This is a genomic window from Microtetraspora sp. AC03309, assembly GCF_020826795.1.
GTDB classification, from domain to species: Bacteria; Actinomycetota; Actinomycetes; order Streptosporangiales; family Streptosporangiaceae; genus Microtetraspora; species Microtetraspora glauca.
In genome coordinates, this window is the sequence record NZ_JADDIL010000082.1 from 1 (window position 1) to 42,813 (window position 42,813).

A 42,813-nucleotide genomic window follows, 5' to 3' on the forward strand; every position below is an offset into this window, starting at 1 on the left:
ACCGGCGGCGTCTGGACCCTTGAGTCGACCACCGCCTAACCGCAGGGCACCCACCCATGCACGACAGGCTTAGACCAAGATCTTCAGCGGTCTTCTAGCCGGTGGAGACCTCCTCGCCCGCCCAGTCGAGGAGCTTGCGCGCGGTGGCGAGGCGGCTGGCCTCGCTCGTCTCGCCCAGGATCACGCCGACGAACGTGTGGTCGTTGCGCACCGCGGCGAAGGTGAGGCAGAAACCGGCGGCCTGGGTGTATCCCGTCTTGAGCCCGATCGCGCCGTACCCGAGGAGGGTGTTGGTGTTGCGCCAGACGTGCGCGCGGTGGAGCTTCGAGGCGGTCACGGCGTGCTTGCGCGCCTTCGCGATCACGGCGATCACCGGATCGTCCAGCGCGATCTTCGCGAGGGCCACCTGATCCCTGGCCGTGGAGTAGCCGCCCTTCGCCGGCAGGCCGTCGGGGTTGGCGTAGCGCGTGTTTCCCAGGCCGAGCCGCTTGGCGGCGGCGTTCATCTTGACGACGAAGCGGCCGGTGCCGGGGCCGTACCGCTCGGCGAGCGCGTGCGAGGCGTCCGCGCCGGAGGGCAGCATGAGCGCGTAGAGCAGGTCGCGAACGGTCAGCCGCTCACCGGCCCGCAGGTTCCCGCTGGTCGCTCCGTTGGCGGTGGCGTGCCGGACGTCGGCCGCCTTGATCGTGATGACGTCGTCGAGCGACGCCTCCTGCCGGACGACGTAGGCCGTCATGACCTTGGTGAGGCTGGCCACCGGGACGCGGCGTGTGTCGCGCTTGGCGAACGGGACCGTTCCCGCCGTCGCGTCGACCAGGTAGGCCGAGCGGGCGGTCACCGCCGGCGTGTCCCGCGCGGTCGCGGCGGTGGCCGTCCCCACCAGTCCGGACGCCATGAAGGCGGCCACGAGCGCGCTGATCAGCCCGATACGCATCCCGACATGATGGCACGATCAGGCGTCCGACTCCCGGCGATGCCGCCGACGACGCCACATGACGAGGGCGGCGAGTGCGGCGATCACCACGGCGGCGACGCCGATCGCGATCGTGGGGGAGTCGGCCGCGATCCTGAGCCAGCCCCAGAGGACGGCGTAGAGTCCGAATGCCGTGATCGGCGCCCAGGTCAGACACCCCATCGCGCTGGCGACGGCATACCACCGGTAGTCGATCCTGAGCACCCCGGCGACCCAGGGGAGGGAGTGCCGCAGGCCGGGCACCCAGAAGCAGCCGTAGACGGCGAGCGCGCCCCAGCGCCGCACGACGTTCTCGACCGCGAGGATGCGCTTCTGGCCGATCTTCCTGCCGACGCGCGACTCGTACAGCTTGGTGCCGAGGAAGCGGCCGATCCAGTAATAGGCCTGGAACACTCCGAACAGCGCCACGGCCCCGATCGCGACGACGAGCCAGAGGGGCAGGCCCAGGAACGAGGCGGACATAGGGTCAGACATTTCCACCTCACCCAGGACATCTCGCTTAGGACAGCCTTACCTTACAGGGCCGCTCGCGCCTCCGACACCCAGCGTTCCACGCCCACCCGCTCCGCGACAGCCAGCGCGTTCTCGTAGTGTTCGCGCGAGGGCAGGCCGAGCCGTACGGCGAGATCGCCCAGCGTCCTGGCCACCGGCCAGAGCGCCACGACGCCCGTTCCGGCTCCGGCGATCCTGTCCCGGAAGGGCACGAGCCGCTCGTACGCCTCCCGCATCCGGGCGGTGTCGGACAGGAGCATGCCCGCGAGGGCCCGCCAGATCAGGGCCAGCTCGTAGAGGAAGTCGGTCCTGACCGGCTCCCGGGACGTCGCTATCGCCCGCGCGTCCTTCAGGTGGCCGGCCGAGGCGAGGGCCAGGGCGTACGCGTCGAGGGTCCACTTGGCGCCGCGGAGATGCGCCTCGCCGAGCGGTTCGACCATCTCGTCCGCGCGTCCCTCGACGAGGTGCAGGCAGAACGTGGCGATCAGCGGGAGATCCTGGCGGCCCTCCAGCATCCCCGCCCGCGCGGTCAGCCTGGCCGCGTTCCGGTAGGCGCGCTCCGCGCCCGCGTAGTCACCCGTGATCATCAGTCGCTGTCCCGCGTACCAGGCGCCGACGGCGGCCGGAGCGGGGAGGTCGTACTGCCGTCCCAGCCGCTCGGCCTGCGCGAGATGGGAGTCCGCCTCGGCGAAGTCGCCGCGGGCCGCCGCGCACTCCAGCAGGACCAGGTGCGCCAGTGTGCGCACCGAGATCTGCCCCGACTCGGCGCCGACCCGCAGCAGTTCGCGGCCGATGGTCTCCCGCTCGTCCACCTGCGTCATGGTGTACGACTGGCGGAGCCTGCCGCTGAGCGCCGTCGCGAGCAGCGAGGGATCCCCGCTGGACCGCGCCAGCTCCTCGGCCTCCAGCGACGCCTGGTAGCCGCGCTGCGTCGCCGACCCCTCGAGTTCGAGCGCCAGCGTGGCCAGCAGGCTCGCCCGCAGGGACTGCTCGCCCGCCGGGAGCTCGACCAGGGCCTTCTCGGTGACGTCGACGATCTCCCAGGCGGTGCGGGTGAAGTCGCGCGCGATGCCCTTGTGCGGAACGGCCAGCGCCGCCGCGACCCGCGCGGTCAGCTCCAGGTCGCCGAGCGGCAGGGCGACGTCCATCGCCTCCCGCCGGTGCGCCCGCGCGGCGGTCATGTCGCCGCTCAGCGCCAGCGCCCTGATCATCCTGAGCTGGAGTTCCAGACGTTCCCGGGGGCCGCCGGAGCGTGCCCGGTCGAACGCCGTGATGGCCCGCTGCCACAGCGACGCCGCCTCGCGGTGCGCGAACCGGCGCTCGGCCTGCTCCGCCGCCAGGCCGGCGTAGCGCTCCGCCTTCGCCGCCGTCTCCACGGTGCCCGCCGCGTCGTAGTGGTGGGCGAGCGCGGCGACGTCGGCGGGCGCGCGCCGCTCGATCACCGAGGCGACCGCGGCGTGCAGCCGCGACCTGCGCAGCCGGGAGGCGTCGGAGTAGATGGTGTCCCGCACCAGGTCGTGGTCGAACCTGAGCAGCCCGGGACCCGGCTCGGTCACCAGGCCCGCCAGCAGGCCGGCCTCGACCGCGTCCACCACCGCGTCCTCGTCCCCGGACACGTCCACCAGCACGTCCACGTCCACGTCCCGGCCGATCACCGCGGCCTGCAGCAGGACCTGCTGCGCCCGCTCGGGCAGCCGGGCGATCCGCCGCCTGAGCACGTCGCGCACTCCGGAGGGCACCTGGGACAGATCCGCCTCCGCCTCGAACAGGCGCACCGTCTCCTTGACGAAGAACGGGTTGCCGCCGGTGCGCTCGACGATCGCGGTGACGACCTCCTCGTCCACGTCGCGCACACACGTCGCCCGGACCAGCTCGGCGACCGACGCGTCGTCCAGCCCGTCCAGCCCGACGCGTACGGGGGCCAGCCGGGCGAGGGCGGCCAGCACGTCCTGCTGCCGGTCGTTCAGCTCGCCCTCGCGGCAGGTGACCACGAGCAGGACCCTGCTGGCGGCGAGCAGGCTGGGCAGGGCGCGCAGCAGCGCGAGCGTCTGCTCGTCGGCCCAGTGCAGGTCCTCAAGGGTGATCAGCAGCGGAGCCTCGCGGGCGACCGCGGAGAGATAGCCGCCGACCGCGCGGTGCAGCCGGAACCCGCCGGACGCCTCGTCGTCGGCGGTGTCCGGCGCGGCGTCGTCAAGCAGCGGCGCCAGGAGCGCGGCGTACTCGCCCGCGCCCCTCCTCGCGATCAGCGCGCGGAGCACCTCGACCCAGGCCCACCCCGGCGGGGTCGCGCTGCTGTCGGGGCAGCCGCCGCCGGCGCTGACCCATCCGTCGAGCCGGCCGGCGAGCTGGCGGACCAGCGTGGTCTTGCCCGCGCCCGCGTCGCCGCCGATGAGCGCGACCGTGAACCTGCCCGCCTGCGCCCGGGGCGCGGCCGCGGCGAGCGTGGCCAGTTCGCCGTCGCGCCCCACGAACGGCTCGGGTTCGAGCGGGGGCAGGGTCCCCGCCTCGACCGGCCTCGGCGGCCACGACGAGGTCACCTCCTGCACCCGGCGCTGGGCCTGCGGCGCCAGGTCGAGGCCGGGATCCTGCGCGAGGATGTCGGCCTCCATCTTCCGCAGCGCGGGACCGGGGTCGATGCCCAGCTCGTCGGAGAGCACCGCCCGGGCCCGGCGGAGCGCGGCCAGCGCGTCCCCCTGCCTGCCGCAGCGGTACAGGGCCAGGGCGAGCAGCCGCCAGCCCTCCTCGCGGAGCGGGTTCTCCGCGGTCAGACCCTCCAGATCGGGGACCGTCTCGGCGTGCAGGCCCATCCGCAGCCCCGAGTCGGCGTACCGCTCGCGGGCCACCAGCCGCAGCTCGCTGAGCCGCGCGACCTCGGCCTCCGCCCACGGCTGCTCGGCGAAGTCGGAGTACGGCGTGCCCTGCCACAGGCCGAGCGCGGACTCCAGCCTGGCCCTGGCGGACTGCGGGTTCTCGTCCAGCCGCTCTCCCGCCGCCCGTACGGTCGCCTCGAAGCGGAGCGCGTCCACCTGCTCGGGCGCGGCGCGCAGGGCGTACCCGGACGCGACCGTCACGAGCAGCCGGGTCGGGCCGCCGCGCGGCCGGTTGGGCTCGATGACACGGCGCAGGCGGGAGATGTAGACCTGGAGGCCCGACTGCGCGCCACGCGCGTCGTCCCACAGGTCGAAGAGCAGTGTGTCGACCGGGACGACCTGGCCTCGGGCGACCAGCAGGCGGGCGAGGACCGCGCGTTGGCGCAGCCCGCCGAGATCGAGTTCCCGACCGTCGTCGTACGCTTCGACCGGTCCAAGAACCCGGAATGCCACTGTGGTCATGGTCGCCTGCGCCGGGGGGTCGCTCGCTGGCAACGGCCTCGTGTCGCGCCCCCTCACTCCCGCACGCGATGCCGCTTCTGGGCGCCACGTTATGCGGGGGAGAGAACACGCACAAGGCGTCGCCGAGCCCGGCTCCTCCGCGGACAAAGTATCGCGTTCGCGCGGAGGGCACGTTGCCACCGGCCTTTCCGGTCAGTCCACCTTGATCGGGTTCCGGTCGGCGGCGCGGCGGCGGAAGAGCGCCCACCCGCCGAGGGCGAGACCGCCCCAGGGGATCTCGATCGTGTACGTCCAGAAACCGAACAGGATGGCGGCGGCGGTCGCGCCCGCCTCCGGCGCGCCGAACGCCACCAGGGCGAGAGCCGTACCGGCCTCCATGAAACCGGCCCCGCTCGGCGTCGCCAGGGCGCTGGTCAGCACCCGCGACAGCGCGAAGACGGCGATCGACTCGGCCAGGCCCGGATAGGAACCGGTGCCGTGCAGGCAGAGCACCAGGATCAGCCACTGGAGGATCAGGAAGGCGACCATCCCGAGGGAGAGCGTCGCCCAGCGGCTGTGCACCACGTCGGTCGTGTCCTTGCGCAGCCGGATGAGCGCGTCCGAGGCCCAGTGCTCCGCGGGGCGGATCCGCCGCGGCGCGAGCCGGACGAGGCCGTCCAGGGCGCGGCCGAGCAACTGGGCCGCGCGCTCCCAGTACAGCGCCGACGCGACCACGGCGACCAGCACGAGGATCGAGATCGCCCCCGCCCAGCCGGCGTTGGCGACCGCCGGGCTCAGCGCCCGCCCGGACAGCAGCAGCGCGAGGATGCCGGCCGCGGGCAGGATGAACCGGAACAGCGTGTTCCAGATGCCGCTGACCAGGGTCATCACCACGATCGAGCGGGTGGTGAACCCCCAGCCGCGTGTCATGCCGAAGGTCAGCGCCACGCCCGCCGCGCCGCCGAACGGCAGCAGGTTGCTGACGGCGCTGCCCGCCGCGTTCAACGTGAGCGCCTGGGCGTGCGTCAGGCCGGGCAGCGAGCCGGTGAGCACGAACGTGTACGCCAGCAGGCTGGCCAGCCAGACGGCCGTCATCAGGGCGATCATCTGCCAGCTCAGCGTGCCGAACAGGCGGCCGATCTCGGACCAGGACACCTTCGCCCCGGTCATCGTGCCGACGATCTGCGGCAGGAAGACGATCAGAGTCGCCGCGAGTCCGAGCGAGGCGATCGACATCGCGACCCGCAACCACTTGCTCATCCTTCAACTCCCCAACACGTCGGCGAACCGCGTACCAGTCTGGTGGCAACGCCGAGTGGTGGGACTCCTTCTTTGGGAGGAGTGTCCCCCTAAGGGGTGGATCACTGGATGGATCAGTGGAAGGGGTGCCGCAGCCGGGTCCCCTGCGGGACGTCCCGCCGGACGTACCACTCCGTGCCGAAGATCAGCCGGTACGCCCAGAACGGGATCTTCAGCAGGACGCCGAGGGTGCGGTCGCCGTCCCCGCCGGTCGTCTGGCTGGCGTGGGCGGCCATCGAGGCCCGTTTCGCCCGGGCGTACCTGCGGACGTTCACCCGGTGGGTGATCACGTGGCTCGGCGAGTAGGCGCTCTCGAAACTTCTCACATCGATCTTGGGATAGAGGCGGGCCGCCAGCCGTACACCCTTGAGGAGCGGGTCGCGGTTGACCGTGGCCTCGAGCACGATGGGCGTCCCGGCGATCTCGGCCGCACGGGTGCCGACGCGGTACACCTGGACGTGGTCGGGGTGGCCGTACCCCCCGGCCGGGTCGTAGATGGTCAGCAGATCGGCGGTCTCCTCCTTGAGCACCGCCGCGAGCCGCTGCGCCGCCTCCTCCGTGTCCGCGTCGATGAACGCGTCGTCCGGGCGGTCCTCCGCCACGCCGCCGTCGATGGCCAGCCCGGAGTCGCCGTATCCGAGCAGGACGACCCGGGCGCAGCCGAGCGCCGCCGCCGACGTGTGCAACTCGTCCATGCGGGCCCTGGCGAGCTCCTCGCCGTGGGGCAGATCGGCGAGGCCCCGCTCCCCGGCGGTCGCGACCACCAGCACCACCCGATGGCCCTCCGCGGCCAGCATCGCCATCGTCCCGGCAGTCAGCAGCGCCTCGTCGTCAGGATGAGCGTGAAAGAAGACTGCGGTTCTCGACACAGCGCAATGATTCCACGCCGCGGGACCGACGGTTTGATGGTGGCCCCGGCCTCTGCCAGTCTGGTTTGGTGAGGATCCTTCACATCAGTGACTGTTACCTCCCGCGACTCGGGGGCATCGAGGTGCAGGTCGCCGACCTCGTCGGGATGCAGCGAGAGGCGGGTCACACCGTCGAGGTGGCCACCGCGACCCCCGGGGAGCCTCTTGCGGGAGTGCGCCGCCTCACGGCCGGGCTCCCGTTCGACCTCCCCGTGCACCCCCGCGGCACCCTGCACCTGATCCGGTTGATGACCGGCTGGCGGCCCGACGTCGTGCACGTCCACGCGGGCGCCGTCTCGCCGTTCGCCTGGCAGGGCGTGCGCGCCGCCGTACGGGCCGGGGTGCCGGTCGTGGTGACCGTGCACAGCATGTGGGATCCCGTCACCTCCGGCGTCTACCTCGGCCTGCAGGCCGCCTTCGAATGGCGGCGCTGGGGCATCGCCGTCACGGCGGTGAGCGAGGCGGCGGCCCAGCCCATCCGCGCCGTGGCCGGCGCCGGCGTTCCGGTGCACGTCGTCTCCAACGGCCTGGACGTCTCCGCCTGGCGACCCGCGGCCGGCGGTGCCGTACGCGGTGCCGTACGCGGGGGCGGGGAGGCGGGCGCGGACGGCGTGCACGTGGTGGCGGTGGGGCGGCTCGCGCCGCGCAAGCAGCCGGTGCGCCTGCTCAAACTGCTCAAGGCGGCCCGCGCGAAGGTGCCCGCCACGATCGCGATGCGCGCGACGATCGTGGGCGAGGGGCCGGCCCGCGCCTCGATGGAGCGTTACCTGCGGTCCCAGGGGATGGGCTGGGTGTCGCTGCCGGGCCGCTTCAGCCGGGACCAGATCAAGGAACTGCTCGGCTCGGCCGACGTGTTCGTCGCCCCCGCGCCGCGCGAGTCCTTCGGGCTGGCGGCGCTGGAGGCCAGGGCGGCCGGGGTGCCCGTGGTCGCGCGTTCCCAGAGCGGGGTCGCCGACTTCATCCAGCCGGGCAAAGAGGGCCTGCTCGGCCGCACCTTCGACGAGCTCGCCGCGTCGGTCGCGCGTCTGGTGCGCGACGAGCGGCTGCGGACCTCGATCGCCGCGCACAACCGCGAGGTGGAGCCGGTCGCCTGTTCCTGGCCGACCGTGCTCGACGGTTTCGAGCGCTGTTACGACCTGGTCCGCGGCACGCATCCGTGAGTCGGCACACCGGATCGGACCATGACGAAATCAAGCAGCGAACACAGTGGGGTCAGAAGGGAAGGACGCGCCCGGAAGGGGTGCGCAGGTCGATGGGCTGGGGTCGCCTCGGCGGCCGAGGCCGCGAGGTGATCTGGACTCTCTTCATTCCGGCCCTCCTTTTGGTTTCATGATTCCCAACTACGCGTCAGGATCACCCGCTCCTGGTCACTAGTAGGTATCGCATTCCGTACGGAAGCGTCAGGGGCTGACCGGCTCCCGGGAGGGCGGGAGACGGCCTCGGAGACGACCGCGGGGCGAGAAAGGGTGCGTCCCGCGTCGAGATTCGTCCAGGCGACGCCCCCGGTTGGCGTGGCGGATGGACCCGCCGCCGCGCGGTCGTCGATTCTTGCGCGAGCGGATCTCTTCCTGCGAACTCCGAGACTCCGAAAGGATCGCCATGGGGATCACTCGTGCTGTGTCCGCCCCTGTCGGCCGAGCCGGCTTCGTCGCTCTCGGCGTGACCATGCTCCTCGCCGGTTGCGGCTCCGGGGGAGAGCGGGGGCGGCAGACCGGCGCCGCGGCGAGTCCCGTGTCGGCGACCGCGACGAATACCGTGCCGAGTCCCGTACCGAGTCCCGTGTCGAGTGTCCAGCCGTCGACACCCGGCTCCTACCGCGCCACCGGGAGTCCGCGGGGGGCGTCCCACGCGACCGGCCCCGCTGCGTGCCGGGACGCGGACTGCGAAGTACAGGTCCGGCCGGGTGACCGGCTGAAGATCGACAGCCGGTTCGGCCTCGACGCGATCACCGTCGAATCCGTGAGCGCCGGAGAGGTGCGGCTGGGATTCACCGGCTCGTCGGGCGGGATGAGCGTCGACGGCGACAACGCCAGCGTCACGGGGAGTTGCACCAACGGGCGCTGTCACGATCAGGGACAGATGTCGTTGACCACGAGCAGGCCGGGTCGCATCAACGACATCCGGCTACGCCTGGTGAAAGCGGACTCCTCGCGCGCGGTCCTGGTGCTCACGCCGGAATAGGGGCCGGGGGCGGGAGGGGCTCAGCCCCCCATGTTCCCGCCGTTCCCACCCTGCTTCACGTTGAGGATGTCGATGGAGACGCTTATCCTCCCCGCGTTGTCGCTCAGGCAGAAGTCGCCGTCGTTGATCCGCAGCGACAACCATCCGGAGTAGGACGCCGCGTATCTGGCGGACGTGTCGACCGCGAAGGGCGTGCCACCCCGGTGGGCGATGAGCGTGCCGTACGGCGCGGTCGTCACGATCTTGCAGCCGTGAACGATGGCGGCGTCGACCCGGTTCGGATAGCCGGTCGGGCCGACTCTGCCGTACCTGGCCCGGTCGACGGTCCACGATCCGCTCAGGTAGGTGACGCGGTACGTCTGGCCCTTGCGGATGTAGACGCCGGTGTTCTGCCAGCCCCAGGCGGCGTTGACCCGGATGACACGGGCGGACGCCGCCTCGGCGGTTCGCGGGGGTACCAGGATCAGGGTGGACAGGCCGGCCAGCGCGGCGGCGGCCGTACGCATGACGGCTCGGGACATGGCTCTCTCCTCGCGGGGGGACGGGACCGACGGAGCGCTGTCGTGCGGCAGCGGAAGAGCACGTGTGCCCCGAACATATGACACGGTTCTGTGCGTATCCAGTGCCTATCCGGTTGGGTGTACCGGTAGACCCCCGCGGGGCTGGAGGATTGGCTACGGGATAAGTACTGATTCGCGGCGATTTTGGAGTGCGCGGTCGATCTGTCGCTCCATGATCATTGATCTTTCGTGATCGTCTTCGGTCGCGGCGAGATTCCGCGCGACGCGGAGTACGGCTCTCGCGACGTCGTGGAGGCGCGTTTCCCTCGGCCGGTCGTCGGCGAGCGGGTCGAGTCCGAGGACATTCAGCATCGCGCGCACCGACCGGCATTTCCCCACGGCGCTTTCCTGGTCGCCGGAATTGAGCGCCGCATGTCCCTCGGCGACCGTCGCGTGCGCGACCGACAGCGCCCGCGGCACGTTGAGATCGCCGTCCATGGCGTCGCTGAACTGGGCGGGAAGGCCGGAGCCCGCGGCCGCGCCGACGCGGAGCACGAACCGCTCCATCCGCCGGTAGGCGGTGGCCGCCTCCTCGACCGCCGCCACGGAGAATTCCATCGGCGACCGGTAGTGGGCGGCCGCGAGGTAATAGCGGAGTTCCATCGGGCGTACGCGGTCGAGCAGGGTGTGCACGGCGAGTGGATTGAGCGCGTGCTTTCTTATCTTCTCGCCCCGGTGGGTGACCGGCCCGTTGTGCACCCAGAACCGTGCGAAAGAATCCCCGGCCGCCCGGGACTGGGCGAGTTCGTTCTCATGGTGCGGAAATATCAGGTTCGCGCCGCCGCCGTGGATGTCGAATTCGTGACCGAGATATTTCCGGGCCATCGCCGAACATTCCAGATGCCATCCGGGGCGGCCGTCGCCCCATGGGGCGTGCCAGATCGGCTCGCCCGGCTTCGCCCGCTTCCACAATGCGAAATCGCGCGGATCGCGCTTTCCGTGCTCGTTCTCCTCGGTTATCCGGATTTTCTCCGGCCGTTGCCGGGAAAGCGATCCGTAGTCCGCGAACGAGTCGACCTCGAAATAGACGTTCCCCTCGGACTCGTAGGCGTGACCCGCCGCGAGAAGCTGCTCCACGAGCTCGATCATCTCGGGGATGTGGCCGGTGGCCCGGGGCTCCACGCTGGGCGGAAGGCACCCGAGCGTGGTGTAGGCCCGGTCGAAGGACCGGTAGACGGGATCGGTTATCCGCCACCACTGGATCCCCTCGGAAAGGGACCTGCCGATTATCTTGTCCTCGATGTCGGTGACGTTCCGGCAGAAAAGCACCCGGTACCCGCTGTGGCGCAGCCAGCGGTGCAGGATGTCGAAATTCACCTGAGATCTGATCTGACCGATATGCGGCGGCACGACCACGGTGGGGCCACAAAGATAAATCGATGCCATTCCCGGAATTCTCGGGATGAAATCGCGGACCGTGCGGCGGTGCGTATCGTAAAGGCGAAGACCCACCTAGCCCAGGGTAAGCGACTAATCCGCTCGCTGTCGACAGCATGCCATAGTCTCCGGTCCGCACATCCTGAAATGCGGATTGTGAGGCCGGGCGAAGGGGGAATAGCGGCTGCCGCGACCGTGCTATCGGCGGATCACGTGCAGTACGCTGGCGATGCGCTCGGCGGCGGTGACGACGTCGGAGGCGTGCCCGATCCGACCGGCCCATGACAGCCAGTACCACCACTCGCCGTCGTTGGTGTCCGACGCCAGCACGTCCTCGGCCATGGTCGGCTCCATGGGGTTGACCACGCGCAGGCGTGGATAGAGCCCGGCCGGCGCGGTCAGGCGGACCTGGAAGGAGTGGGCTTCGAGCTGGGCGGCCAGCCGCTCAAGGTGGTCCATCGCCTCGTTGCGATCTGCCTTCATGGGGGTCTCTCCGGGGACGTCGGGACCTTTCTCCGAAAAGCGTGAACTCCCGCGGACCTACCGGCAATCCACCCCAATCCGCGAAACCGTGCAATAACCAGGGAACTCACCGGCATTCCGTGGAACACCCTCGGATCCCGGGCCACGAACCCATAACGGTACGGGGGGTTGCGTGCGTGCCGGTTAACCTGTGGGAAATATCCGTAACCAGGCGACACACTCCAGCAGCGAAGGGCAGGACCATGGCCCGAGGAGAGCATTCCCCCGCGTGCGCTCGTCGCTGGCGCGAGCAGGCCGAGGTTCGGCAGTGGACACCGTGGCAGACGGTGCAGGCCATCCACGGATGTTGCGGCGTGAGCATGCTGAAGGCGCATCGGCTCGCGCGGGGGTGGTCGGCCCGGCAGGCGATCGAGGAGCTCGAATACCTCTGCGAGCAGCACGCGCTGGGTCTGCCGAGGGCCAGCATCGACCTGCTGAACGCCTGGGAGAACAACCGGGCCAGGCCGCGCCCCCAGACCATCGACCTGCTGGCCCGGCTCTACAAGGCCAACGCCGTACGGCTCGGCATGGCGGCGGACTACTGCGAGGACACGGGCGGGCAGAAGGTCGTCGTGGTCGCGGCGGGTCAGCCCGACGAGCCGGTACGCGTCGACGACGCGGGGGACGACACCGAGCGGCGGGCGCACTTCCACCACGCCGCGCTCATGGGAACGCCGAACGGCCGGTTCTTCGCGGAGGTCGAGGGGACGAGGCACGACCTCGACCGGGCGCTCGCCACCGGCACCGTCACCGAAGACCAGCTCGACCGGCTGGACGAGCAGGTGCTGCGCTACCGCAGGGAGTACATGACGACTCCGCCGATGCCCATGCTCTGCCGGGTGATGCTGGAGATCGCCGACGTGCGCAAGCTGACCGTGATGCGGCAGCCGTCCTCCGCGCAGCGCCGCCTGCTCACCGCGACCACGATGCTCGCCCTCCTGTCCGCGGACGCGCTGATGAAGCTCGGCGACACGCGGCAGGCCCACGCCTGGTACGGCACGGCCAGGGCGGCGTCCGACGACGTCGGGGACCTGCGGCTGCGGGCTCTGGTCCGGGCGCAGCAGACGATGCTGCTCTACTACTACGGCGACCTCAACGAGACCGTACGGCTGGCGCGCGAGGCGCGGATGCTGGCCGGGTCGGCGCCGAGTTCGCCGGCGGCCCTCGCGGCGGCGGCCGAGGCCCGCGCCCTCGCCCGGATGGGGAACGGCAAGGCGGCCAGGGTGGCCCTCGCCGAGGCCGAGCAGATCTTCGCCAGGATGCGGGGCCTGAGCCAGGACGACCTGGCGTTCGTCTTCACCGAGAAGCGCATGCTGTTCTACCGGACCGGGACGCTGATCGAGTTGGGCGACGCGCAGCCGATGCAGGCGATCGACGCCTTCCCGCCCGGTTTCCAGACGATCGACCCCGCGCTGATCCTGCTGGACCAGGCGTCCCACCTGGCCAGGCACGGCGATCAGGAGGAGGCGTGCCGGATCGCCGCCGAGGCGCTGACCCAGGTCCCCGCCGAGCACCGCACCTCGATCGTGGTGACCCGGGCCAAGGCGCTGCTGACCGACGTGGATCCACGGACGCCCGCCGTACGGCATCTGAACCGGGTGCTCGCCGAGTCGTCGGCGCGGCTCGCCCTATGAACCTTTCCGCGAACCTGTCACCCGGCATGTCGTCGAACCTGTCGTCGAACACGTCGTCGAGCGAGTCGTCGCTGTCCGACGAGGCGTACACCGTGTTGCGGGACGTGTGCCGCCAGATCGGGGTGGACGCCGGGGGAGCGCAGCTCATGCGGCTGCGCAGCAACGCCGTGTTCAAGCTGCGCGGCGACATGGTCGTGCGAATCGCCACGGCCCCGGACGCGCTGACCCGGCTGCCCGTGGTCCTGGCCGTCGCCCGCTGGCTCGCCGACCGCGGCTTCCCGACCGTCCGGCCGGTGGACGAGATCCCGGGCCAGCCGATCGTCCACGCGGGGCGTGCGGTCACCTTCTGGCGGTACGTCCGGTCGCGGGGCCGCCCGACCACGCGCGAGCTCGGCCGGGTGCTGCGCAACCTGCACAGGGAGCCGGTGCCGCCGATGGCGCTGCGCCGTCTCACCGACCCGCTGGCCGAGGTGCGGCACGCGGTCGAGCACCGCGCCGAGGTGCTGACGCCGGGTCAGCGGGCCTGGCTGAGCGACCGGATCGAGCACCTCACCTGGGGCTGGCAGGCACTGGAGACCGGGCCGCCCGTGCTGTTGCACGGCGACGCGTGGATCGACAACCTGCTGCGCTGCCAGGACGGCCACGTCGTGCTGTGCGACTGGGACGGCGTCGCCGTGGGGCCCCGCGAATGGGACCTCGTGCACACCTATCACGGGCAGCGCCGGTTCGGCCTGACCGCGGCCGAGGTGGACGCGTTCGCCCACGCGTACGGCTCGGATCTGCGGCACTGGCCCGGATACAGCACCCTGATGGAGGTCAGGGACATGTACGCCGTCGGCATCCACATCCGCAACGCCTCCGGTGATCCCTTCTCCAGGCAGGAGCTGCCCAGACGGCTCGACTCGCTGACGCGGGGGGACGGTCACGCCCGGTGGTACATGGCCGCCACGAGCTAGACGCGGCCCGAACCCGGAGGACCGACCCGGACATCCCTAGGGGGAGAGTCGGGGACGCGTCCGGCCGATCTCCGATGGGAGGAAGACGATCTCCTGGCCACAGTGATGAGTCATGGGCATCGTGTTGGGATATGCGGCGATTATCACTGGTGCGGCGGGGATGGTGCTTCTGCACCTCCTCTCCGGACTCAACCCCCTCCAGGACATGATCAGTGACTACGTGTTCACGCCGCACGGCTGGCTGCTGCCCGCATCGCTGTCGCTGCTCGCGCTGGGGGCCGCCGCCCACGCCGTACGGCTCGCGCGCCTGGACCACAGGGCGGCGCTGCTGGTCGGCGGATGGGCCGGTTGCATGCTGCTGGTCGCGGGCTTCCCCACCGACCGGCCGGGTGCGTCCCTCTCGATGTCCGGCGAGATCCATCGCTGCGCCGCGTTCGTGGCGTTCGTCTGCATGCCGCTGGCGGGCCTGCTCGTGGCCAGGCGGACCGGATCGCGCCTCGTCCACGCCCTCAGCCTGATCGGGATCGGGTCGCTCGTCCTCGTGACCGTGCCGTACGCGGTGCGGGCGGTGGGGCTCGACCCGGGAGCGGTGCCCGCGGGTCTCACCCAGCGTCTGACGGTCGTGTCCGAGGTGGCCGCGCTGTTCGCGATGGCGCTGCTCGCGGGGGCGTCAGCCGCCGCAGGCCGCGAAGGTGTACGCGTCCTTCGGCAGCGAGTAGGTGTCCCTGACCTTGCCGGCCCCGGTCTCGGTGTCGAACTCCCCGATCCACATGCTCTTCCCCCGGTCGATGTGCACGGTGACCTCGTTCTCGCCGGTCCAGTCGACCATGTAGGGCGCGGTCTTGCCGGGCAGCTTGACGCGGAGGCTCCGGACGAGCTGGTCGGTGGCCATGTCGTACAGCTTGAGACTCGATCCGGCGAAGACGGCGACGGTACGGCCGTCGGACGACAGCGCGCGCGGCGAGTTGTTCACGACGACCTGTGGCGGCTCGATCCGGGCCAGCTCGGTCCCCGAGCTGTCGTAGGCGACCAGCGCGGTGGTGTTGTCCTCGGTGCCGAGCTCGGCGAGGACGCTCTCGCCGTCACCGCTGAAGCTCGCGTTGACGGCGGTCGCGGGCAGGGCCGTGCCCTGGCCCGGGTCTGACACGTCGTACACGCGGCTCGGCTGCCGGTCGTCCTTGGCGTCGTAGTAGTCGAGCAGCAGGTGCCCGCCGTCCTGCGACAGGCTGATCCCGGCCGACACCATGCTCAGGCCCTTGATCCTGGGCATCACGTGGACCGCGCCGCCCACCTCGCGCACGACGAGCCGGCGGTCGCTCTTGCGGAAGTACGCCACGGAGCGGCCGTCGCCGCTGACCGCGATGGGCGCCGCCATGTACTCGACGCTCTTGCCCTTGGCGTCACGCGGCCAGACGAGCGCGTCGGACAGCGGCATGACCTTCCCGCTGTGCATGCTGAGCCGCCAGGATCCACAGGGCGTGTTGCCGTACTCCTTGTCGGGGCATCCCTTCACGGAGGCGTACCTGATCATGTCGTGCGCGCCTGCCCGCGCCTGTGTCTGTGTCCGCGCCTGTGCCTGTGCCTGTGCCTGGGCCGCCGTGGCCGGCGCTCCCACGGCCCCCAGCGTTCCCAGGGCCAGCGCGGCGATCGCGAGGCGGGCCGGCACCCGTGCGGCCGGCCGGATCATCGTGTTCATGAGCTTCCCCTCTCTCCCCATGGATTAGATCGGCGGCTCGCCCGTTCGGTTGATCACAACTCCGCATCAACGTTCAACTCCTTGTCACATACATGGCAAATGGTGTCAATGACGTGAATCACCGCGAGGCGCTACGAATGATCTGTCCCCGTCATGAGGAGATCCTTCGTGCCCAGTGTCAAGCGCGCCTCCGCGGCCCTGCTCGCGGCGGCGCTCGTCTCCGTGCCCGCCTCCGTCGCGGTCCTCACGGCCGTCCCCGCCGCCGCGGCGTCGGCCGCCGTCGTCATCAGTCAGGTCTACGGCGGCGGAGGTAACGTCGGCGCGACCTACAGGAACGACTTCATCGAGCTCTACAACGCGAGTGCCGACCCCGTGGACATCGACGGCTGGAGCGTCCAGTACGCGTCCGCGATGGGCACCTCGTGGCAGGTCACGCGACTCAAGGGTGTGATCGGCCCCGGCAGGCACTACCTGGTGCAGGAGGCGGCCGGCACCGGCGGAACCGTCGACCTGCCCGACGTGAACGTCTTCGGCACCATCCCCATGGCCGGAGCCAACGGCAAGGTCGCCCTCGTCTCCGGCGCCGCCGAGCTGACCTGCGGCGCCGACTGCGACAAGGCCCCCGGCGTCGTCGACTTCGTCGGGTACGGCAACGCGAACGACTTCGAGACCAAGGCGACGCCCGCCCTGTCGAACACCACGGCCGCCGTGCGCGGCGGCGCCGACACGGACGACAACTCGGCCGACTTCACCGTGGCCGCCCCCAACCCGCGCGGCTCGGGAACCAGCGGGGGGACGCCCACCACGATCCACGAGATCCAGGGCGCCGGCCATGTCTCGCAGCACGTCGGCAGGAAGGTCGCGGGGATCACCGGCATCGTCACCGCGGTCGGGCCGAAGGGTTTCTACTTCCAGGAGCCCGACGACGAGGCCGACGCCGACCCGGCCACCAGCGAGGGCATCTACGTCTTCACCGACGACGCGCCCGTGGGCGTCGCGGTCGGCGACGCCGTACGGGTCGGGGGGACGGTCACCGAATACCGGTCGAGTGGCTCCCAGCTCTCGCTCACCGAGCTGAACGCTCCCACGGTGACCGTGGTCGGGCACGGCAACCCGCTGCCGTCCACGGTCCTGATCGGCCCCGGCGGCAAGGTCGCCCCCGACCTCGCCCGTACCGACGAGCCCGGCGACGTCGAAGCGGCGAGTACCTTCGACCCGACGGCGAACGCCCTCGACTTCTACGAGGCGCTGGAGGGGATGCTGGTCCGGGTCGCCGACTCCGAGGTCGTCGGGCCGACCAACTCCTTCAACGAGATCACGGTCCTGCCGGGCGGGCAGGGCGGGCTGCGCAGCCCGCGCGGCGGCGTCCTCTACGGAAGCTACGCCGACCAGAACGGCAAGCGGATCATCCTCGACGACGACCTGGCCCCGATGCCCGTGGCCAACGTGGGCGACCGCGTCCCCGGCGCGGTCGACGGCGTGATGAGCTCGGGCTTCGGCAACTACCGGATCCAGGCGCTGCGCACCCCCGCCGTGACGAGTGGCGGCATCACCCCCGAGGTGACCCGCGCCGACCGCAACGGCGAGCTGTCGATCGCGACGTACAACGTGGAGAACCTCGACCCGTCGGACCCGGACGAGAAGTTCGCCCGGCTGGCCAAGGGCATCGTCACGAACCTGTCCTCGCCGGACATCGTGGCCGTCGAGGAGATCCAGGACAACAGCGGCGGCACGAACGACGGCGTGGTCGCCGCCGACCAGACGTACGCCAAGCTGATCGCGGCCATCGCCGCCGCGGGCGGTCCGACGTACGACTACCGGCAGATCGACCCCGTCGACGGCACCAACGGCGGCGAGAAGGGCGGCAACATCCGGGTCGGCTTCCTGTTCAAGGAGGGCAAGGGGCTGAAGTTCAACGACCGGGGAGCGGGCGACGCCACGACGGCGACCGGCGTCACGCGGCACGGCAATCGCGCCGAGCTCACGCTCTCCCCGGGCCTGATCGACCCGGCCAACGCGGCGTTCGCGGGCTCGCGCAAGCCCCTCGCCGGTGAGTTCACCTACCGGGGCAAGCGGATCATCGTGATCGCCAACCACTTCGCCAGCAAGGGCGAGGACCAGCCGCTGATGGGCCGCTACCAGCCGCCTGCCCGGCTGAGCGAGGTCCAGCGGCACGCCCAGGCGACCGCCGTCCGCGGCTTCGTGGACGAGATCAAGAAGATCGACCGGGACGCCGGAGTGGTCGTGCTCGGAGACCTGAACGACTTCGAGTTCTCCACCACGACGGACATCCTCGTGGGCGCGGACGGTTGGCTCGTCGACCTGCCGCGCACTCTCGCGCCCGCCGAGCGGTACACCTACGTGTACCAGGGCAACTCGCAGGCGATCGACCACATCCTGGTCTCCCGGTCACTGAGCGCCCGCGTGGACTACGACATCGTCCACGTCAACGCGGAGTTCGCGGACCAGGCCAGCGACCACGACCCCCAGGTCGTACGGATCAGGCACTGACCGCGTCCCGCGTCTGAGGCGCGGTCCGCGAGACGGAAAGACCCCCGCCGATGTGTCGTGACACGCCGGCGGGGGTCGATCGATTCCCCTAGATGAGGCCGAGCTCCTTGACCGCGTCGCGCTCCTCGACGAGCTCGCGGACCGAGGCGTCGATGCGCTCGCGGGAGAACGCGTCGATCTCCAGGCCCTGGACGATCTCCCACTTGCCGCCCTTCGAGACGACCGGGAAGGAGGAGATGATGCCCTCGGGCACACCGTACGAGCCGTCGGACGGGATCGCGGCCGAGGTCCAGTCACCCTCCGGGGTGCCGTTGACCCAGTCGTACACGTGGTCGATGGCGGCGTTGGCGGCGGACGCGGCGCTGGACGCGCCCCGGGCCTCGATGATCGCGGCGCCGCGCTTGGCCACGGTCGGGATGAACGTGTCGCGCAGCCACGCCTCCTCGACCTGCTCGGCGGCGACCTTGCCGCCGACCTCGGCGTGGTAGAGGTCGGGGTACTGCGTGGCGGAGTGGTTGCCCCAGATCGTCATCTTCTTGATGTCGGCGACCGGGACACCCAGCTTGGTGGCGAGCTGCGAGAGCGCGCGGTTGTGGTCCAGGCGGGTCATCGCGGTGAAACGCTCGGCCGGGACGTCGGGCGCGGCCGACTGCGCGATGAGGGCGTTGGTGTTGGCCGGGTTGCCCACGACGAGCACGCGGATGTCGTCCGCGGCGTGGTCGTTGATGGCCTTGCCCTGCGGGCCGAAGATGCCGCCGTTGGCCTGGAGGAGGTCGCCGCGCTCCATGCCCGCGGTGCGGGGGCGGGCGCCGACGAGCAGCGCCACGCTGGCGCCGTCGAAGGCCTTGTTGGGGTCATCGGAGATCTCGATGCCGCGCAGCAGCGGGAACGCGCAGTCATCCAGCTCCATCGCGGTGCCCTCGGCGGCCTTCAGCGCGGGAGTGATCTCCAGCAGGCTCAGCTTCACCGGGGTGTCCGCGCCCAGGAGCTGGCCCGAGGCGATGCGGAAGAGCAGCGCGTAACCGATCTGGCCGGCCGCGCCGGTGACGGTCACTTTGACGGTCATGACGATCCCCATTCGCGATAGGTGTGACCTCCGGATGCTACTCGCCCGCCCCCATAGGGGCCGCGAGCAGGTCGGCCTTCACCCTCCTTCCATCTTCCGACAACCTCGCGTCGGCCATCGTCAGGACCCTGTCCACGAGCGGCAGCGTGCCGAGGTCGTGCGTGACCATCACGGTGGCCAGGCCGTTCTCCCTGGTGAGGCCGGCGAGCAGCGAGACGATCCGGATGCCGCGCTCGTGGTCGAGCGCGCTGGTGGGCTCGTCCACCAGCAGCACCTCGGGCCGGTTCATGAGCGCGCGGGCGATGTTGACGCGCTGCCGCTCGCCGCCGGAGAGCTGGTGCGGCCGCTTGTGCTCCTTGTCCGCCAGATCGACGGCGATGAGCAGTTCGCGGGCCCGTACGGCCGCCGCGCGCGGCGAGGCGCCGGAGATGTGCGCCATGACCAGGAGTTGTTCGAGCGCGGTCAGCGAGGAGAGCAGGTTCGACTGCTGGAACACCACGCCGACGTGGTCGCGGCGGATCCGGGTTCTGGCGGCCGGCGACGCGCCGGACACGTCGTGCCCGGCCACGGTCACCCGCCCGGAGTCGGGTGTGAGGAGCATGGCGGCGACGGCCAGCAGGCTGGACTTGCCCGAGCCGGAGGGGCCGACCACGGCGGTGAACTCGCCGCGTGCGACGTCCAGGTCGACGTGGTCGAGCGCGGTCAGGGTCCGGTCGCCGTCGGGGTAGGTGAGGACGACGTCGTCGATCCGGAGGGTCATCGGGAGGCTCCAAGCGCGGTCAGAGGGTCGACGGAAGTGATCTTGCGGATGGCCAGCGCGGCGCCGGCCGCGCCGAGCAGGATCATCACGGCCACCGGCACGGCGGTGGTGGCGGCGGACAGGACGAACGGGACCGCGTCCCCGGCCAGGGCACCGGCTCCCGCACCGAGCGCCCCGCCGATCCCCGCGCCCAGCAACAGCACGACGACGGCCTGGGCGAGCGCGTCGCGCAGCAGGTAGCCCGTGCTCGCGCCGAGTGCCTTCAGAACGGCCACGTCGCCGCGGCGCTGGATCGTCCACACGGTGAAGAACGCGCCGATGACCAGCGCGGAGATCGCGAACAGGAACCCCCGCATGAGCTGCAGGGAGCCGTTCTCGGACGAGAACGAGCCGATGGCGGCGGGCGCGTCGTCCCGGTCCACGGTCACCGTGCCCAGGCGCGTGTCGGCGGCGGCGAGATCGGGATCCCCCGAGGTGCGCAGCGTGATCACGGTGGCGACGGCGTCCTGCCCGGCGGTCCGCTGCCAGTCGCCGATGCTGATCCAGGCCACGGGGGCATGGCTGTACGAGGCGGCCCCCGCGGTCGTGGAGACGGTGAAGTCCTGCCCGGAGATCCGCACCGTGGTGCGCTTCCCGCCCGGTTCCCCGCCCGGTTCCCCGCCCAGTTCCTCGGCCAGGCCGGAGGAGAGGACCACCTCGCCGTCCCGGACGTTCTCGACGCCGAAGACGGCGGCGCCCGTGCCGCGCTCGCCGGAGGTGACCCGGCCCATGGTGATCCCGAGCCGCTCGGCGGCGGAGACGCCGGGGACCCGCTGCCATTCCCGCCACATCGTGTCGGTGACGCGGCTGTCGGAGAACGAGGGCGCGGAGTCCCCGGAGGCGGCGAAGACGACGCGGTCCGCGGGCAGCTCCGTGATGGCGGAGATGTTCTCCCGGGCGAGCCCGGCGGTCAGGCCGGACAACATCGTCACGAGCAGGGTGATGAGCAGGACGACGGCCCCCATCAGGGCGAATCGTCCCTTGGCGAAGCGTAGATCTCTCAGTGCCACGAACACGGCGTGTGTCTCCCCGGCGGTGGTCTGGTGGTTCGGTCTCTCGGTCGGTGTCCAGCCTGGGACGGGGAGCGGGTCCGGCACATCGTGAGGACGAGCGGCGGCGGGTCGTCCCTTAGGGTGCGCCGGAATACACCTTTCGGACGATGCGGAAGATACGGAACCGGATCGGGCGTGACCTACGCTGAGTGAGACATGATTGACTTTCCGTTCCCTCCGGCGTTGCGGCTACTCAGGTGGGCCATCCACGGCACCTTCGCGGTGCTGCTCGTCCTCGCCGTCCTCGCCGTCGTGCAGGAGGGCCGTACGGCCGTGGCGGCCGGGGGCGTCCTGCTGGGCGTCTTCTACGGGACGGCGATCTTCGTCGAGTCGCGGCTGCCCGACTTCGGAGGGCGTACGCACCTGATCCTCGGCCGGATCTGGCTGGTGGTGGTGACGCTCGCGTGGGCGGCGCTGGCACTGGCCGCGCCGAGTTTCGTCTGGCTGGCCTTCCCGTTGTTCTTCGCCTACCTCCACCTGCTGCGCCTGCCGGCGGCCATCCTCGGGGTCGTCGTGCTGACCGGGGCCGCCGTCGCGGCGGCGAGCTGGCACGCGGGTGGGCTGACCCCGCCCCAGGTCATCGGCCCGGTGATCGGCGCGGCCGTGGCGACCCTCATGGCGCTCGTCTACAAGGCGCTCTATCACGAGAGCGAGCAGCGGCGGCTCCTGATCGACGACCTGGTCCGTACGCGCGAGAAGCTGGTGCGCGCCGAAGGCGACGCCGCCAGGCTGGCCGAGCAAGAGCGACTGGCCGGCGAGATCCACGACACCCTCGCCCAGGGCATGTCGAGCATCGTCCTGCTGCTCCGGGCCGCCCGCCGTGACCTCGGCACCCGGCCGGAGATCGCGGAGGAACGGGTGATCGAGGCCGAGCGCGCGGCGGCGGAGAACCTGGAGGAGGCGCGCAACTTCGTCCGCGCCCTCGCGCCGCCCGCGCTGCAGCACTCGTCGCTGGCCGCCGCGCTGCGCAGGATCAGCGACTCGGCCGCGGCGCGGACGCCGACGAGGGTGCGCTTCGAGGTGTCCGGCGACCCGGTGGAACTGCCTCCCGCCTACGACCTGACCCTGCTGCGGGTCGCCCAGGGAGCGCTCGGCAACGTCAGCCGCCACTCGGGCGCGGACAACGCGGGGGTGACCCTCAGCTATCTGGGCGACGTCGTCGTGCTGGACGTCTTCGACGACGGCCGGGGATTCGACCCGGCGCGCACGCCCACGGACGGCCCCGGCACCGGGTACGGCCTGCGCGTCATGCGCGACCGTGCCGCCGCGCTCGGCGGCACCCTCACCGTGGAGTCCACGCCGGGCGAGGGCACGGCGGTGGCGATGACGCTGCCGCTTCCGGGGGGTCGCCGATGAGTACGACGATCAGGATCCTGTTGGTGGACGACCATCCCGTGGTCCGTTCCGGCATCCGGGCCATGCTGCTCGGCCAGCCGGACTTCGAGCTGGTCGGGGAGGCGGCCGACGGCGAGGATGGCGTCGCCGAGGCGGCGCGGTTGCGGCCGGACGTCGTGCTGATGGACCTGCGGCTCGGCCCCGGCATCCACGGCAGCGAGGCCACCCGGCGGATCGTCGCGGGCGACGGCACGCCCAGGGTCCTGGTGCTCACCACGTTCGACACCGACGCCGACATCCTCGCGGCCATCGAGGCGGGCGCGACCGGCTACCTGCTCAAGGACGCCCCTTCCGAGGAACTGCACGCGGCGATCAGGTCCGCCGCGACCGGGGCCAGCGCGCTCGCGCCGAGCGTCGCCTCCCGGCTGCTCGGCCGCGTACGCGCTCCCGAGGGCACGCTGAGCCCGAGAGAGCTGGAGGTGCTCGGCCACGTGGCGGAGGGGTTGTCCAACCGGCAGATCAGCAAGCGGATGTTCCTCAGCGAGACGACCGTCAAGACGCATCTCGTGCACATCTACGCCAAGCTCGGCGTCGACTCCCGTACGGCGGCCGTCGCGGTCGCCACCCGCCGCGGCCTCATCCGCCCCTCCTGATCCCACCCTCGTGGCGGGTTCCGGTACCGGCCGTGCGTTCGGTTGAAACTTTCAGGAAACACAGGGCCCGTCTCCGGGCGTGTTCCGATGGTGGATGTGCTGCTCGGAGGCATGCCGCCGGCGTGGGGGACCCCGGGCTGATGGCGCCCCCGCGGACGGCTCCCTGTACGGGCGGAAGGGGCATGCCTATGTTCTGTGGGAGCGCTCCCAAAGCGCAGTGACCATGTCGCCAGGAGGACCCCCGCAATGAGATTCACTCCCCGATCCGGAGCGGCGCGCTCCCTGGTACGGCGCGGCCTCGTCGCCGTGTCCGTGCTCGCGCTCGGCTCCACGATGGCCGTGGCCGCCGCCACGTCGGCGAGCGCCGCCGTCGCGTGCAGCGTCACGTACTCGACCAACGAATGGACGTCGAGCCCCGGCAACGGCGGATTCACGGCCAACATCACGGTCAAGAACGTGGGCGACGCGGTCAACGGCTGGACCCTCGCCTTCACGTTCCCCAACTCCGGCCAGAAGGTCACCCTGCCCGGCTGGAGCGCTAACTTCGCGCAGAGCGGGTCGAACGTCACCGCCACCAACCTGGACTGGAACAAGAGCCTGGCGAGCGGTGCCTCGACCAGCATCGGCTTCAACGGCACATGGTCGGGGAGCAACCCCACGCCCACCTCGTTCTCGCTCAACGGCGTGACCTGTAACGGCACCTCGTCGCCGAGCCCGAGCGCCTCGCCGTCCGCTTCCCCGTCCGCGTCCCCCTCGGCCTCGCCCTCCGCCTCGCCGTCCGCGTCTCCCTCGGCGTCTCCGTCGCCCTCGCCGAGCGCGTCGCCCAGCGTCCCGCCCGGCACCCACGTGGACAACCCGTACGCTGACGCGACCGGGTACGTGAACCCGGACTGGTCCGCGAAGGCCGCCTCCGAGACGGGCGGTTCCAAGGTCTCCAAGGTCTCGACCGCCATCTGGCTCGACCGGATCGCCGCGATCACCTCGGGGTCCGCGGGTGACAACCACATGGGCCTGCGCGACCACCTGGACGAGGCGGTACGCCAGGACGCCGCGAACGGCAGCGCGCCGCTGACGATCCAGGTCGTCATCTACAACCTGCCGAACCGCGACTGCTCGGCGCTCGCCTCCAACGGCGAGCTGCTGATCGCGGAGAACGGGCTGAACAGGTACAAGACCGAGTACATCGACCCGATCGCGGCCATCATGGCGGATCCGAAGTACTCGAACCTGCGGATCGTGTCGATCATCGAGATCGACTCGCTGCCGAACCTCATCACCAACCTCAACGTGGCGAAGTGTTCTGAGGCCAAGTCGACCGGCGCGTACGTCCAGGGTGTCCAGTACGCCCTGAACAAGCTGCACGCCATCCCGAATGTCTACAACTACGTCGACGCCGGGCACCACGGCTGGCTGGGCTGGGACACGAACCTCGGCCCGTCCGCCGACCTGTTCGCCCAGACCGCCAGCGGCACCACCGCCGGCTTCGCGAGCGTGGACGGCTTCATCACCAACACCGCGAACTACTCCGCGCTGACCGAGCCGTACTTCACCATCGGCACCACGGTCAACGGCACCACGGTCCGCCAGTCCCGCTGGGTGGACTGGAACCAGTACGTGGACGAGCTGTCCTACGCCCAGGCGTTCCGGAACCTGCTGATCTCGAAGGGCTTCCCGTCCACCCTCGGCATGCTCATCGACACCTCGCGCAACGGCTGGGGAGGCACCGCCCGTCCGACCAAGGCGAGCACCGCCACCGACGTCAACACCTTCGTCAACGAGTCCCGCGTCGACCGCCGGATCCACGCCGGCAACTGGTGCAACCAGAGCGGCGCCGGCCTCGGCGAGCGTCCGCGGGCGAACCCCGCTCCGGGTCTCGACGCCTACGTCTGGGTGAAGCCTCCGGGCGAGTCCGACGGCTCCAGCACGGCGATCCCGAACAACGAGGGCAAGGGCTTCGACCGGATGTGCGACCCGACCTACACCGGTAACGAGCGCAACGGCAACAACCTGACCGGCGCTCTCGCGGACGCTCCCGTCTCGGGCCACTGGTTCTCGGCCCAGTTCCAGGAGCTGCTGAAGAACGCCTACCCGCCCCTCTCGTGAGCCGGGTCGGCCTCGGCTGAACCGCGTCTCCTCCGCGGGCCCCGCCAGTACCGGCGGGGCCCGCCCCTTTTTCCCGGGGCGGCCGCGGTCAGTGGCGGCGCGAACCGGTGCTCTTCATGATGAGCATCACGCCCAGCACGATCGCACCGATGATCAGGACCCACTTCAGCGCGCTGAAGACCAGGCCGATGACGGAGCCGAGGAGGAAGAGGCCGACCACGACGAGCGCGGCGATCAGAAGAATGCGTCCCATGGGTCGAACGCTATGCCGTCTCAGCTCGGATTTCGCCCGGCGGAAGGGAACCTCAGGGACAAGTCAGGGAATGGCCGAGGGCCGTCTCAGGGACGCCCCGGGGCGCGCGGGAAGCGCCCGGACCCAGCCGCGGTCTCCCCGCAGGAACTCCGCCATCGCCAGGCCGGCCGCGTCGAGTTCGGCCGCGAGGAAGTCGTCGTCGAGACGCCTGCTCAGGAAGGTGTGGGTCCAGCGCCGGTCGCCGACCGTGTACTCCATGGTCGCGTCGATGAGGTGGGGTTCCGGCCGGTCGACCGCGGTCATCCGCACGACGTGGCCGTCTCCGGCGACCCGCTCGAAGGGCTCGACGGTGTCGTACCACTCGGGTGGCTTGCGCTGCAGGATCACGCACCCGTCGTCTGCGACGTGCTCCCGGCAGGTACGAAGAAACGCCCGGCGCAACTCGTCGTCGGGCGTCTCGATCACGTAGGACATGAGCAGGACGACGTCGAATCTCCGCCGAAGCGACAGCGACTGGATGGCGGAGCGGACGGTCTCGGCCCCCTCGATGTGGGCGAGCATCTCGGGGGACTCGTCCACGGCGACCACCTCGTGTCCGAGGGCCAGGAGGGGGTGGGTGACCCGGCCGGCGCCCGCGCCGAGTTCGAGGATCGAGGCGCCCTCGGGGATCGCCGCGTGGACGAGTTCGGGTTCGCCGTTCGGAGTGAGCATCGCGTAATAGTCCACGGCGCAGCCGTCCGGGGTGATCGTCCCGGGTCCGGTCCCGTGGTGCAGCCTTGGGGAACTCATGGTCACCATCCTGGACGACGGATCCCCGATCCGGCGGCGTGCCCCGGCACGCCGCCTGGGCACGAAGCCCGCGGATGCCGAGGTCAGTCGTTCGCGTGCAGGGCGGCGTTGAGCTCGATGCCGGTGCCCTTGCGGGGGACGGCCTCGACGGCGCCGGTGGTGGAGTTGCGGCGCAGCAGGATGCCGGAACGGCCGGACAGCTCCTTGGCCTTGACCGTCTCCCCGCCGGGAAGGGCGACCTTGGTCCCCGCGGTGACGTACAGGCCGGCCTCGACCACGCAGTCGTCGCCGAGGGAGATGCCGATGCCGGAGTTGGCGCCGAGCAGGCAGCGCTCGCCGACGGAGATGACCTCCTTGCCGCCGCCCGAGAGGGTGCCCATGATCGACGCGCCGCCGCCGACGTCGGACCCGTCGCCCACGACGACTCCGGCGGAGATGCGGCCCTCGACCATGGAGGCGCCCAGGGTGCCGGCGTTGAAGTTGACGAAGCCCTCGTGCATCACCGTGGTGCCCGCCGCCAGGTGGGCGCCGAGCCGTACCCGGTCGGCGTCGGCGACGCGCACACCCGAGGGAAGGACGTAGTCGACCATCCGCGGGAACTTGTCCACGCCGTGGACGGTCACCGGGCCGCGCGCCCGCAGCCGGAGCCGCGCGCTCTCGAAGTCCTCGACGGGGCACGGGCCGTGGTTGGTCCACACGACGTTGGCGAGCAGGCCGAAGAGACCGTCCAGGTTGAGCCCGTGCGGGCGGACCAGCCGGGCGGACAGCAGGTGCAGCCGCAGGTAGGCGTCGTGCGCGTCCACCGGCGGCTCGGACAGCTTGGCGATGCCGGTGCGGACCGCGACCACCTCGACGCCGCGCGCCGGGTCGGGGCCGACGAGCGCGGCGAGCTCGCCCGCCTCGGAGCCGGCCAGCCGCCGTGATCCCACGGACGTGGGGTCGCCCAGGGCGGGAGCGGGGAACCAGGTGTCGAGGACGGTGCCGTCCGGGGCGATCGTCGCCACGCCAATGCCGTGCGCACCCATGGTGCCGGGATCGATAGCTGTCATATCACCCAACGCTACCGGCATCGCCCGGACGGACGACCCCCGACTCGTACGCGTAGCGGACGGCCTGGGCGCGGTCGCGCAGGCCGAGCTTGGCGAGGAGCCGGTTGATGTGGCTGCTGACCGTGGCGTCGGAGATCACCAGCGTGGCGGCGATCTCCGCGTTGGACAGTCCGCGGGCGATGAGCAGGAGAACGTCGCGTTCACGCGGCGTGAGATCCGGCTCCGGGGCCGCGCTCTCCTCGGGCAGCCGGCCGTACCCCTCGATGACGCGCCGTGTCACGGCGGGGTCGAGCAGGGCCTCGCCCCTGGCGGCGGTGCGGATCGCGGCGAACAGCTGCTCGGGCGGCGACACCTTGAGCAGGAACCCGCGCACCCCCGCGCGCAGCGCCCGGTCCAGATTCTCGTCGGTGTCGTACGTGGTCAGCATGATCACCCCGGGCGGGTCGGGGTCGTCGAGGATCCGCCGAGCCGCGCTCAGCCCGTCCATCCTGGGCATCGCGATGTCGAGCAGGACCACGTCGGGGCGCAGCCGCCGGGCCAGCTCGACGGCGGCCTGGCCGTCGGCGGCCTCGCCCGTCACCACGAGGTCGGGCTGGGTGCCGATCACCAGCCGGAGCCCCGCGCGGATCATCGCCTGGTCGTCCGCGATCAGGACGCCGATCGCCTCGCTCACAGCGGGATCACCGCCCGCACCGCGTAGCCCCGTCCGCTGGGGCCGGTGGCGAGCCGGCCGTGGAACAGCGCGACCCGCTCCCGCATGCCGATCAGGCCGTGGCCGCCCCGTCCCGGTGTGCCGCGCCCGTCGCGCGGTCCCTCGTCGGTGATGTCGAGGCGGAGCTCGCCCGGCGCGTAACCGACCGTCACCGTGACTCCGGTCGGTCCCGCGTGTTTGAGCGTGTTCGTGAGTGCCTCCTGGACGATGCGGTACGTGGACAGGCCGAGACCGGCGGGCAGGGGGACCGGATCGCCGGTGACCTCGACCGTCACGTCGAGGCCCGCCGCCCGCGACTGCTCTACCAGGTCGTCGAGGCGGTCGAGGGTGGGCTGCGGGGTCAGCCCGTCGCCGTCCGGGCCGCGCAGCAGGCCGAGCATGCGCCGCAGCTCGTCGACGGCCTCGCGGCCGGTGTCCTCGATCGTGGTGAGGATCTCGCGCTCCCGGTCCTGGCCCCGGCCGAGCATGAGCCGTACGCCCCCGGCCTGCATGGTCATGACGCTGACGCTGTGCGCGACGATGTCGTGCAGCTCACGCGCGATCCGCGCGCGCTCCTCCGCGACGGCGGCCTGGGCGAGCAGCTCGCCGCGTTCCTGGGCCTGGAGGGCGAGCGTCCGGTGGCGGCGCACGGCGAGCCCGGACCCTCCGGCGAGCGCGGTCATGACCAGCGCCACCGCGACGTCGCCCCAGACCACGCTCGGGGACGAGGCCAGCATCGACACCAGGTACGCGCCCGTGGCGGCGAGGCCGACGCCCGCCTTCCAGCTCGCCGGCCGTACCTCGCAGAGCAGCGTGAACAGCAGTACGAGCTGGGTGTAGAACTGCCAGGCCGCGGCCATCTCGCGGAGCAGCACGAAGCCGAGGACGTTGGCGGCCGAGTAGACGCACAGGACGGCGAACGGGGCACGGCGCCGATAGAGGACGAGGACGGCGGCCGCGACACCGGCCACGACCCACCACACCGACGGCCGGCCTCCGGGGATGGCGTTCCTGCCGCTGAGCTCCTCGGCCACCGCGAACAGGCCCACGATGACCGCCACGAGCCAGTCGATCGGTGTGCGCATGGGGGCCTTTATACCGATAAATCATCCTTGCGGGGGATCGTGGGTTCAAAGTGCGCGTTGACGACCGGACGGGCGCCGATTCCTACGGTTCACCGCATGATTACCAACGCGGACACGTTCCGCCGCACGGCGGCGGGCGTCAGCCTCATCCTCGCCCCGCTCTGCCTGCTCCTCGGCATGGCCGTCGACCCGACGGAGTCGGGGAGCGAGGATGTCCTCGCCTACGCGAACAATCCCGCGGCCACGGGGGTCAGCGCGACCCTCCTGCACTACGCCTGGGTCCTGTGGGTGCCCGGCGTCATCGGGCTGGTCCACCTGGTGCGCCGCAAGGGCGTCGTCCTCGCCAACCTGGCGGGCGCGGTGACCGTCCTCGGTCTGATCAACTTCTCGTCGCTGATGATCTCGGACTTCTTCGACATCACGATGTTCCAGCAGTTGCCCGTCGCGCAGGCGGAGAAGATCATGCAGGACGCCGCGCAGCCCGCGATGATCGTCGCCTGGCAGATGCCCGGCATGATCGGCTCGTTCCTCGGGCTGGTCCTCGTGGCGGTCGCCTACGCCTGGTCGGGGCGGGTGGGCTGGTGGTTCCCCGCCGGCGTGCTCGCCGGGATCCTCGTCTGGCTCTTCGGCGCGAGCGCGTGGAACCTGTGGCTCGGGCTCTCCGGTCCGGTCATCCTGCTCGTGGTGTTCGGAGTGGTCGGCGTCTCGCTGATCCGGATGGACAACCGCGACTGGTCTCCTGCCGCCTGACTCCCAAAGCAGGTCAAAGCCCACTTTCAACTACATGCGTTACATGTGAGTCAAAGCGGGGATGACTTGGGTCCCGTAGCTGGAGGGGCGATGACGGATGTTCAAGCTTTTGCACGGGGGTGCTTCCAGCGCACCGAAACGGACCGGGTGGGCGTAGAGCTGGAGTTCCTGGTGTTCGACGCGGAGACTCCGTCACGCCAGGTGCCCATCGCCCGCATCGCCGACGCGCTTCCGCCGTTGCCCGGTGGGAGCCGCGTCACCTTCGAGCCCGGCGGGCAGCTCGAACTCGCCACGCCTCCGCTCCCGCTGTCGCAGGCCGTCGCGGGTCTCGTCTCCGACCTGGACGCCGTACGGCTCTCGCTCTCCGGAGCGGGGCTGGTGCTCGGCGGTTTCGCGCTCGACCCGTTCCGGCCGCCCCGACGCCAGCTCCGCCTTCCCCGGTACGACGCCATGGCGGCGTTCCTGGGCGTGCCGTACGGGCGGCTGATGATGTGCTCGACGGCCTCCATCCAGGTGAACCTCGACTTCGGGGCGAACCCGCGCGTCCGCTGGGACCGGGCGCACCTGCTCGGCCCGGTGCTGGTCGCGGCCTTCGCCAACTCGCCGAGGGACGGCTGGATGTCCGGTCGTCAGGCCGTTTGGCACCACCTGGACCGGACCAGGACGGCCCCCGTCGCCATGGGAGGCGACCCGGTGGAGGAGTGGGCCGGCTACCTCCTCGACGCCCGTCTCATGCTGGTCCGGAACCGTGCGGGCGACGGTGCCGCCGGATGCCGGGTGGTCCTGGACGGCTCGCCGTACCGGGAGTTCGCCCGGGTCGCCGGGAGGCCGCCGACCGACGAGGACCTGGCCTACCACGCGACCACCCTCTTCCCGCCGGTACGGCCGCGCGGCTGGATGGAGACGCGCTACCTCGACGCCCAGGCGCTGGACGACTGGCCGGTCTGCGTGGCCGTGGTCCACGCGCTCGTCACGGACGACCGGGCGGGGGACGTCGCTCTCGACGCGGCGTGGCCGGTCCGCGGGGCCTGGGCGCGCGCCGCCCGGTTCGGCCTGGCGGAACCCCACCTGAGACGGACGGCCGAGACCTGCTTCCGCGCCGCCGTCGAGGCGCTGCCCCGCCTGGGAGCGGAGCCGTGGCTGGTCGACCGGGTGGGCCGGTTCGCCGCCCGGCACATCGAACCCGGCCGATCTCCGGCCCTCGACCTGGAGACGTGCGTATGAGAGAACGGCTCGCCCAGCGGGAACCAGACCCGCGACACGCGCCCAAGGAGCTGATCGCCGCCGAGTTGGCCGCCGCCCGCGACCGATCCCTGGCGTACACGGACCTGGAGGACGACCTGCTGGTACGCCAGCACTCGCCGCTGATGTCCCCGCTGGTGTGGGACCTCGCCCACGTCGGCAACTACGAGGAGCTGTGGGTGCTGCGCGAGGCCGGGGGGATCACCCCGCTGCGCCCCGAGATCGACGACATCTACGACGCGTTCAAGCATCCGCGCAAGAACCGGCCCGCGCTGCCCCTCCTGGGGCCCGCCGAGGCGCGGCGGTACATCTCCGGGGTCCGCGGCCGGGTCCTCGACGTGCTCGACGCCGTCGACCTGGAGGACCCCGACCCGTTGCGCGCGGGAGGTTTCGTGTTCGGCCTGGTCGTCCAGCACGAGCACCAGCACGACGAGACCATGCTCGCGACGTTGCAGCTCTCCAGGGAACCCGGGCTGATCAGGGACGGCGAGTTGCCGCCCGGCCGCGTCCCGTCCGCGGTGGGGGCCGGGGCGCCGTCCCGCGAGGTCTTCGTGCCCTCCGGCCCCTTCACGATGGGGACGGACACGCTGCCCTGGGCGTACGACAACGAGCGCCCCGCGCATCTGGTGAACCTGCCGGGCTACTGGCTCGACCGCTGGCCGGTGAGCAACGGCGACTACGCCGCCTTCGTCGCGGACGGCGGGTACGGCGACCGGCGCTGGTGGCGGCCGGAGGGCTGGGAGTGGGTCAGCGCGAAGGGGATCCATGCCCCGTTGTTCTGGACCCGGAACGGTGACGGCTGGTGGCGCGACCGCTTCGGCCGGATGGAGCCGGTGCCGTCGGACGAGCCGGTGCAGCACGTCTCCTGGTACGAGGCCGACGCCTACGCCCGGTGGGCGGGCAAGCGGCTGCCGACCGAGGCGGAATGGGAGAAGGCGTGCGGCGGCCGCACCTTCCCGTGGGGCGACGCGGAACCCCGGGCGGACCAGGCCAACCTCGGCCACCGGGCGGCCAGGCCCGCACCCGTCGGCGCGTACCCCGCGGGGGCCGGGCCGTACGGCGCGGAGCAACTGATCGGCGACGTGTGGGAGTGGACCTCCTCCTGGTTCCAGCCGTATCCGGGTTTCCGGAGCTTCCCCTACGCCGAATACAGCGAGGTGTTCTTCGGCGAGACCTACCGCGTGCTGCGCGGCGGATCGTGGGCCACCCATCCCACGGCCGCCCGTACGACGTTCCGGAACTGGGACTACCCGATCCGGCGGCAGATCTTCGCCGGGTTCCGGTGCGCCCGAGGGGCCAGGTGAGGGGCGCGTGTGCAGGCACGCGGCCTGGCTCGGGCCGTCCCGGCCCCTGTCGTCGCTGATCGGGGAGCCGGAGCACGGCCTGCTCCGGCAGGCGTACGCGCCCCGGCTGCAGCGGTACGGAACCGTCAACGCCGACGGGTTCGGCGTGGGCTGGTACGACGCCACGCGGGCGGAGCCGGTCCGCTACCGCCGTTCGGTGCCCATCTGGGCGGACGCCAACCTGCCCGGGATCGCCGACGTGGCACGGTCGGGCTGCCTGCTGGCCGCTGTCCGGTCGGCGACCATCGGCATGCCGATCGAGGAGAGCGCGACCGCGCCCTTCTCCGACGGCCGGTGGCTGCTCAGCCACAACGGCCGGGTGGATCGCGTCGCGGTCGCGGGGAACGGCGTCGCGGTCGCGGGGAACGGCATGGACCCCGAGAGCCCGTGCGACTCGGCGTGGCTCGCCTCCGCCGTGTTCGCACGGCTCCGCGCCGGCATGCCGGTGGCCGACGCGGTGGCGCAGGTCGTCACCGAGACGGCGCGGGCGGACCCGGCGGCACGGCTCAACCTTCTCGTCTGCGGGGGATCCGAGATCGTCGCCACCGCGTGGGGCGACACCCTTTTCACCCATGTCCACGAGGGCGTGCTCCTGGCGAGCGAGCCCCTGGACGGCAGGCCGGGCTGGCGTGCCGTCGATGACCGGACGCTGGTTCTCGCCTCTCCCGACGGCGTGAGCGTGACACGTATCTGACCCATCAGGCACGTCTGACACGTATCCGAGGAGCGGAAGTGATCAACCATCTCGACGGCGGTTATCTGCGCCAGGCACTCGAACGCGACGTCCGCACCGGACTCACGGCGGAGCCGAAGTGGCTGCCGCCCAAGTGGTTCTACGACGCGGCGGGCAGCGAGCTGTTCTCCCGGATCACCCGGCTGGACGAGTACTACCCGACCCGGCGTGAACTGGCCATCCTCCGGTCCCACGCCGCCGACATCGTGCGGCGGAGCGGCTCCGACACCCTGATCGAGCTGGGTTCCGGCACCAGCGAGAAGACCGGCCTGCTGCTTGCGGGCATGAGCGTCTACATGCCGGTGGACGTGGACGCGGTCACCCTCAGGGCCACCGCGCGGCGGCTGACCACGCGCTTCCCCGGCCTCTCCGTACGCCCGGTGTGCGCGGACTTCGAACATCACCTGTCCATGCTGCCGCCGGGGATGGTGGCCTTCCTGGGCGGGACGATCGGCAACCTCGACCCCGAGGCCAGAGAGGTGTTCCTCAAGGAGCTGCGCTCCACCAGGAAACCCGGGGACGCCTTCCTGCTCGGCGTGGACCTGGTGAAGGACCGGGACCGCTTGGTCGCCGCGTACGACGACGGCCGGGGCGTGACGGCCGCGTTCAACCGCAACGTCCTGCATGTGATCAACCGGGAGCTGGGCGCGGACTTCGTCCCTGACGACTTCACGCACGTCGCCCGGTACGACGAGGAGAACGAATGGATCGAGATGCGGCTGCGCGCCTCCCGTCCCATGCGGGTGCACGTACGCGATCTCGACCTGTCGGTCTACTTCATCCGCGGGGAGGAGATGCGTACCGAGATCAGCGCCAAGTTCCGGCGTGAGGGCCTCACGACCGAGCTGGCGCGGGCGGGCTTCGACCTGGACCGGTGGTACACCGATCCGGACGGCGACTTCGCCCTCGCGCTCAGCGTGGCGCGTTGAACCGTCCGGCCCGGCAATCGACGAGAACGCGGTCCCAGTCCCAGAGGAACCGCGGGAGGCCGTAGCGTGCCAGGGCCTGCGGCCCTGGCCGCCTTCCCGTACCGGCGGGCCGGCTCGGGATCGGCCACGAACGCGGAGACGGCGGAGGTCAGCGTGGCCGGCCTGGTGGAGATCACCCCGGCCTCCGGCGGCACCGCCTCCACCACCTCCGTGGTGGCCGGTGCGACGACGGGCAGGCCGAGCATCATGGCCTCGATGAGGGCGATCTCGTGCGGGCGTTGGAGGACGACGACGTCCACGTCCTCGGCGGCCAGCCGGTCCCACGGGATCTCCCGTACGGGCGCGGGCCAGGGGTAGGTCCGGGCCCGCCCGCGCCCGTCCGGGCCGCGGTCGGGCGTGAGCGGCACGATGTACTTGTGCGCGCCCTGCACGAACGACGTGGTCCACGAGCCGTGCATGTGCCAGAGCAGGATCTTCAACCGATCGTCCCTTCCCCCAGAAGTGCTCCTTCCTCCGCCGCGGCGAGATCGGGCACGGCCCCCGCAACGGGTGACACCCGGTCCGGATCCGCGTTGTACGGCACGTCGTGGATCAAGGTCCCGTCACGATCGAAGAGCACGGTGGCGAGTGGCCCTATGCCGGGCACTTACCCCCGAAATCGCTACTTAGCGTGACAATTGTCAAGAACCGCTTCCAGATATCGCGCCCTCACCGCAAAACCGCGTTTGAGGAGCGCTTCGCTCGGTAACAGCACCGAAACGCTCCCAAGCGGAGGTGCGCGCATGCGGTTCCTCGGGATGAACGCCATCTTCCATGATCCCGCCGCGGCCCTGGTGGTCGACGGCGAGATCATGGCGGCGGCTGAGGAGGAGCGGTTCAGCAGGCGGAAGCGCGGCAAGCGCCCAGTGCCGTTCTCCGCCTGGGAGTTGCCGGAACAGGCGGCCGCCTGGTGCCTGGAGCGGGCCGGCCTGCGCCCCGATGACCTCGACGCCGTCGCGTACTCCTATGATCCCCGGCTGATCCGGCCGGGCCTCGCCGGACTGGTGGCCGGTGCCCACCGGCTGCGGGGCGAGGCGCGGAGGCGCCGGTGACGGGGTCCGGATCCCGTCAGGACGGGCAGGGGCGGCCGGTGGTCCCGGTGGCCCGCCCCGACAACGCGGGCGACGTCCTGCTGGCCGGTCCGGCGATCAGCACGGACTACCCCGGCTCGCTGCTCGACGTGCGGCACGTCGTCGACGAGACCGCGGACGTGCCCGAGGCCGAGCGCATGCTCGGTCTCGCTCGCGTGGCAGGGTTCGACCTCCCGCCGGGTGACGACGGGCGGCTCGCGGTCCGGAGGCCGCTGCCGGACGACGGCTGGCCCGAGGCGGCCGCCAGGACCGACGTCCAGGAGGTGCATCTCGCCGTCATTCACATGTTGTGCGACGTGATCGAGGAGGTCCGCAGTGACGAGAAGTCCGAGGAGTGAGGGCATGCTGGGCAACATCCTGATCGCCGGAGGGTCCGGCCGCAGGAGGGGGACGTGATCGCGGCCGGGATCGACGCCTGCGGCCGACTGGATGATGTGCCCGCGGCGGACTGGGACCGGGTGATCAAGGTCAACCTCCTCGGCACCGCCGCCGTCGTCCGCGCGGCCCTGCCGTACCTGGACGGGCGGGTGGTCACCGTCGCCTCGACGCCCGGGCTCCGGGCGGTGAGCGACGCGACGGCTTTCTTCGACGGGCGGGACGAGCGGTACAGACCGGGGCCGGACGCGCGGCTGAACCAGCCGGAGGACGTGGCCGCGACGATCGTCTTCGCGCTCGGCCAGCCGCCCGGCTGCGAGATCGGGGAACTGGTCGTCTGCCCGGCCACGGAGACGTCGTGGCCCTAGAGCGGGAGCGGGCTGAGCCGCCCGGGGAGCCCGAGCCGCCGGCACGCCCGGCGTTGCTCGTGCTGCGCGGGCTCGGCCTGGGAGACCTGCTCACCGCCGTGCCCGCGCTGCGGGCCCTGCGGCGCGCCTTCCCCGGTCACCGGCTCATGCTGGCCGCCCCCGCCCGCCTGGCCGAGCTGCTGCCGCTGATCGGAGGAGTGGACGACCTGCTCGACGTGTGCGGGCCCGGTCCCGTCGGGCTGCCCGCGCCGTACGGGGTGCCGGACGTGGCCGTCAACCTGCACGGGCGCGGGCCGCAGAGCACCGCCGCGCTGCGCCATACGCGGCCGGGGGTGCTGCTCGCGCACGCGCCGGAGGAGGGTGGCCCGCCCTGGCGGGAACTGCACGAGGTGCGGCGATGGTGCGCCTTCCTGGAGTGGTACGGCATTCACGCCGACCCGGAGGACCTGGCGATCCGGGCGCCCGGTGGTTCCAAGGACCCGGCGGAGGTGGTCGTGCACCCGGGCGCGGCCTCGATCGCCAGGCGCTGGCCACCGGACCGGTTCGCCCGGGTCGCCGCGGAGCTGCCCGGCGTGGTGATCACCGGGGTCGAGCGGGAGCTCGGACTGCGCGTCGCCGCGCTGGCCGGGCTGCCGGAGGAGCGGGTCCTGCGCACCGGACTCCTGGAACTGGCCGAGGTGGTCGCCGGAGCGCGGCTGGTGATCTGCGGCGACACGGGCATGGCGCATCTGGCCACCGCGCTCGGGACGCCGTCGGTCGTGCTGTTCGGCCCCATGTCGCCCGCTCTGTGGGGGCCGCCTCGGGGAGGCCGTCACGTCGCCCTGTGGAAGGGGCGGCGCGGTGATCCGCACGGGACGCGGCCCGATCCCGGCCTGCTGGAGATCGGCGTCCCGGACGTCCTCGACGCGGCCTTCGGGCTGCTGGAGGTGAGCGTGTGATGAGAGCCGTCGTGACCGGAGGCGCGGGATTCCTCGGGTCGTACCTGTGCGAGCGTCTGCTGGGCCGGGGCGTCGAGGTGCTCTGCCTGGACAACTTCCTCACCGGCGCCCCGAGCAACGTCGAGCACCTGATGGGACGGCCGGGGTTCCGGCTGCTGGAGTGCGACCTGACCGGGTTCGTCCATGTACCCGGGGGCGTGGACCTGGTGCTGCACCTCGCCTCCGCCGCGTCCCCCGCCGACTATCTGAGGCACCCGATCGAGACGCTCAAGGTCGGCAGCCTCGGCACGCTGCACGCGCTCGGCCTGGCCAGGGAGAAGGACGCCAGGTTCGTGCTCGCCTCGACCAGCGAGGTGTACGGCGATCCGCTCGAACACCCGCAGAAGGAGACCTACTGGGGCAACGTCAACCCGGTGGGACCGCGCAGCGTGTACGACGAGGCCAAGAGGTTCGCCGAGTCGCTCACCACCGCCTACCGCGACGCGCGGGGCACCGACACCGCGATCGTACGGATCTTCAACACGTACGGTCCCCGGATGCGCCCCCATGACGGCCGGGCCATCCCGACGTTCATCAGGCAGGCCATCATGGACGAGCCGATCACCGTGACCGGGGACGGGGAGCAGACGCGGTCCATCTGCTACGTGGACGACACGGTGGAGGGCATCATCGCGCTGGCCGGCAGCGACTTCGAGGGGCCGGTCAACATCGGCAACCCGGCCGAGCTGAGCATGCTCGACCTGGCCGGGATGATCCGCGACCTGGCCGGGTCGTCGTCCCCGATCCGTTTCGTCCCCCGGCCGGTCGACGATCCGGCGGTCCGCCGGCCCGACGCCTCGCTCGCCGCCGAGCGGCTCGGGTGGCGGCCGCGGGTGGACCCCGTCACCGGGCTGTGCCGTACGATCGCGTGGTTCGAGCGGGAACTGGCCCGCGAGCCGTCCCCGACCGTCGTCTGAGCTTCGCGGTCTTCCTGATCATCGCCCTCTCGGTTACCCATCGGATCGGTGTGCCTACGGACCGTCGTTTAGTGCTGATGGCCGATGGGGACTTGCCATGACATGCCACCCGATGCCGTGATGAGCACGCTCGCCCTCGCGGCGGGCCCGGCCAGTCCGGCCGACATGCTCGCGGCACGGATGCAGATGGGGCTTTCGCTCGGATGGCACATCATCCTCGCCTGCCTCGGCGTCGGCATGCCCGGCCTGCTCCTCTTCGTGGAGTGGCGGGCCGTACGCACGGGCGACGCCGACCGCATGCTGCTGGCGCGGCGGTGGGCCAAGGCGATCGGCGTGCTCTTCGCGGTGGGCGCCGTGTCCGGCACGATCCTCAGCTTCGAGATGGGCCTGCTGTGGCCCGGCCTCATGGACGTGTACGGCCAGGTGATCGGGGTGCCGTTCGCCATGGAAGGCGTCGCCTTCTTCATCGAGGCGATCTTCCTCGGCATCTACCTGTACGCCTGGGACCGGCTGTCGCCGCGTACCCACCTGCTGAGCGGGGTGCCCATCGCGATCGCGGGCGTGTCGTCGGCGTTCTTCGTCGTGGCGGCCAACGCGTGGATGAACCAGCCGCGCGGGTTCGACCTGGAGAACGGCCGGGTGACCCGGGTCGACCCGTGGGCGGCCATGTTCAACCCCGCGACGCCGCCGCAGACCATCCACATGATCGTGGCGGCGTTCATGGTGACCGGCTTCGCCACCGCCGGGGTGTACGCGGTGGCCCTGCTGCGCGGGCGCCGGGACCGCTACCACCGGCTGGGGTTCCTGATCCCGTTCACGCTCGGCGCGGTGCTCTCGCCGATCCAGATCGTGGTCGGCGACTACGCGGCGAAGTTCCTCGCGGAGTACCAGCCGACCAAGCTCGCGGCGGCCGAGGGGCTCTTCGTCACCCGCTCCCACGCCCCGCTCAGCCTGGGCGGGATCGTGTACGACGACGCTCTGCACTACGCGGTCGAGATCCCGAGCGGTCTGTCGATGCTCGTCGGGTTCAGCCCCGCGACCGTCGTCCAGGGCCTGGACCGGGTCCCCTCGCGTGACCGGCCGCCGGTCAACCCGGTCCACCTGGGCTTCGACACGATGGTGGGGATCGGGTTCTTCCTGCTCCTGCTGTCCGCCTGGCTGGCGCTGAACTGGTGGCGGCGGAGGGACCTGCCCCGCTCCCCGTGGTTCCTGCGGCTCGCCGCCGTCGCGGGGGTGGCCGCCGTGGTCGCGGTCGAGGCGGGCTGGATCGTGACCGAGGTGGGCCGCCAGCCCTGGATCGCGTACGGCAGGATGCGCACGGTCGAGGCGGTGAACCCCGCGCCCGGCCTGTGGGCCGGGTTCCTCATCGTCGTCCTCGTCTACGTGGTCCTCACCGTGGCGACGGTCTACGTGCTGCGGCACATGACGAGGACCACGCCGGTGCCGGCCGTCGCCCCTCAGGAACGCGCCTGATGGACGCCGCGCAGATCCTGCTGGTCGTGATGTGGGTGGGAATCACCCTCTACGCGCTACTGGGCGGCGCCGACTTCGGAGGCGGCGTCTGGGACCTGCTCGCCGGACGCGAGCACACGAACAGGAAGCTCATCGAGCACGCGATCGGGCCGGTCTGGGAGGCCAACCACGTATGGCTGATCTTCGTGCTCGTCGTCCTGTGGACCGGGTTTCCGCCGGTGTTCGCGGCCGTCATGTCCACGCTCTACATCCCTCTGACGCTGGCCGCTCTGGGGATCATCTTCCGGGGCTCGGCGTTCGTCTTCCGCAAGGCCAGCACCGAATGGTGGTCGCGACGCCTGTTCGGCGCGGCCTTCGCGATCTCCTCCCTGCTCACCCCGTTCTTCCTCGGCACCGTCGCCGGCGCGATCGCGTCGGGCCGCGTCCCGCCCGGCCTGGCCGCGGGAGACTTGGTGGCGAGCTGGGTGAACCCCACCTCGATGCTCGGCGGAGTGCTCGCGGTGGGCGTCTGCGCCTACCTGGCCGCCGTCTACCTGTGCGACGACGCCGTACGGGCCGGGCTCGACCCGGAGGGGTTCCGCCGGAGGGCGATCGGCACCGGCGTCGTGGTGGGGGTGGTCGCGCTCGCCGGCATCGCCGTACTGCGCTGGGACGCTCCCGCGCTCTTCGCCGGGCTCACCCACCGCGCGCTGCCCGCCGTCGTGGCCAGCGCCGTCATGGGTCTCGCATCCCTCGGCCTGCTCTGGGCGCGCGGGTACCTGCTGGTCAGGGTCACGGCGGTCCTCGCGGTGACCGCGGTCATGTGGGGCTGGCCGCTGGCGCAGTATCCCGTGATGCTGCCGCCCGCGTTCACCTACCGGCAGGCGGCGGCGGGGCCGGAGGTGCTCGTCGTCACGCTGATCGTGCTCGGGGTGGGCGCGCTGCTGGTCCTGCCGGCCATCGGGTGGCTACTCGCCGTCCAGCGGCGGCTGCCGTACGACTCCGGCTGACCGGGAGTGAACCCCGTCAGCCGTCCGGTCGTCTTTCCTCTCTCGGACCTTTGCTCTCTCGGGGCATCGCTGTTTGCATATTCCGGACATGTCACACGATTTGGCGCGCCATGGCGATGATCTCCTCCAGGTGGCCGCCGTGCGCGCCGTGCCAGTAGACGCGCTGGCAGGCACGGCAACGGGCGAACGTCTCGTAGGAGCGACGGGTCCCCGCGGGCAGCATCCGCTCCACCTCGGCCTTGCCCGCCGGAACCAGCGGCCCGTTGCACGCCGTACACCGCGTCCACGGATCGAGCGGCGGCGCGAACCTGTCCAGTACGTCCGCCAACTGCTCGTCCGGACGGGCGCCCCGGACATATCCCCCCAGCCACAACGCCCTTCGCCTCAGCAGGCCGCGATCCTGCGTCAGCAACACACGCCGCTCCGCGTTCGCCTGCTCGATCAGCGCGTCGTCGTCCAGATCGTTCCGGTACGCGGCGTCGACTCCGATGACGCGCAACCGCCGGGCCAGCGTGCCCAGGTGGACGTCGAGGACGAACCTGGGAGACGGGATCGGTTGCGGCCGCTCGACCGCTCGCACGCGTACCGTCTCGCCCGGCGTCGGCCGGTACGACGTGGGCACCCGGCGGCCGTTCACCGCCAGCGAGCCGACCTCCGTCAACGGCACGCCGATCGACTCGACCACATGCCCCAGCGACGACGTCCCGTCATACGGAACCCGAACCTCGAAGCCCTCAACCGCCCCGTCCCCCGCCCCGATGTCCCTGCTGCCTGCCTGTACGCCCTGGGCGCGTTCCGGCTCACGGTACGCAGGCGCGGCAGGTTCCGGTCGAGCCTGTACGGCCTCGGCAGGTTCGAGCCCAGTCTGTGCGGCTTGGGTGGTGTCCGGTCGGGCCCGTGCGGCTTGAGTGGGTTCCAGTCTGCCTTGTGCGGTCTCGGTGTTCGCTGACCAGATGTGCACTGGTCCGGACATCTCTGGCGCGGCCTGTGTGTCCTCGGCGTTTTGTAGCCGGGTAGGCGCTTGTTCGGCATGGTTCGGCTCCGGACCTAGGTCGGTCCGTCCCGGTTCGGCATGTCCCGGTCCGGCTCGTTCCGGCACAGCCTGTCTTGGCTCGGCGCGTCTCAGGCGAGCCGAGAGAAACAGCCGCAAATCGGGCGCGACGGTGACGGACAACTCCTGTCCGGTCATGTTTCCAGAATGCCAGCCGCCCTCGGCCCGTCAGCGTGCAGCCTGGCCGCCTTGCGAAGCGCATTCCTGGCGGGAGGGCCGGTCAATGTCATGGCGGGCGGCCAGATCAGGAGATGCCAGAGTTCGACGGCGATTCGATGCAGGCGTGGAGGCGTGGTCGTCGGTCACGGGTGACGTCCCTCGGGTGGTGCAACTCCACGCTGATGACGCAAGCCCTGGACATGGGGGGAGCCGTCGTGTGACCGTCAGTGAGTTCCCGGCAAGGTTCTCGCGGAGGACACCACACGATGGCTCTGGACCGGTCTTCCCTGCTCGACCTGTTGGAGTCTTCGAAAGCCGCCGACGCCGAGGCCGACGACACCACGTCATCCGACAGACGGCTGATAGTCCGCCGTTGTTCCAGATGGCGTACGAGTGCCATATCAGGCAGCGTTCGCCCCGTCGTTCGGGGGGAGTAGGCGTCGTGGGTCCGTCGATATCCGCCACAATCGGCACATGCTGAGTATCGGATCCGTCGTGCTGGGAGTTTCGGATGTGCGGCGCGCGGCCGCATTCTGGATGGACGCTCTGGGATACGCCCCGCGGGAGGAGATCGAAGACGCCTGGGTGGTGCTGGTGCCGGCGGTAGGGACCGGGGTCCAGCTCGCGCTCGGCCTCAGCGAGACGCCGGTCCAGGAGTATCCGCGGATCCATCTTGACCTGTACGTCGAGGACGCGGCCGAGCAGGTCGCCGAGGTGGAGCGGTTGGTGTCCCTGGGCGCCCAGCGCGTCGACTGGGACCGTTATCCGGACGATCCCGACTTCGTCGTGCTCGCCGATCCCGATGGCAATCGCTTCTGTGTCATCGACACCAGTCACGGCTGACGGGCGATCAGCGGCAACGGGCCGCGGTCGGCAGGGCAAGCGCTGTCCGATGCGGCGCTGCTAGGCGTGCTGCCCATGGGACTTTGGGGCGACACGGCGTCCGAGCAGGTTGGTGACGCGGCTGATGGCGGCTTGCCTTTCAGCACAGTGAGATCGTGGCAGCGCAGTGAGAGAGGATGTCCCGACGTTCGTGGAACTTGATCGGCGGTCCCGCGGTCAGGCGACGTTCTCGTTGTAGC

General features: G+C 71.2%; 37 protein-coding genes and 5 pseudogenes. 22 read left to right on the forward strand and 20 right to left on the reverse strand.

What is annotated here, in order from left to right; translation table 11 throughout:
* Window positions 1–94 precede the first annotated feature (94 nt).
* The 5 genes from IMZ11_RS35085 to IMZ11_RS35105 all read right to left on the reverse strand — a co-directional run bounded on the left by IMZ11_RS35085 (window position 95) and on the right by IMZ11_RS35105 (window position 6,944).
* On the reverse strand, window positions 95–934 hold the full coding sequence (locus IMZ11_RS35085; protein WP_228646736.1) for a D-alanyl-D-alanine carboxypeptidase family protein: 840 nt from the start codon (window positions 932–934) through the stop codon (window positions 95–97).
* Window positions 935–952: 18 nt separating this feature from the next.
* A complete protein-coding gene (locus IMZ11_RS35090) occupies window positions 953–1,447 on the reverse strand; it encodes a DedA family protein (RefSeq protein WP_228646737.1) in 495 nt (164 codons plus the stop codon).
* 41 nt (window positions 1,448–1,488) lie between these two features.
* Window positions 1,489–4,797: an AfsR/SARP family transcriptional regulator gene (locus tag IMZ11_RS35095; RefSeq protein WP_228646738.1), complete on the reverse strand. Its 3,309-nt coding sequence runs from the start codon at window positions 4,795–4,797 to the stop codon at window positions 1,489–1,491.
* A 192-nt stretch (window positions 4,798–4,989) separates the two neighbouring features.
* Window positions 4,990–6,036 (reverse strand): lysylphosphatidylglycerol synthase domain-containing protein, encoded by a 1,047-nt coding sequence (locus tag IMZ11_RS35100; RefSeq protein ID WP_228646739.1) that lies wholly within the window; start codon window positions 6,034–6,036, stop codon window positions 4,990–4,992.
* Between the two features lie 113 nt (window positions 6,037–6,149).
* The gene (locus tag IMZ11_RS35105; protein WP_061258700.1) at window positions 6,150–6,944 is read right to left on the reverse strand and encodes a PIG-L deacetylase family protein; all 795 of its coding nucleotides are present in this window, start codon (window positions 6,942–6,944) and stop codon (window positions 6,150–6,152) included.
* Window positions 6,945–7,012: 68 nt separating this feature from the next.
* On the opposite strand from IMZ11_RS35105, the gene IMZ11_RS35110 reads away from it, so the two are divergent.
* Window positions 7,013–8,143, forward strand: a complete 1,131-nt coding sequence (locus tag IMZ11_RS35110; protein WP_228646740.1) for a glycosyltransferase family 4 protein — start codon at window positions 7,013–7,015, stop codon at window positions 8,141–8,143.
* 439 nt (window positions 8,144–8,582) lie between these two features.
* Window positions 8,583–9,164 (forward strand): hypothetical protein, encoded by a 582-nt coding sequence (locus IMZ11_RS35115; RefSeq protein WP_228646741.1) that lies wholly within the window; start codon window positions 8,583–8,585, stop codon window positions 9,162–9,164.
* 20 nt (window positions 9,165–9,184) lie between these two features.
* Here IMZ11_RS35115 and IMZ11_RS35120 read toward each other — a convergent pair whose 3' ends face one another.
* The 3 genes and pseudogenes from IMZ11_RS35120 to IMZ11_RS35130 form a co-directional block, all read right to left on the reverse strand.
* Window positions 9,185–9,685: a hypothetical protein gene (locus tag IMZ11_RS35120; RefSeq protein WP_228646742.1), complete on the reverse strand. Its 501-nt coding sequence runs from the start codon at window positions 9,683–9,685 to the stop codon at window positions 9,185–9,187.
* Between the two features lie 172 nt (window positions 9,686–9,857).
* A pseudogene (gene cysS, locus IMZ11_RS35125) lies at window positions 9,858–11,176 on the reverse strand (cysteine--tRNA ligase); the annotation flags it as partial.
* A 123-nt stretch (window positions 11,177–11,299) separates the two neighbouring features.
* Window positions 11,300–11,584, reverse strand: a complete 285-nt coding sequence (locus IMZ11_RS35130) for a hypothetical protein (RefSeq protein ID WP_228646744.1) — start codon at window positions 11,582–11,584, stop codon at window positions 11,300–11,302.
* 359 nt (window positions 11,585–11,943) lie between these two features.
* Here IMZ11_RS35130 and IMZ11_RS35135 point away from each other — a divergent pair, with 359 nt between their 5' ends.
* The 3 genes and pseudogenes from IMZ11_RS35135 to IMZ11_RS46820 all read left to right on the forward strand — a co-directional run.
* Window positions 11,944–13,257, forward strand: coding sequence for a helix-turn-helix transcriptional regulator (locus IMZ11_RS35135; RefSeq protein ID WP_228646771.1), 1,314 nt, complete (start codon window positions 11,944–11,946; stop codon window positions 13,255–13,257).
* A complete protein-coding gene (locus IMZ11_RS35140) occupies window positions 13,254–14,213 on the forward strand; it encodes a phosphotransferase enzyme family protein (protein WP_228646745.1) in 960 nt (319 codons plus the stop codon). Before IMZ11_RS35135 ends, IMZ11_RS35140 begins: the two co-directional genes overlap by 4 nt.
* Window positions 14,214–14,373: 160 nt before the next feature.
* Window positions 14,374–14,811, forward strand: a pseudogene (locus IMZ11_RS46820) (DUF998 domain-containing protein); the annotation flags it as partial.
* 72 nt (window positions 14,812–14,883) lie between these two features.
* Here the strand turns inward: IMZ11_RS46820 and IMZ11_RS35150 are convergent.
* Window positions 14,884–15,909: a hypothetical protein gene (locus IMZ11_RS35150; RefSeq protein WP_228646747.1), complete on the reverse strand. Its 1,026-nt coding sequence runs from the start codon at window positions 15,907–15,909 to the stop codon at window positions 14,884–14,886.
* A 168-nt stretch (window positions 15,910–16,077) separates the two neighbouring features.
* On the opposite strand from IMZ11_RS35150, the gene IMZ11_RS35155 reads away from it, so the two are divergent.
* Window positions 16,078–18,420, forward strand: a complete 2,343-nt coding sequence (locus IMZ11_RS35155; RefSeq protein WP_228646748.1) for a lamin tail domain-containing protein — start codon at window positions 16,078–16,080, stop codon at window positions 18,418–18,420.
* Window positions 18,421–18,508: 88 nt separating this feature from the next.
* Here IMZ11_RS35155 and IMZ11_RS35160 read toward each other — a convergent pair whose 3' ends face one another.
* Genes IMZ11_RS35160 through IMZ11_RS35170 form a run of 3 tightly spaced genes read right to left on the reverse strand, consistent with a single transcriptional unit; the run spans window position 18,509 to window position 21,301 of the window.
* The gene (locus IMZ11_RS35160; RefSeq protein WP_228646749.1) at window positions 18,509–19,486 is read right to left on the reverse strand and encodes a malate dehydrogenase; all 978 of its coding nucleotides are present in this window, start codon (window positions 19,484–19,486) and stop codon (window positions 18,509–18,511) included.
* A gap of 37 nt (window positions 19,487–19,523) precedes the next feature.
* Complete coding sequence (locus IMZ11_RS35165) at window positions 19,524–20,246, reverse strand: ABC transporter ATP-binding protein (protein ID WP_228646750.1); 723 nt, start codon at window positions 20,244–20,246, stop codon at window positions 19,524–19,526.
* Complete coding sequence (locus tag IMZ11_RS35170; RefSeq protein ID WP_228646751.1) at window positions 20,243–21,301, reverse strand: FtsX-like permease family protein; 1,059 nt, start codon at window positions 21,299–21,301, stop codon at window positions 20,243–20,245. The genes IMZ11_RS35165 and IMZ11_RS35170 overlap by 4 nt, the downstream gene beginning before the upstream one ends.
* A gap of 192 nt (window positions 21,302–21,493) precedes the next feature.
* On the opposite strand from IMZ11_RS35170, the gene IMZ11_RS35175 reads away from it, so the two are divergent.
* From IMZ11_RS35175 to IMZ11_RS35185, 3 genes are all read left to right on the forward strand, one after another.
* The gene (locus IMZ11_RS35175) at window positions 21,494–22,693 is read left to right on the forward strand and encodes a sensor histidine kinase (RefSeq protein ID WP_228646752.1); all 1,200 of its coding nucleotides are present in this window, start codon (window positions 21,494–21,496) and stop codon (window positions 22,691–22,693) included.
* Window positions 22,690–23,325 carry a response regulator transcription factor gene (locus tag IMZ11_RS35180; RefSeq protein WP_228646753.1) on the forward strand — a complete coding sequence of 212 codons (636 nt, stop codon included), beginning with the start codon at window positions 22,690–22,692 and terminating at the stop codon, window positions 23,323–23,325. Before IMZ11_RS35175 ends, IMZ11_RS35180 begins: the two co-directional genes overlap by 4 nt.
* Window positions 23,326–23,571: 246 nt before the next feature.
* A complete protein-coding gene (locus IMZ11_RS35185) occupies window positions 23,572–25,428 on the forward strand; it encodes a glycoside hydrolase family 6 protein (protein WP_305075932.1) in 1,857 nt (618 codons plus the stop codon).
* A gap of 88 nt (window positions 25,429–25,516) precedes the next feature.
* Here IMZ11_RS35185 and IMZ11_RS35190 read toward each other — a convergent pair whose 3' ends face one another.
* The 5 genes from IMZ11_RS35190 to IMZ11_RS35210 form a co-directional block, all read right to left on the reverse strand.
* A complete protein-coding gene (locus tag IMZ11_RS35190; RefSeq protein WP_228646754.1) occupies window positions 25,517–25,681 on the reverse strand; it encodes a hypothetical protein in 165 nt (54 codons plus the stop codon).
* Window positions 25,682–25,744: 63 nt separating this feature from the next.
* Window positions 25,745–26,470 (reverse strand): bifunctional 2-polyprenyl-6-hydroxyphenol methylase/3-demethylubiquinol 3-O-methyltransferase UbiG, encoded by a 726-nt coding sequence (locus tag IMZ11_RS35195; RefSeq protein WP_228646755.1) that lies wholly within the window; start codon window positions 26,468–26,470, stop codon window positions 25,745–25,747.
* An 83-nt stretch (window positions 26,471–26,553) separates the two neighbouring features.
* Window positions 26,554–27,519 (reverse strand): 2,3,4,5-tetrahydropyridine-2,6-dicarboxylate N-succinyltransferase, encoded by a 966-nt coding sequence (dapD, locus tag IMZ11_RS35200; RefSeq protein WP_061258683.1) that lies wholly within the window; start codon window positions 27,517–27,519, stop codon window positions 26,554–26,556.
* 1 nt (window position 27,520) lies between these two features.
* Window positions 27,521–28,192, reverse strand: a complete 672-nt coding sequence (locus tag IMZ11_RS35205; RefSeq protein ID WP_228646756.1) for a response regulator transcription factor — start codon at window positions 28,190–28,192, stop codon at window positions 27,521–27,523.
* Window positions 28,189–29,295: a sensor histidine kinase gene (locus IMZ11_RS35210; protein WP_228646757.1), complete on the reverse strand. Its 1,107-nt coding sequence runs from the start codon at window positions 29,293–29,295 to the stop codon at window positions 28,189–28,191. Before IMZ11_RS35210 ends, IMZ11_RS35205 begins: the two co-directional genes overlap by 4 nt.
* A gap of 96 nt (window positions 29,296–29,391) precedes the next feature.
* Here IMZ11_RS35210 and IMZ11_RS35215 point away from each other — a divergent pair, with 96 nt between their 5' ends.
* The 5 genes from IMZ11_RS35215 to egtD all read left to right on the forward strand — a co-directional run bounded on the left by IMZ11_RS35215 (window position 29,392) and on the right by egtD (window position 34,292).
* Window positions 29,392–30,045, forward strand: coding sequence for a hypothetical protein (locus IMZ11_RS35215; protein ID WP_228646758.1), 654 nt, complete (start codon window positions 29,392–29,394; stop codon window positions 30,043–30,045).
* A gap of 90 nt (window positions 30,046–30,135) precedes the next feature.
* A complete protein-coding gene (locus tag IMZ11_RS35220) occupies window positions 30,136–31,269 on the forward strand; it encodes a glutamate-cysteine ligase family protein (RefSeq protein ID WP_228646759.1) in 1,134 nt (377 codons plus the stop codon).
* Complete coding sequence (gene egtB / locus IMZ11_RS35225) at window positions 31,266–32,591, forward strand: ergothioneine biosynthesis protein EgtB (protein WP_228646760.1); 1,326 nt, start codon at window positions 31,266–31,268, stop codon at window positions 32,589–32,591. The genes IMZ11_RS35220 and egtB overlap by 4 nt, the downstream gene beginning before the upstream one ends.
* Before the next feature lie 7 nt (window positions 32,592–32,598).
* On the forward strand, window positions 32,599–33,324 hold the full coding sequence (gene egtC / locus IMZ11_RS35230) for an ergothioneine biosynthesis protein EgtC (protein ID WP_228646761.1): 726 nt from the start codon (window positions 32,599–32,601) through the stop codon (window positions 33,322–33,324).
* Between the two features lie 38 nt (window positions 33,325–33,362).
* Window positions 33,363–34,292: an L-histidine N(alpha)-methyltransferase gene (egtD, locus tag IMZ11_RS35235; RefSeq protein WP_228646762.1), complete on the forward strand. Its 930-nt coding sequence runs from the start codon at window positions 33,363–33,365 to the stop codon at window positions 34,290–34,292.
* Here egtD and IMZ11_RS35240 read toward each other — a convergent pair.
* A pseudogene (locus tag IMZ11_RS35240) lies at window positions 34,276–34,750 on the reverse strand (glycosyltransferase). The gene egtD and the pseudogene IMZ11_RS35240 overlap by 17 nt on opposite strands.
* A gap of 17 nt (window positions 34,751–34,767) precedes the next feature.
* Window positions 34,768–34,911 carry a hypothetical protein gene (locus IMZ11_RS35245; protein ID WP_228646763.1) on the reverse strand — a complete coding sequence of 48 codons (144 nt, stop codon included), beginning with the start codon at window positions 34,909–34,911 and terminating at the stop codon, window positions 34,768–34,770.
* Window positions 34,912–35,074: 163 nt separating this feature from the next.
* Here IMZ11_RS35245 and IMZ11_RS35250 point away from each other — a divergent pair.
* The 7 genes and pseudogenes from IMZ11_RS35250 to IMZ11_RS35280 all read left to right on the forward strand — a co-directional run.
* Window positions 35,075–35,359 (forward strand): annotated as a pseudogene (locus IMZ11_RS35250) (carbamoyltransferase N-terminal domain-containing protein); the annotation flags it as partial.
* A gap of 116 nt (window positions 35,360–35,475) precedes the next feature.
* Window positions 35,476–35,643, forward strand: a pseudogene (locus tag IMZ11_RS35255) (glycosyltransferase family 9 protein); the annotation flags it as partial.
* A gap of 171 nt (window positions 35,644–35,814) precedes the next feature.
* Window positions 35,815–36,165 carry an SDR family NAD(P)-dependent oxidoreductase gene (locus IMZ11_RS35260; RefSeq protein ID WP_228646764.1) on the forward strand — a complete coding sequence of 117 codons (351 nt, stop codon included), beginning with the start codon at window positions 35,815–35,817 and terminating at the stop codon, window positions 36,163–36,165.
* Complete coding sequence (locus IMZ11_RS35265; protein ID WP_228646765.1) at window positions 36,156–37,103, forward strand: glycosyltransferase family 9 protein; 948 nt, start codon at window positions 36,156–36,158, stop codon at window positions 37,101–37,103. Before IMZ11_RS35260 ends, IMZ11_RS35265 begins: the two co-directional genes overlap by 10 nt.
* Window positions 37,103–38,059: a UDP-glucuronic acid decarboxylase family protein gene (locus tag IMZ11_RS35270; protein WP_228646766.1), complete on the forward strand. Its 957-nt coding sequence runs from the start codon at window positions 37,103–37,105 to the stop codon at window positions 38,057–38,059. The genes IMZ11_RS35265 and IMZ11_RS35270 overlap by 1 nt, the downstream gene beginning before the upstream one ends.
* A 120-nt stretch (window positions 38,060–38,179) precedes the next feature.
* Complete coding sequence (locus tag IMZ11_RS35275; RefSeq protein WP_228646767.1) at window positions 38,180–39,532, forward strand: cytochrome ubiquinol oxidase subunit I; 1,353 nt, start codon at window positions 38,180–38,182, stop codon at window positions 39,530–39,532.
* A complete protein-coding gene (locus tag IMZ11_RS35280) occupies window positions 39,532–40,521 on the forward strand; it encodes a cytochrome d ubiquinol oxidase subunit II (protein ID WP_228646768.1) in 990 nt (329 codons plus the stop codon). The genes IMZ11_RS35275 and IMZ11_RS35280 overlap by 1 nt, the downstream gene beginning before the upstream one ends.
* A gap of 91 nt (window positions 40,522–40,612) precedes the next feature.
* Here the strand turns inward: IMZ11_RS35280 and IMZ11_RS46825 are convergent, their stop codons facing one another.
* Window positions 40,613–41,281, reverse strand: coding sequence for a Mut7-C RNAse domain-containing protein (locus tag IMZ11_RS46825; protein ID WP_374463166.1), 669 nt, complete (start codon window positions 41,279–41,281; stop codon window positions 40,613–40,615).
* A gap of 924 nt (window positions 41,282–42,205) precedes the next feature.
* Between IMZ11_RS46825 and IMZ11_RS35290 the strand changes: the two genes are divergently transcribed.
* Window positions 42,206–42,574, forward strand: coding sequence for a VOC family protein (locus tag IMZ11_RS35290; RefSeq protein ID WP_228646770.1), 369 nt, complete (start codon window positions 42,206–42,208; stop codon window positions 42,572–42,574).
* The last annotated feature ends 239 nt before the right edge of the window (window positions 42,575–42,813 follow it).

What these genes read in the sequence shown, in the direction of transcription:
- IMZ11_RS35185 (WP_305075932.1), top strand. Translation starts at nt 23,572, where the DNA reads ATGAGATTCACTCCCCGATCCGGAGCGGCGCGCTCCCTGGTACGGCGC.
- IMZ11_RS35115 (WP_228646741.1), top strand. Translation starts at nt 8,583, where the DNA reads ATGGGGATCACTCGTGCTGTGTCCGCCCCTGTCGGCCGAGCCGGCTTC.
- IMZ11_RS35175 (WP_228646752.1), top strand. Translation starts at nt 21,494, where the DNA reads ATGATTGACTTTCCGTTCCCTCCGGCGTTGCGGCTACTCAGGTGGGCC.
- IMZ11_RS35135 (WP_228646771.1), top strand. Translation starts at nt 11,944, where the DNA reads ATGCTGAAGGCGCATCGGCTCGCGCGGGGGTGGTCGGCCCGGCAGGCG.
- IMZ11_RS35270 (WP_228646766.1), top strand. Translation starts at nt 37,103, where the DNA reads ATGAGAGCCGTCGTGACCGGAGGCGCGGGATTCCTCGGGTCGTACCTG.
- IMZ11_RS35085 (WP_228646736.1), bottom strand. Translation starts at nt 934, where the DNA reads ATGCGTATCGGGCTGATCAGCGCGCTCGTGGCCGCCTTCATGGCGTCC.
- IMZ11_RS35220 (WP_228646759.1), top strand. Translation starts at nt 30,136, where the DNA reads ATGACGGATGTTCAAGCTTTTGCACGGGGGTGCTTCCAGCGCACCGAA.
- IMZ11_RS35280 (WP_228646768.1), top strand. Translation starts at nt 39,532, where the DNA reads ATGGACGCCGCGCAGATCCTGCTGGTCGTGATGTGGGTGGGAATCACC.
- IMZ11_RS35160 (WP_228646749.1), bottom strand. Translation starts at nt 19,486, where the DNA reads ATGACCGTCAAAGTGACCGTCACCGGCGCGGCCGGCCAGATCGGTTAC.
- IMZ11_RS35130 (WP_228646744.1), bottom strand. Translation starts at nt 11,584, where the DNA reads ATGAAGGCAGATCGCAACGAGGCGATGGACCACCTTGAGCGGCTGGCC.
- egtB (WP_228646760.1), top strand. Translation starts at nt 31,266, where the DNA reads ATGAGAGAACGGCTCGCCCAGCGGGAACCAGACCCGCGACACGCGCCC.
- IMZ11_RS35275 (WP_228646767.1), top strand. Translation starts at nt 38,180, where the DNA reads ATGAGCACGCTCGCCCTCGCGGCGGGCCCGGCCAGTCCGGCCGACATG.
- IMZ11_RS35120 (WP_228646742.1), bottom strand. Translation starts at nt 9,685, where the DNA reads ATGTCCCGAGCCGTCATGCGTACGGCCGCCGCCGCGCTGGCCGGCCTG.
- IMZ11_RS35100 (WP_228646739.1), bottom strand. Translation starts at nt 6,036, where the DNA reads ATGAGCAAGTGGTTGCGGGTCGCGATGTCGATCGCCTCGCTCGGACTC.
- IMZ11_RS35095 (WP_228646738.1), bottom strand. Translation starts at nt 4,797, where the DNA reads ATGACCACAGTGGCATTCCGGGTTCTTGGACCGGTCGAAGCGTACGAC.
- IMZ11_RS35215 (WP_228646758.1), top strand. Translation starts at nt 29,392, where the DNA reads ATGATTACCAACGCGGACACGTTCCGCCGCACGGCGGCGGGCGTCAGC.
- IMZ11_RS35140 (WP_228646745.1), top strand. Translation starts at nt 13,254, where the DNA reads ATGAACCTTTCCGCGAACCTGTCACCCGGCATGTCGTCGAACCTGTCG.
- IMZ11_RS35190 (WP_228646754.1), bottom strand. Translation starts at nt 25,681, where the DNA reads ATGGGACGCATTCTTCTGATCGCCGCGCTCGTCGTGGTCGGCCTCTTC.
- IMZ11_RS35150 (WP_228646747.1), bottom strand. Translation starts at nt 15,909, where the DNA reads ATGAACACGATGATCCGGCCGGCCGCACGGGTGCCGGCCCGCCTCGCG.
- IMZ11_RS35090 (WP_228646737.1), bottom strand. Translation starts at nt 1,447, where the DNA reads ATGTCTGACCCTATGTCCGCCTCGTTCCTGGGCCTGCCCCTCTGGCTC.
- IMZ11_RS35195 (WP_228646755.1), bottom strand. Translation starts at nt 26,470, where the DNA reads ATGAGTTCCCCAAGGCTGCACCACGGGACCGGACCCGGGACGATCACC.
- dapD (WP_061258683.1), bottom strand. Translation starts at nt 27,519, where the DNA reads ATGACAGCTATCGATCCCGGCACCATGGGTGCGCACGGCATTGGCGTG.
- IMZ11_RS35180 (WP_228646753.1), top strand. Translation starts at nt 22,690, where the DNA reads ATGAGTACGACGATCAGGATCCTGTTGGTGGACGACCATCCCGTGGTC.
- IMZ11_RS35165 (WP_228646750.1), bottom strand. Translation starts at nt 20,246, where the DNA reads ATGACCCTCCGGATCGACGACGTCGTCCTCACCTACCCCGACGGCGAC.
- IMZ11_RS35290 (WP_228646770.1), top strand. Translation starts at nt 42,206, where the DNA reads ATGCTGAGTATCGGATCCGTCGTGCTGGGAGTTTCGGATGTGCGGCGC.
- IMZ11_RS35210 (WP_228646757.1), bottom strand. Translation starts at nt 29,295, where the DNA reads ATGCGCACACCGATCGACTGGCTCGTGGCGGTCATCGTGGGCCTGTTC.